The sequence below is a fragment of the Halomonas jincaotanensis genome, assembly GCF_018448785.1.
GTDB lineage: Bacteria > Pseudomonadota > Gammaproteobacteria > Pseudomonadales > Halomonadaceae > Halomonas > Halomonas jincaotanensis.
Genome location: NZ_JAHCLU010000004.1, coordinates 113232 through 170902, shown reverse-complemented (window position 1 = coordinate 170902; position 57671 = coordinate 113232). Strand labels below are relative to the sequence as shown.

52 protein-coding genes (2 of these 52 cut by a window edge) are annotated in these 57671 nt (G+C 64.4%); 30 read left to right on the top strand and 22 right to left on the bottom strand.

What is annotated here, in order from left to right:
• Both KG088_RS05885 and KG088_RS05880 read left to right on the top strand, forming a co-directional pair.
• On the top strand, positions 1-2093 hold the 3' portion of the coding sequence (locus tag KG088_RS05885; RefSeq protein ID WP_213824567.1) for a penicillin-binding protein 1A. Its footprint begins 460 nt before the window's first position; only the last 2093 of its 2553 coding nucleotides appear in the window; the start codon falls outside the window, past its left edge; the stop codon is at positions 2091-2093.
• Between the two features lie 115 nt (positions 2094-2208).
• Positions 2209-2946 carry a DUF481 domain-containing protein gene (locus KG088_RS05880; protein WP_213824604.1) on the top strand — a complete coding sequence of 246 codons (738 nt, stop codon included), beginning with the start codon at positions 2209-2211 and terminating at the stop codon, positions 2944-2946.
• 80 nt (positions 2947-3026) lie between these two features.
• Here KG088_RS05880 and KG088_RS05875 read toward each other — a convergent pair whose 3' ends face one another.
• Positions 3027-4295 (bottom strand): malic enzyme-like NAD(P)-binding protein, encoded by a 1269-nt coding sequence (locus KG088_RS05875; RefSeq protein WP_213824566.1) that lies wholly within the window; start codon positions 4293-4295, stop codon positions 3027-3029.
• A gap of 245 nt (positions 4296-4540) precedes the next feature.
• Positions 4541-4756 carry a 50S ribosomal protein L31 gene (rpmE, locus tag KG088_RS05870; protein WP_213824565.1) on the bottom strand — a complete coding sequence of 72 codons (216 nt, stop codon included), beginning with the start codon at positions 4754-4756 and terminating at the stop codon, positions 4541-4543.
• A gap of 215 nt (positions 4757-4971) precedes the next feature.
• Between rpmE and KG088_RS05865 the strand changes: the two genes are divergently transcribed.
• The 13 genes from KG088_RS05865 (at position 4972) to tatC (ending at position 17161) form a co-directional block, all read left to right on the top strand.
• Positions 4972-7212 carry a primosomal protein N' gene (locus KG088_RS05865; RefSeq protein ID WP_213824564.1) on the top strand — a complete coding sequence of 747 codons (2241 nt, stop codon included), beginning with the start codon at positions 4972-4974 and terminating at the stop codon, positions 7210-7212.
• Between the two features lie 98 nt (positions 7213-7310).
• Positions 7311-8996, top strand: a complete 1686-nt coding sequence (argS, locus tag KG088_RS05860; protein WP_213824563.1) for an arginine--tRNA ligase — start codon at positions 7311-7313, stop codon at positions 8994-8996.
• A gap of 3 nt (positions 8997-8999) precedes the next feature.
• On the top strand, positions 9000-9725 hold the full coding sequence (locus tag KG088_RS05855; protein ID WP_213824562.1) for an SPOR domain-containing protein: 726 nt from the start codon (positions 9000-9002) through the stop codon (positions 9723-9725).
• A 156-nt stretch (positions 9726-9881) separates the two neighbouring features.
• Entirely contained in the window at positions 9882-10400 is a 519-nt protein-coding gene (hslV, locus tag KG088_RS05850; RefSeq protein WP_089794543.1) for an ATP-dependent protease subunit HslV, read from the top strand.
• A gap of 2 nt (positions 10401-10402) precedes the next feature.
• Positions 10403-11725 (top strand): ATP-dependent protease ATPase subunit HslU, encoded by a 1323-nt coding sequence (hslU, locus tag KG088_RS05845; protein WP_213824561.1) that lies wholly within the window; start codon positions 10403-10405, stop codon positions 11723-11725.
• A 33-nt stretch (positions 11726-11758) separates the two neighbouring features.
• Positions 11759-12142, top strand: a complete 384-nt coding sequence (locus tag KG088_RS05840; RefSeq protein ID WP_213824560.1) for a gamma-butyrobetaine hydroxylase-like domain-containing protein — start codon at positions 11759-11761, stop codon at positions 12140-12142.
• Between the two features lie 100 nt (positions 12143-12242).
• Positions 12243-12998, top strand: a complete 756-nt coding sequence (gene ubiE / locus KG088_RS05835) for a bifunctional demethylmenaquinone methyltransferase/2-methoxy-6-polyprenyl-1,4-benzoquinol methylase UbiE (RefSeq protein ID WP_213824559.1) — start codon at positions 12243-12245, stop codon at positions 12996-12998.
• Entirely contained in the window at positions 12998-13660 is a 663-nt protein-coding gene (locus KG088_RS05830) for a ubiquinone biosynthesis accessory factor UbiJ (protein ID WP_213824558.1), read from the top strand. Before ubiE ends, KG088_RS05830 begins: the two co-directional genes overlap by 1 nt.
• Positions 13657-15279, top strand: a complete 1623-nt coding sequence (gene ubiB / locus KG088_RS05825) for a ubiquinone biosynthesis regulatory protein kinase UbiB (RefSeq protein ID WP_213824557.1) — start codon at positions 13657-13659, stop codon at positions 15277-15279. The genes KG088_RS05830 and ubiB overlap by 4 nt, the downstream gene beginning before the upstream one ends.
• A gap of 45 nt (positions 15280-15324) precedes the next feature.
• The gene (locus KG088_RS05820; protein WP_213824556.1) at positions 15325-15660 is read left to right on the top strand and encodes a phosphoribosyl-ATP diphosphatase; all 336 of its coding nucleotides are present in this window, start codon (positions 15325-15327) and stop codon (positions 15658-15660) included.
• 59 nt (positions 15661-15719) lie between these two features.
• Positions 15720-15977, top strand: a complete 258-nt coding sequence (tatA, locus tag KG088_RS05815) for a Sec-independent protein translocase subunit TatA (protein WP_213824555.1) — start codon at positions 15720-15722, stop codon at positions 15975-15977.
• A 6-nt stretch (positions 15978-15983) separates the two neighbouring features.
• Positions 15984-16388, top strand: coding sequence for a Sec-independent protein translocase protein TatB (gene tatB / locus KG088_RS05810; RefSeq protein WP_213824554.1), 405 nt, complete (start codon positions 15984-15986; stop codon positions 16386-16388).
• Positions 16385-17161: a twin-arginine translocase subunit TatC gene (gene tatC / locus KG088_RS05805; RefSeq protein ID WP_213824553.1), complete on the top strand. Its 777-nt coding sequence runs from the start codon at positions 16385-16387 to the stop codon at positions 17159-17161. The genes tatB and tatC overlap by 4 nt, the downstream gene beginning before the upstream one ends.
• A 90-nt stretch (positions 17162-17251) precedes the next feature.
• On the opposite strand, the gene elbB is transcribed toward tatC, so the two are convergent.
• Complete coding sequence (elbB, locus tag KG088_RS05800) at positions 17252-17914, bottom strand: isoprenoid biosynthesis glyoxalase ElbB (protein ID WP_213824552.1); 663 nt, start codon at positions 17912-17914, stop codon at positions 17252-17254.
• A gap of 215 nt (positions 17915-18129) precedes the next feature.
• Here elbB and hemB point away from each other — a divergent pair, with 215 nt between their 5' ends.
• Together hemB and ppk1 are read left to right on the top strand one after the other, a co-directional pair.
• Complete coding sequence (hemB, locus tag KG088_RS05795; protein ID WP_213824551.1) at positions 18130-19137, top strand: porphobilinogen synthase; 1008 nt, start codon at positions 18130-18132, stop codon at positions 19135-19137.
• A gap of 56 nt (positions 19138-19193) precedes the next feature.
• A complete protein-coding gene (gene ppk1 / locus KG088_RS05790; protein ID WP_213824550.1) occupies positions 19194-21413 on the top strand; it encodes a polyphosphate kinase 1 in 2220 nt (739 codons plus the stop codon).
• A gap of 157 nt (positions 21414-21570) precedes the next feature.
• On the opposite strand, the gene KG088_RS05785 is transcribed toward ppk1, so the two are convergent.
• On the bottom strand, positions 21571-23724 hold the full coding sequence (locus KG088_RS05785) for a PhoX family protein (protein WP_213824549.1): 2154 nt from the start codon (positions 23722-23724) through the stop codon (positions 21571-21573).
• 266 nt (positions 23725-23990) lie between these two features.
• Here KG088_RS05785 and KG088_RS05780 point away from each other — a divergent pair, with 266 nt between their 5' ends.
• The 12 genes from KG088_RS05780 (at position 23991) to KG088_RS05725 (ending at position 35256) form a co-directional block, all read left to right on the top strand.
• On the top strand, positions 23991-25691 hold the full coding sequence (locus tag KG088_RS05780; protein ID WP_213824548.1) for a bifunctional UDP-sugar hydrolase/5'-nucleotidase: 1701 nt from the start codon (positions 23991-23993) through the stop codon (positions 25689-25691).
• Between the two features lie 5 nt (positions 25692-25696).
• Complete coding sequence (locus tag KG088_RS05775) at positions 25697-26119, top strand: type II secretion system protein N (RefSeq protein ID WP_213824547.1); 423 nt, start codon at positions 25697-25699, stop codon at positions 26117-26119.
• 5 nt (positions 26120-26124) lie between these two features.
• Positions 26125-28104 (top strand): type II secretion system secretin GspD, encoded by a 1980-nt coding sequence (gspD, locus tag KG088_RS05770; RefSeq protein ID WP_213824546.1) that lies wholly within the window; start codon positions 26125-26127, stop codon positions 28102-28104.
• The gene (locus KG088_RS05765) at positions 28101-29606 is read left to right on the top strand and encodes a GspE/PulE family protein (RefSeq protein WP_213824545.1); all 1506 of its coding nucleotides are present in this window, start codon (positions 28101-28103) and stop codon (positions 29604-29606) included. The genes gspD and KG088_RS05765 overlap by 4 nt, the downstream gene beginning before the upstream one ends.
• 90 nt (positions 29607-29696) lie before the next feature.
• Positions 29697-30899, top strand: coding sequence for a type II secretion system inner membrane protein GspF (gspF, locus tag KG088_RS05760; RefSeq protein WP_213824544.1), 1203 nt, complete (start codon positions 29697-29699; stop codon positions 30897-30899).
• A 16-nt stretch (positions 30900-30915) separates the two neighbouring features.
• Complete coding sequence (gspG, locus tag KG088_RS05755) at positions 30916-31359, top strand: type II secretion system major pseudopilin GspG (protein WP_213824543.1); 444 nt, start codon at positions 30916-30918, stop codon at positions 31357-31359.
• Complete coding sequence (locus tag KG088_RS05750) at positions 31356-31820, top strand: GspH/FimT family pseudopilin (protein WP_213824542.1); 465 nt, start codon at positions 31356-31358, stop codon at positions 31818-31820. Before gspG ends, KG088_RS05750 begins: the two co-directional genes overlap by 4 nt.
• Positions 31817-32185, top strand: a complete 369-nt coding sequence (locus tag KG088_RS05745) for a prepilin-type N-terminal cleavage/methylation domain-containing protein (RefSeq protein WP_213824541.1) — start codon at positions 31817-31819, stop codon at positions 32183-32185. Before KG088_RS05750 ends, KG088_RS05745 begins: the two co-directional genes overlap by 4 nt.
• Positions 32182-32778: a PulJ/GspJ family protein gene (locus KG088_RS05740; RefSeq protein ID WP_213824540.1), complete on the top strand. Its 597-nt coding sequence runs from the start codon at positions 32182-32184 to the stop codon at positions 32776-32778. Before KG088_RS05745 ends, KG088_RS05740 begins: the two co-directional genes overlap by 4 nt.
• Positions 32775-33758, top strand: a complete 984-nt coding sequence (gene gspK, locus KG088_RS05735; protein ID WP_213824539.1) for a type II secretion system minor pseudopilin GspK — start codon at positions 32775-32777, stop codon at positions 33756-33758. Before KG088_RS05740 ends, gspK begins: the two co-directional genes overlap by 4 nt.
• A complete protein-coding gene (locus KG088_RS05730) occupies positions 33755-34864 on the top strand; it encodes a type II secretion system protein GspL (RefSeq protein ID WP_213824538.1) in 1110 nt (369 codons plus the stop codon). Before gspK ends, KG088_RS05730 begins: the two co-directional genes overlap by 4 nt.
• The gene (locus tag KG088_RS05725; RefSeq protein ID WP_213824537.1) at positions 34861-35256 is read left to right on the top strand and encodes a hypothetical protein; all 396 of its coding nucleotides are present in this window, start codon (positions 34861-34863) and stop codon (positions 35254-35256) included. Before KG088_RS05730 ends, KG088_RS05725 begins: the two co-directional genes overlap by 4 nt.
• Positions 35257-35266: 10 nt before the next feature.
• Here KG088_RS05725 and KG088_RS05720 read toward each other — a convergent pair whose 3' ends face one another.
• The 7 genes from KG088_RS05720 to rho all read right to left on the bottom strand — a co-directional run bounded on the left by KG088_RS05720 (position 35267) and on the right by rho (position 42074).
• Entirely contained in the window at positions 35267-35779 is a 513-nt protein-coding gene (locus KG088_RS05720) for a DUF3087 family protein (protein WP_213824536.1), read from the bottom strand.
• Between the two features lie 135 nt (positions 35780-35914).
• Positions 35915-36982: a 3-deoxy-7-phosphoheptulonate synthase gene (locus KG088_RS05715; protein ID WP_213824535.1), complete on the bottom strand. Its 1068-nt coding sequence runs from the start codon at positions 36980-36982 to the stop codon at positions 35915-35917.
• A gap of 574 nt (positions 36983-37556) precedes the next feature.
• The gene (locus KG088_RS19840; RefSeq protein ID WP_264759034.1) at positions 37557-37685 is read right to left on the bottom strand and encodes a hypothetical protein; all 129 of its coding nucleotides are present in this window, start codon (positions 37683-37685) and stop codon (positions 37557-37559) included.
• Positions 37686-37738: 53 nt separating this feature from the next.
• A complete protein-coding gene (folM, locus tag KG088_RS05710; protein WP_213824534.1) occupies positions 37739-38452 on the bottom strand; it encodes a dihydromonapterin reductase in 714 nt (237 codons plus the stop codon).
• A complete protein-coding gene (locus KG088_RS05705) occupies positions 38449-39246 on the bottom strand; it encodes an NAD(P)H-flavin reductase (RefSeq protein WP_213824533.1) in 798 nt (265 codons plus the stop codon). The genes folM and KG088_RS05705 overlap by 4 nt, the downstream gene beginning before the upstream one ends.
• A complete protein-coding gene (gene ubiD / locus KG088_RS05700; RefSeq protein WP_213824532.1) occupies positions 39243-40739 on the bottom strand; it encodes a 4-hydroxy-3-polyprenylbenzoate decarboxylase in 1497 nt (498 codons plus the stop codon). The genes KG088_RS05705 and ubiD overlap by 4 nt, the downstream gene beginning before the upstream one ends.
• Positions 40740-40814: 75 nt before the next feature.
• Positions 40815-42074 (bottom strand): transcription termination factor Rho, encoded by a 1260-nt coding sequence (rho, locus tag KG088_RS05695; protein WP_213824531.1) that lies wholly within the window; start codon positions 42072-42074, stop codon positions 40815-40817.
• 464 nt (positions 42075-42538) lie between these two features.
• Between rho and ppx the strand changes: the two genes are divergently transcribed.
• The gene (gene ppx / locus KG088_RS05690) at positions 42539-44074 is read left to right on the top strand and encodes an exopolyphosphatase (protein ID WP_213824603.1); all 1536 of its coding nucleotides are present in this window, start codon (positions 42539-42541) and stop codon (positions 44072-44074) included.
• Here ppx and tilS read toward each other — a convergent pair.
• The 11 genes from tilS to rseP all read right to left on the bottom strand — a co-directional run.
• Positions 44054-45334 (bottom strand): tRNA lysidine(34) synthetase TilS, encoded by a 1281-nt coding sequence (gene tilS, locus KG088_RS05685; RefSeq protein ID WP_213824530.1) that lies wholly within the window; start codon positions 45332-45334, stop codon positions 44054-44056. The genes ppx and tilS overlap by 21 nt on opposite strands.
• A 6-nt stretch (positions 45335-45340) precedes the next feature.
• Positions 45341-46294 carry an acetyl-CoA carboxylase carboxyl transferase subunit alpha gene (gene accA, locus KG088_RS05680; protein ID WP_213824529.1) on the bottom strand — a complete coding sequence of 318 codons (954 nt, stop codon included), beginning with the start codon at positions 46292-46294 and terminating at the stop codon, positions 45341-45343.
• A 103-nt stretch (positions 46295-46397) separates the two neighbouring features.
• Positions 46398-49892, bottom strand: coding sequence for a DNA polymerase III subunit alpha (dnaE, locus tag KG088_RS05675; RefSeq protein WP_213824528.1), 3495 nt, complete (start codon positions 49890-49892; stop codon positions 46398-46400).
• A 69-nt stretch (positions 49893-49961) separates the two neighbouring features.
• Complete coding sequence (rnhB, locus tag KG088_RS05670; protein ID WP_213824527.1) at positions 49962-50573, bottom strand: ribonuclease HII; 612 nt, start codon at positions 50571-50573, stop codon at positions 49962-49964.
• Positions 50570-51778 carry a lipid-A-disaccharide synthase gene (gene lpxB, locus KG088_RS05665; protein ID WP_213824526.1) on the bottom strand — a complete coding sequence of 403 codons (1209 nt, stop codon included), beginning with the start codon at positions 51776-51778 and terminating at the stop codon, positions 50570-50572. Before lpxB ends, rnhB begins: the two co-directional genes overlap by 4 nt.
• A 23-nt stretch (positions 51779-51801) precedes the next feature.
• A complete protein-coding gene (gene lpxA / locus KG088_RS05660; protein ID WP_213824525.1) occupies positions 51802-52569 on the bottom strand; it encodes an acyl-ACP--UDP-N-acetylglucosamine O-acyltransferase in 768 nt (255 codons plus the stop codon).
• Positions 52566-53009, bottom strand: coding sequence for a 3-hydroxyacyl-ACP dehydratase FabZ (gene fabZ, locus KG088_RS05655; RefSeq protein ID WP_213824524.1), 444 nt, complete (start codon positions 53007-53009; stop codon positions 52566-52568). Before fabZ ends, lpxA begins: the two co-directional genes overlap by 4 nt.
• A gap of 127 nt (positions 53010-53136) precedes the next feature.
• A complete protein-coding gene (gene lpxD, locus KG088_RS05650; protein ID WP_213824523.1) occupies positions 53137-54177 on the bottom strand; it encodes a UDP-3-O-(3-hydroxymyristoyl)glucosamine N-acyltransferase in 1041 nt (346 codons plus the stop codon).
• Positions 54178-54205: 28 nt separating this feature from the next.
• The gene (locus KG088_RS05645; protein WP_213824522.1) at positions 54206-54712 is read right to left on the bottom strand and encodes an OmpH family outer membrane protein; all 507 of its coding nucleotides are present in this window, start codon (positions 54710-54712) and stop codon (positions 54206-54208) included.
• 40 nt (positions 54713-54752) lie between these two features.
• Positions 54753-57095, bottom strand: a complete 2343-nt coding sequence (gene bamA / locus KG088_RS05640; RefSeq protein ID WP_250148090.1) for an outer membrane protein assembly factor BamA — start codon at positions 57093-57095, stop codon at positions 54753-54755.
• Positions 57096-57241: 146 nt separating this feature from the next.
• Positions 57242-57671: the final stretch of an RIP metalloprotease RseP gene (gene rseP / locus KG088_RS05635; protein ID WP_213824521.1), read on the bottom strand. It continues 929 nt past the right edge of the window; the window shows 430 of its 1359 coding nt (coding positions 930-1359); the start codon falls outside the window, past its right edge; the stop codon is at positions 57242-57244.

Sequence of the window (57671 nt, the reverse complement as noted above, 5' to 3'; positions counted from 1 at the left end):
AGATGGAGCAGATTCTTACCAAGGAGGAAATCCTCGAGCTCTACGTCAACAAAATCTTTCTCGGCAATCGCGCCTACGGCATCGCTGCGGCGGCGGAAACCTACTACAGCCGCCCTCTCGAGGAACTGACACTGGCTGAGACGGCGATGATCGCTGGCCTGCCAAAGGCTCCCTCGACCTTCAATCCGCTGGCCAACCCCGAGCGCTCGCTGATCCGACGCAACTGGATCCTGTTTCGCATGCGTGAACAGGGCTATATCGACTCGCCGACCTATGAGGAGGCCGTCCAGGCGCCGATAACCGCGCGCCGCTATGTCGCCCGGACCGAAGTCGAGGCCGATTACGTCGCCGAGATGGCGCGCCAGTTCGCCGTCGAGCGCTTTGGCACAGAGGCGGCCTATACTGGCGGTTATCAGATCCATACCACCCTGGACAGCGAGCTTCAGCCCTATGCGCGGCGCGCACTCGCCGATGGCCTGATCGCCTACGATACCCGACACGGCTGGCGCGGGCCCGAAGAACAGGACATTCCCCAAAGCCTAGTGGAGGCCCAGGATCGTACAGAACGCGAAGGGCTTGAGGAGGAACTCAGCGAATCCCCCGAGGTGATGGAAACCGCCAGGCGCGCGGCCGCCAGTAGCCAGACGGAGGTAGAGGGCATCGAGGGGGATGTCAGCAACTGGCTACAGGTGCTGGAGCGCACGCCTTCCCTCGGTCCGCTGGAACCCGCCATCGTGGTCGCCGCCGAAGGCCGCGAGATGCAGGTCATGGCCCGCGGTGGCGAGCTGCATACGCTCGACTGGGAGGGGCTCAGTTGGGCCCGCGCCTATCGCGGGCCACGCTCTCGTGGTCCTGAGCCGGGCACCGCCGCCGAGATCGCCGCGCCGGGCGACCTGGTACGCATTCTCGAGCGAAACGAGGACGAGGACGAGGACGAGGACGAAAGTTATCGACTTTCCCAGCGCCCGGATGCCGAAGGCTCGCTGGTGGTCATGGAGCCCGATACCGGGGCCATCCTTGCCTTGCAGGGCGGGTTCAGCTTCGAGGCCAGCAAGTTTAACCGGGCAGTGCAGGCACAGCGCCAGTCCGGCTCGATCTTTAAGCCTTTCATCTACCTGGCGGCCCTGGACGGCGGCATGATGACGGCTGCCAGCGTAGTCAACGATGCGCCGGTAGTGCAGCAGGATGGCAGCAACGAACTCTGGCGACCGGTCAACTCGAGCGGGGACTTCCTGGGCCCCATCCGGCTACGGGAGGCGCTGGCCCGCTCGCGCAACCTTGTCACCATCCGCGTGCTCCAGCAGGTCGGCCTGGACGCTACCATCGATTTCCTGGCAGGCTTCGGCTTCGCCGAGAATCGTCTCCCACGCGGGCTCTCCCTGGCGTTGGGCAGTGCCGGACTGACACCGCTGGAAATGACCAATGCCTATGCGGTACTGGCCAATGGCGGCTTTCAGGTCTCGCCCTGGTTTATCCAGCGCATCAGCCGTAGCGAGGAAGACAACGTCTTGGACGAAGCCACACCGATGGTCGCTTGTCGTGATTGCCCCGAAGGCCAGGATCAAGTGGAAATCAACGGCCGCACCTACCCCATAGCGCCTCGTGTCGCCGATCCCAGTGCGGTGTTCATCCTGCGCGACATGCTGCGCGACGTGATCGAGAACGGCACCGGCCGCGCGGCAATGGCCTTGAATCGCGATGACATCGTCGGCAAGACGGGCACCACCAACGATTATCGCGACGCCTGGTTTGCCGGTTACAACAGCGACCTGGTGACCACCGTCTGGGTCGGCAAGGACAACAACGAGACCATCGCCGAGTATGGCGGCAGTGCCGCCCTGCCCATCTGGATGGATTTCATGGGCACAGCACTCGAGGATCGTCCGCTGGCCATGCCAGAAGCGCCCGAGGAGATCGTCAGCGCCCGTATCGACCCTCGCACCGGACGTCGCCTCGACGATAACCAGGGCGGTGGCATGCAGGAGATATTTCATACCGACTACCTGCCCGACTACGAGTCGCGCCGCGTCGACAGGGAGGTCGAGCAACAGAGCGGCTCTGAGGGTACCGGCAACTACGAAGCCATCTTCTAGCGTCCCCCGGCGGCAAGGAATGCCGCCGTTCTCCTCTCATCGCCGAACACGTCACACGAGTTGATTACCGGTCAACCGGGAAGCTGACATGCCTCACCCTGAAATACGCCACTCGATGTTCGCGTGGCTGTCCTTGTGCGCCCTTGCGGTCATCGCCGGCAGAGCACACGCGTATCCGTTCTATGCCCCACCACCCCCCGGAGAGGATGCCGCCAGCTTCACCGGAGACGTTGAACTGGGTTTCACTCACCTCTCCGGCAATACCAACAGCCAAACCCTCATCGGCAAGGGTCGATTGACCTGGCTGACCGGCGACTGGACCCACACCCTGCGCGGCGAAGTGCGCAACGTCTCCCGCAACGGCGGGACCAGCGCCGAACAGTACATTGTCGCCGGTCGCGAACGCTACGAACTCGATGGCCCGCACTATGCATTCGGCTTCGCTCGCTGGGAAAAGGACCGATTCAGCGGTTACGACCAGCAGGCAACGGCCATTGGCGGCTATGGTCGCGACCTGATCGATAGCGAGCGCCAACTGCTCTCGCTCGAGAGCGGCCTGGGCTTCCGCCATGACCGTCTTGATGAGGGGCAGCGTGAGTTTCGTGGTGTGGGCTACGGCGCCCTGGCCTATGAATGGGCCTTCTCGGAACATTCCAGCGTGGAACAGGAACTCTCGGTAGAAGGGACCAGCGCGAACGTGACATCACGCTCGCTCTCGTCCCTCACGGCCCGGATCAACTCGCACCTGGCGCTGAAGCTCTCGCACGAAATCAAGGATAATACCAACCCACCTGACAGTGCCGATGCCCACACCGATCAGACCACCAGCTTCTCGCTGCTGTACAGCTGGTAGTGCCAGTCAGCCTAGACATGATGATGCCGCCCCCTAAACCGGAGGCGGCGTTTTCAAGGTCAATCGCGTCGCGTCAGGGCTCAGCCGCCGTAGACGTCATCCACCGTTCTGAGCGGATAGTGCGTCGGATAGGGCTTGCGCGCCACGCCGGAGTCTACCGCGGCCTGGGCAACGGCCGAGGACACCCTGTCGAGCAGCCTCACATCCACCGGCGTGGGAATAATGTAGTCGGGGCCGAAACGCATGCCCTGCATCTCGTAGGCCTCGAGCACCTCGGCAGGTACCGGCTCACGCGCCAGGTCCTTGAGTGCATGTACGGCCGCCACTTTCATCTCTTCGTTGATCCGCGTCGCCCGTACATCGAGGGCCCCACGGAAGATGAAGGGAAAGCCCAGCACATTGTTGACCTGATTGGGATAATCGGAACGACCGGTCGCCATGATCACGTCCGGTCGCGCCTCGCGTGCCACGGCGGGATGAATTTCCGGATCTGGATTGGTACAAGCGAATACCACCGGGTTGGGCGCCATCTTGCGCATATGCTCGGCGGTCATCAGGCCCGGGCCCGAGAGGCCGATGAAGACGTCCGCGCCATCGATGGCATCGGCAAGCGTACGATGATCGGTCTGCATGGCAAACATCGCCTTGTACTGATTGAGATCCGTCCTGCCGGCGTGGATAACCCCCTTGCGGTCGAGCATCACGATATTGTCGGCATGCGCGCCGCAGCATACCAGCAGCTTCATGCAGGCGATCGCCGCGGCGCCGGCGCCGAGGCAGACGATGCGGGCGCTGTCCAGTGACTTGCCGGCGATCTCCAGCGCATTGAGCATTCCCGCAACGGTGACGATAGCCGTGCCATGCTGGTCGTCGTGAAAGACCGGAATGCTGCACTGCTCGATGAGCGCCTGCTCGATCTCGAAGCACTCGGGCGCCTTGATGTCCTCGAGATTGATCCCGCCCCAGGTATCGGCGATGCGCGCCACGGTATCGATGAAGGCCTGCGGACTCTCGGCATTGACCTCGATATCCACCGAGTTGATACCGGCAAACCGCTTGAACAGCACTCCCTTGCCTTCCATCACCGGCTTGCTGGCCAGCGGTCCCAGGTTGCCGAGACCGAGGATGGCACTGCCGTCAGAAATGACCGCCACCAGGTTTCCCTTGCCGGTATAGCGGTAAGCGTTCTCGGGATCGCGGGCGATCTCGCGCACCGGCTCGGCGACACCGGGGCTGTAGGCCAGGGAAAGGTCCCGGGCCGTGGCCGTGGGCTTTGTCAGCTCCACCGAGAGTTTTCCGGGGATCGGCTTGGCGTGATAGTCCAATGCGGCCTTTCTTGCGTCAGTCATGCGGAAGGTCCGATATGCAGTGGCAAAGGTGAAGCCAGAGTATAGAAAATGTTTCCATTTCTCAACGAAGGCGATTTTTCGCCAGCATTGCGCAGGCGGGAAACCCAAGCAGGGTTACGCATCAAGTATGACACAAGGTGCCTTTCGCATGACGATACCCGAACGGCCTGAAACAAGAAGACCCGCCGGTGGCGGGTCTCGTGCAAGCGATGGCGACGATAGGGCACACGCTTCGCGACGCCTTATCAGCCTCGTTTGACGGCCGCACCGAAACGCTTGTTGAAGCGCTCGACGCGACCACCGGTGGTCGCCTGCTTCTGCTTGCCGGTATAGAAGGGGTGGCACTGCGAGCAGACGTCCAGAGAGAAATCGTGGTTGGAGGTGGAGCCCACTTCGAAGGTGGCGCCACAGGAACAGGTCGCGTTGACCGTCTTGTAATTCGGATGGATAGCTTGTTTCATCTTGAGCCTCATGGAGCGGTATGCCGCCACCTGATCGTCTGCCAGGCACCGCATACGGGTTGACTATCGGTTGTCCGTGAACCGTACATGCGAACCGGTTTTCTCCCCCTGCCCTTTTTTCTGGCGTACTTTCTTCTTGCGTACTCGCGCGTGCTTTACCGCTCGCGTACCCGAGGGAGGCGCAGCATTTTAGCAGGTCCGCCGCCGGAGGCCAATTGCCACATACCCCTTATCCAGCACCACGCGTGCTGGGCATTGCCATTCCGTCGCCGCTGCGTCGGCTGTTCGACTATCGCCCCTACGGCGAGGCGCCCAGTGGCGGCTGGCAGCCCGGCTTTCGCGTTCGCGTGTCCTTCGGCAGGCGTCAACTCGTCGGCGTGGTGATCGAATGTCGCGATGATAGCGAGCTGCCGCTGAAAGAACTGAAGCCCATCGAGGCCTGCCTCGACCCCGTCCCCTTGCCAGCGGACTGGCTATGGCTATGCCATTTCACTGCGCGTTACTACCAGCATCCGCTGGGCGACACCCTGCACCAGGCGATGCCGGTTCTGCTGCGCCAGGGCCGTCCCTTGACCGCCCGCACGCGGGAACGCTGGCAGCTCACCGCCGCCGGGCAGGTAGTCGACGCCTCCGAGCTTGCGCGCGCACCGCGTCAGGCGGCGCTTCTGGCAATGCTGACTCAGCACCCGCATGGCCTGGGTACACAGGCGATCCTCGCCCAGTCGTTCACCCGCGAGCAGCTGCGCGCACTGGTCGACAAGGGCTTGCTCAGCCGCGTTGATGAGCCGGTCACCGCCCACCGAGCGGATAGCGCCGGCCCTCGGCTCGCCGAGCCAGCCATGCCCCTTAATGGCGAGCAGAGCGTGGCGCTGGCCGCGCTCCATGAAGGCCTTGACCGCTATCACCCCTGCCTGCTGGAAGGCGTGACGGGTAGCGGCAAGACCGAGGTCTACCTGCAACTGATCGAAGCCGTGGTCGGCCAGGGCCGTCAGGCGCTGGTGCTGGTGCCCGAGATCGGCCTCACCCCCCAGACCCTGGCGCGTTTTCGCCAACGTTTTCGCGTCTCGGTCGTGGCGCTGCACTCGGGGCTTAGCGACCACGAGCGCCTCGATGCCTGGGCGGCCGCGGCGAGCGGGCGAGCGCCTATCGTCATCGGCACCCGCTCGGCGATCTTCACCCCCCTGGCGCGCCCCGGGGTGATCATCGTCGATGAAGAGCATGACGGCTCCTTCAAGCAGCAGGACGGCCTGCGCTACCACGCCCGCGATCTTGCCGTGGCGCGTGCCCATCGACACGCCATCCCGCTGATACTGGGCAGCGCCACGCCATCGCTCGAGAGCCTTTCACGGGCCCGCAACGGCGACTGGCGCCACCTCACCCTGACCCAACGCGCCAGCCGCCATGCCCCGGCGCGGCTGGAGCTGATCGACATGCGTGGCAGGCCCCGCCAAGGCGGGCTGATCCCACCGGTCATCGAGACCATCGGCGAGACACTGGCGGCCGGGCATCAGGTCCTGGTGTTCATCAACCGCCGCGGCTTCGCCCCGACGCTGGCCTGCCACGCCTGCGGCTGGCTCGCCGAATGCGACCACTGCGACGCCCGCATGACCCTGCACCGTCAGCCGCCCCTGCTGGCCTGCCACCACTGCGACCGGCGGCGCGCCCTGCCCGAGGCCTGCCCCAAGTGCGCCAGCATCGACCTGCGCCCACTGGGCAGCGGCACCGAGCGCACCGAGGAGACGCTTGCCGGCCTCTTTCCCAAGGTGCCGGTGCATCGCATCGACCGCGACAGCACGCGTCGCCGCGACGCCTTCGAACAGGTGCTGGCCGAGCTGCGCCGCGGCGAACCCTGCCTGTTGGTGGGTACCCAGATGCTCGCCAAGGGCCACCATCTGCCCCATGTCACCCTGGTGGTGGTGGTCAACGCCGATGCGGGACTCTACGCCAGCGATTTCCGCGCCCTGGAGCAGAGCGCTCAGTTGCTGATCCAGGTGGCCGGCCGGGCCGGGCGCGCCGACCACCCCGGTCGTGTGCTGGTGCAGACCCTGCACGGCGACGACCCGCATCTGCAGATGCTGGCCGAGCAGGGCTATGCGGCACTGGCCGATCAAATGCTGGAGGAGCGGCGCGCCGCCGGCCTGCCGCCCTTCCGTTTTCTCGCCCTGCTGCGCCTGGAAAGCCCTCGCGAGGACGCGGTCAGCGCCCTGGGCCATCAGGCGGCCGAGGCGCTGCGCCAATGGCTCGCGTCCCGTGAGCTCAAGGTCGGCTGCCTGGGGCCGGTACCCGCGCCCATGGAGCGCCGCCAGAACCGCTATCATGCCCAGCTGATGCTTACCAGCGAGCGCCGCAGCCGCCTCCACGAGGCCGGCGCCTGGCTGACCGCCTGGCTGGAGGCGTCGCCCGAGGCGCGACGGGTGAGATGGTCGCTGGATATCGATCCGCAGACCCTGAGCTGACAGCGGGAGGGTTTAAAGCCCGGCCCCGATTGCCGATAATACGCCGCACTGCCAAGCGGCCTCTTCGCGACCCGCGACACTGGACACCGGAATCCTTCATGAAAGACACCCTCATCTCGCTGCTCGAAGGCGCCCTGAACGAACTCAAGCGCCAGGACATTCTGCCCGCCGATCTCGCCCCAACCATCAAGGTCGACCCAGCCAAGGACAAGGCCCACGGCGACTACGCCACCAACCTGGCCTTGATGCTCGCCAAGCCCGCGGGCCGCAAGCCGCGTGAGCTTGCCGAGATGCTGGTCGCCGCCCTGCCGGAAAGCGACGCCGTGAGCCGGGTGGAGATCGCCGGCCCAGGCTTTATTAACTTCTTTGCTGCCACCGACGCCGTGGCGCAGATCGTGCGCACCGTGCTCGACTCGGGCGACGCCTATGGCCGCAGCCTCACCGGCCGTGGGCGCCAGGTGCAGGTGGAGTTCGTCTCTGCCAACCCAACCGGCCCGCTGCACGTCGGCCACGGACGCGGCGCGGCGATCGGCGACTGCATATGCCGCTTGCTCGAAGCCACCGGCCATGACGTGACCCGCGAGTTCTACTACAACGATGCCGGCGCCCAGATCGCCAACCTGGCCCTCTCCGTGCAGGCGAGGGCCCAGGGCATCGACAGCGATGACGCGAACTGGCCGGCCGATGGATATCGTGGCGGCTACATCCTCGATGTCGCCAACGCCTACCTGGCCGGTGAGACGGTGCACGCCGACGACCGCCACGTGACCGCCAAGGGCGACCCACAGGACCTCGAGGCCATACAGGCGTTCGCCGTCGCCTGGCTGCGCCGCGAGCAGGATCTCGACCTCAAGGCCTTCGGTGTCGAATTCGACATCTACTATCTGGAGTCATCGCTCTACGAATCCGGCAAGGTCGAGGCCACCGTCGAACAACTGATCGCGGGGGGACATACCTACGAGCAGAATGGCGCCATCTGGCTGCGCACCACCGACTTCGGCGACGACAAGGACCGGGTGATGCGCAAGTCCGACGGCAGCTATACCTACTTCCTCCCCGACGTGGCCTATCACCTGGACAAGTGGCAGCGCGGTTTCACCGAGGTGATCAACGAGCAGGGTGCCGACCATCACTCAACGGTGACCCGCGTGCGGGCTGGCCTGCAGGCGCTGGAAACCGGCATCCCCGCCGGCTGGCCGGAATACGTGTTGCACCAGATGGTCATGGTGACGCGCTCGGGTGTCGAGGTGAAGCTCTCCAAGCGCGCCGGCAGCTACGTCACGGTGCGCGACTTGATCGACGAAGTGGGACGCGACGCCACCCGTTTCTTCCTCGCCGCGCGGCGCGCCGACTCGCAGCTCACCTTCGATATCGATCTGGCGCGTTCGCAGTCCAACGACAACCCGGTCTACTACATCCAGTATGCACATGCCCGGGTATGCAGCATGCTGCGCAAGGCCGAGGCCGGGAATATGGCCTTCGATCACGCCATGGCCGTGAGCCATCTCGCCAAACTCGATCAACCGCAGGAAAAGGCCCTGATGAACCGCCTGGCACGCTACCCCGGCGTCGTCGAGCATGCCGCCGCGTCTCGCGAACCTCAGCAGATCGCCCAGCACCTGCTCGCCCTCGCCGCCGACTTCCACACCTGTTATAACGCCGTGAAGGTCATGGTCGAGGATGACGCCCTGCGCAACGCCCGACTGGGGCTGGGCCTGGCCACACGCCAGGTGCTGCGTAACGGCCTCGATTTGATGGGTGTCGGCGCCCCCGAGGAGATGTGAGTCATGGCTACTCGTCCCACTCCGAAGAAACGCGGCGCCACCACCAGCCGGCGACGCTCGTCGTCGCGGTCACGGCCCACCTTCCCGGGCTGGCTGTGGGCGCTGGCCGGCCTGGTGGCAGGCTTTCTGCTCTCCCAGCATCAGCATGGGTCGGCGCCCTGGCAGGACGAGCAGGACTCGCCCATGGCGACGGTGATGCCGCGTTTCTCCGCGGATGACCCGACCGCCACGCCCGATACCACGACTGATTCGGCGTCGGAAGAATCCCCGATGCCGACCTTCGAGTTCTATACCCTGCTGCCGGAGTCCGAGGTGATCGCGCCCCGCAGCGAACTCCCCGACACGGCCGCCCGCGCTCCAGCACCGCCGGCCGAGCCAACGACCGAGACCGTCGACGATCCCATCGCGCAGGTGATTGCAGCCAATGCGCGCCCCGAGGACGAGACAGCGGCTGACGACACCTCGACCGACTCGCAGACCATCGGCGCCGGAGATCGCTACATGCTGCAGGCCGCCTCCTTCCGCGAGTCCGGCGATGCCGAGCAGCTCAGGAGCCGACTGAGCGATTTCGGCCTGCTGGCGCGCGTCAGCGAAGTCCAGGCAGGCGGCAACGAGACCTGGCACCGCGTCCAGGTCGGCCCCTACGACGATACCCGCGAACTCAATCGCGCCCAGGATCTGATGACGACCCAGGGCATCGAACCCCTGGTCATTCGCCTGCAGAATTGACCTGGCGCCTGGCCGTTGCAGTGGCCGCTGGCGTATCGCCGGTTGAATTCCACCCCCTCCGCCCGCATTTCATTGAAAGCCTAGTCAAGGCGCTCGGGCGGAACTCGCGGCGCCGAATGTCAACGGGAGCCTTTGCTCCCCCAAGGAGTTCACTCCATGACCACGATCGTTTCCGTGCGACGCGGTGACCATGTCGCACTGGCCGGCGATGGCCAGGTCTCGCTGGGTAACACCGTCATGAAGGGCAATGCCAGCAAGGTTCGTCGCCTGTATCGCGGCGAAGTGCTGGCAGGTTTTGCTGGCGGTACCGCCGACGCCTTCACGCTGTTCGAGCGTTTCGAAGCCCAGCTGGAAAAATACCAGGGCAACCTGGTCAAGGCCGCCGTGGAGCTGGCCAAGGACTGGCGCACCGACCGTGCCCTGCGTCGCCTGGAGGCCCTGCTCGCGGTGGCCAACAAGGATGCCTCGCTGATCATTACCGGCAACGGCGACGTGGTGGAGCCCGAGCGCGGCATCATCGCCATCGGCTCGGGCGGCAATTTTGCCCTTGCGGCCGCCCGCGCGCTGCTTGAGAACACCGACCTCGGTGCCCGCGAGATCACCGAGAAGTCTCTCGAGATCGCCGGTGACATCTGCGTGTTCACCAACCATCACGTCACCCTCGAAGAGCTCTGATCATGACCTCGATGACCCCCCGCGAGATCGTCCACGCCCTGGACCAGTACATCATCGGCCAGCAGGACGCCAAACGTGCTGTGGCAATCGCACTACGCAATCGCTGGCGGCGCATGCAGCTCGATGGCGACCTGCGACAAGAAGTCACGCCCAAGAATATCCTGATGATCGGCCCAACCGGGGTCGGCAAGACGGAGATCGCCAGGCGCCTGGCCAAGCTCGCCCGGGCGCCCTTCATCAAGGTCGAGGCCACCAAGTTCACCGAGGTGGGCTATGTAGGCCGCGATGTCGAGTCGATCGTACGCGACCTCACCGAGGCCGCCATCAAGCTGGTGCGCGAGCACGCCAAGGACGAGGTGCGCCACCGCGCCGAGGATGCCGCCGAGGATCGCATCCTCGACGCCCTGCTGCCGCCGCCGCGTGGGCAGGAGAATGAGCCGCGCCAGGACAGCTCGACGCGCCAGACCTTCCGCAAGAAACTGCGCGAGGGCCAGCTCGACGACAAGGAAATCGATATCGAGATCACGCCCCAGAGCCAGGGCATCGACATCATGACCCCGCCAGGCATGGAAGAAATGACCAGCCAGCTACAAAGCATGTTTGCCGGTATGGGCAAGCAGAAGAGCGAGACCCACCGAGTGGCGGTAAAGGACGCTTTCGGCCTGCTGCGCGACGAGGAGGCCGCCAAGCTGGTCAACGAGGAGGAGATCAAGCGCCGCGCCATCGACGCCGTGGAGCAGAACGGCATCGTCTTCCTCGACGAGATCGACAAGGTTACCAAGGGCAGCGGGCAATCCAGCGGCGGGGAAGTCTCCCGCGAAGGCGTGCAGCGCGACCTGTTGCCGCTGATCGAAGGCTCCACCGTCTCGACCAAGTACGGCATGGTCAAGACCGATCATGTGCTGTTTATCGCCTCCGGCGCCTTCCACCTGTCGCGGCCCTCGGATCTAATTCCGGAACTGCAGGGTCGCTTGCCGATCCGTGTCGAACTCAATGCCCTGACCCCGGATGACTTCAAGCGCATCCTCACCGAGCCCTCTGCCTCGCTGACCAAGCAGTACGAGGCGTTGCTGGCCACCGAAGGGCTCGACATCAGCTTCACCGAGGACGGCATCGAGCGTCTCGCCCAGATCGCCTGGAAAGTCAACGAGGGCACCGAGAACATCGGGGCCCGGCGCTTGCACACGGTCATGGAGCGCCTCCTGGAAGAAGCCTCGTTCAGTGGCGCGGACATCGGCTCACCGCTGGTGATCGATGCCGCCTATGTCGACTCCCAACTGGGCGAGCTGGCGATGGACGAGGATCTGTCGCGGTATATTCTCTAGGGTAACGGCACACCGCGAGCGAAGGAGGCCGCCATGAGCGTTCCGATTCCCACCAGGGTGCACTATCACAAGCATGACCGTGAGCTCGAGCTCACCTATGGCGAGGGCGAGTCCTATCGGCTGTCGGTGGAGTACCTGCGGGTCTTCTCTCCCTCCGCCGAGGTTCGCGGTCATGGCCCTGATACCGCCACGCTGCAGGTCGGCAAGAAATTTGTCGGCCTGCAGGACATTACCCAGGCCGGGCGCTATGCCCTCAAGCTGCATTTCGACGATGGCCACGACAGCGGTCTGTTCAGCTGGGACTATCTCTACGCGCTGATCCGTGATCAAAAAGCCAACTGGGAGGATTACCTGCGCCGCCTGGACGCGGCCGGTGCCTCGCGAGAACCCTTGAGCATCGAGATCAAGCAGCTCTAGTCAGCGCCAAGACAAGCAAGGGTGGGGAAGGCTACAATATCGCTCATTGTCGAGGCCGAGCGGCCTCCTATCACCGCAGCGATTCGGGAGCCCCAAGCGAATGCGCCCCAGTGACAAGCGCACCACCCACTTTGGCTATCAGGAAGTACCGGTCGAAGAAAAGGCCTCGCGCGTGGCCGACGTCTTCCATTCGGTAGCGGCCCGCTACGATGTCATGAACGATCTGATGTCGATGGGTATCCACCGCCTGTGGAAACGCCTGACCATCGAGCGTGCCGGGGTCCGTCCCGGGCATAGCGTGCTCGATATCGCCGGCGGCACCGGCGATCTGACGTTGAAGTTCTCGCAAATGGTAGGGCCGCGAGGCCGCGTGGTACTGGCCGACATCAACGAGTCCATGTTGCGCGTCGGTCGCGACAAGCTGCTCGACCGCGGCGCCGGCGGTAATGTCGAGTACGTCCAGGCCAACGCCGAGTGCCTGCCCTTCTCCGACAACACCTTCGATTGCATCACCATTGCCTTTGGCTTGCGCAACGTGACCGACAAGGACGCGGCGCTCGCCTCGATGACGCGGGTGCTCAAGCCGGGGGGGCGGCTGCTGGTGCTGGAGTTCTCCAAGCCGACCAGCGCGCTGCTCAATCGAGCCTACGACGAGTACTCCTTCCGCCTGCTGCCGAAGATCGGCGAGCTGGTGGCCAACGACGCCGACAGCTATCGCTACCTAGCGGAATCGATCCGCATGCACCCGGATCAAGAAACGCTCAAGGCGATGATGGAAACCGCCGGGCTAGAGCGGGTCGAGTACACCAACCTCACCGGGGGCATCGTCGCCCTGCACCGCGGCATCAAGCTGTAATGCGATTACTGGCCGGCCCCGAGCGGACGCTGAACACCCTGTTGGCCCGCGACCCTGCAGCACCTGGCCGCCTGGCACGCCTGGCCGGTCAGCGCATATTGATACGCCTGCAACAGCCCCCGCTCGCATTGGCTGTGCATTTTCATGCTACAGGCCTCGATCTGCTGCGACCCGATGACGCGTCGGCGCAAGCCGACAACGCTGCAAAGACGACCCATGAGGCGCCGAAGCCGTCCTATGATGCGGTGGTCGAACTTGACGCCGAGACGGCGGGCGCCCTGCTCGGCGGTGCTTCGCCGGAGCGGTTGATGTTCCAGGGCAAGCTCTCGGTGCGCGGCCGTGTCGAGCTGCTGGAGGCCACCAGGGAGCTGCTGGTCGACCTCGACCTGGACTGGGAGGGCGAGCTGGCTCGCTGGCTGGGCGACATTCCCGCCCATGGCCTGGCCGAGGGGCTGCGTCGCATGGGGCGCTGGGGGGTGAGAGCCCGTCAGGAGCTGCACGCCGATATCTCCGAATATGTCTTCGAAGAGGCACGCCTGCTGCCTGGCCGTCATCAGCTCTCCGCCACGCGCGATCACCTCACCGAGCTTGAGATCGCCACCGACCGGCTGGAGGCCCGCCTGGCGAAGCTGCGACGACGCCTCGAGGGAATACGCTCATGATCCTTCGGCTTCTGCGCATCTTATGGGTGATCACCCGCTATCGGCTCGACACCCTGCTGCCGCTGGAGCGTTTCCCCTGGGCATTGCGGCTGATGTTCAAGCTCTCGCCGCTGCGCCTGGTGCCAATCGGCCAGCGCCCGCGCAGCGAGCGCCTGCGCCTGGCGCTGGAGTCCCTCGGGCCGATCTTCGTCAAGTTCGGTCAGGTGCTTTCCACCCGTCGCGACCTGCTTCCCGAAGACATCGCCGATGAGCTCAGGCGCCTGCAGGATCAGGTGCCGCCCTTCCCCGGCCCGCTGGCCCGGGCACGCGTGGAGGACGAGCTCGGCATGAGTACCGACCAAGCCTTCGCTCATTTCGAGCCCGAACCCCTGGCGTCGGCTTCCATTGCCCAGGTGCACGCCGCAAGGTTGCATAGCGGCGAGGAGGTAGTCGTCAAGATAATTCGTCCCGGCATCGAGCGGGTGATGCGCCAGGACATGCTGGTGATGTTCCGTTTCGCCCACGTGCTGGCGCGCATCCCCGAGGCGCGCCGGTTGCGTCCGGTGGAAGTAGTCCGCGACTATGAAGCGACACTCTTCGACGAGCTCGACCTGACCAAGGAAGCCGCCAACACCTCCCAGCTCAAGCGCAACTTCAAGGCCTCGCCGCTGCTCTACGTGCCGGGCATTCATTGGGAGCTGACCCGTCACCGCGTCATGGTTCAGGAGCGCATCTATGGCGTCCCGGTGGCCAATACTGCCGCCCTGCTCGCCCAGGGCACCGATCTAAAGAAGCTCGCCGAACGCGGTGTGGAGATCTTCTTCACTCAAGTATTCCGCGACAACTTCTTCCATGCTGACATGCACCCCGGCAACATCTTCGTCTCCTACGCGCATCCCCATGATCCGCAGTACATCGCCATCGACTGCGGCATTGTCGGCAGCCTGACGCGAGAGGATCAGGATTATCTCGCCCGCAACCTGCTGGCATTTTTTCACCAGGATTATTACGAAGTCGCGTCACTGCATATCGAGTCGGGCTGGGTCGGTGAAAACACGCGCGCCAACGAGTTCGCCGCGGCGATTCGTACCGTATGCGAGCCGATCCTGGAAAAACCGCTCAAGGATATTTCCTTCGGCCAGGTGCTCCTCGGGCTGTTTCAGACCGCCAGGCGCTTCAACATGGAAGTGCAGCCCCAGTTGGTGCTATTGCAGAAGACGCTACTCAACATCGAGGGGCTGGGCCGCCAACTCTACCCGGATCTCGACCTGTGGAGCACGGCCAAGCCTCATCTCGAACAATGGATGAAGGATCGGGCCGGCCCTCGCGGCTTCTGGGATTCGCTCAAGCGACAGTCACCCGAACTCTCGCACCAGCTTCCGGAACTGCCTGTACTGGCCTACCGCGTGCTCTCACGCGCCGACCAAGACCATCGTCAACGACACCGTCAGGCAGAGGCAATAAGCGGCATTCGCCAGCAGCTGATCCGCCAGGGCCGCGGCCAGCGACGCCTGCGCCTGGGCCTGGTGTTGGTCGCTCTGGCACTGGCCTGGCGTCCGCTGACAGAATGGGCCGGCCAACAGCCACTACCATTGCTGGCCGCGGCTGCCATCGGCGTCCTGTTGCTGGCCTGGCACTGATGACCTGTTCCCGCCCTTCCACCCACTGCAACGGAACCTTCATCTATGAGCGATATACTAGACCGTATTCATGTCGTGCTCGAAGAACGCCGCCGGGCGGAGCCACAGGATTCCTACGTGGCCTCCTTGCACCACATGGGGTTGAACAAGATACTCGAGAAAGTGGGTGAGGAAGCGACTGAAACCCTGCTGGCCGCCAAGGACGCCGAACATGGCGACGACGCATCACGCCAAGCGTTGATCGCTGAAACGGCCGACTTGTGGTTTCATAGCCTGGTGATGCTGTCGCATCTCGATCTCGATCACCGGGCAATACTCGATGAACTGAGCCGGCGATTTGGGGTCTCCGGCCATGACGAGAAGGCCGCCAGACAACCGTAAACGCAACCGCACGACATGGCCCGGGCGCCGCGCTGCACCCTAAATGAGAGGAAACACATATGTTAGGTGGTATCAGTATCTGGCAGCTGCTGATCGTACTCGGCATCATCATCCTGATTTTCGGCACCAAGAAGCTGCGTAACGTCGGTGGCGACCTAGGTGGCGCCGTCAAAGGCTTCAAGAAAGCCATGAACGAAGACGGCAAGGGCGATGACGAGAAGCAGGATGACCCTCAGGCTCGCGTTAGCCACGAAGACGAGGGTGAAACCTACGACGTCAAGGCCACGCAGGCCGAAGATCAAAAAGAGCGAAAATAACCCGCCATGTTCGATATGGGATTTCTCGAGCTGCTGATCATTGGCGTGGTCGGCCTGCTGGTGCTGGGACCCGAGCGTCTGCCCAAGGCGGCGCGCACCGTGGGCCTGTGGATCGGCAAGATTAAACGCACGGTTTCGGGCATGCAGCGCGAAATAAGTTCTCAACTCGAGGCGGAAGAGCTGCGCCAGAAACTCGACGAGCAACAGAAAAAGCTCGACGAAAGCGTCAATAAGGTCAAGCGCGGCGTGGAGAGCATCGGCGATGACCCCGCCGAGTCTCGCAGTGCTGCCAAGGCGAAACCGGATGCCAACGTCGCGAGCCCCGAGAGTCGCCTCGACGAGGCTTTGAGCCACGCCCGGACGGACGCCACTGACGGTGATCACGCCGACAAGGATGCTTCCTCCCGATGAGCAAGACCGGTGACTCGCAGGATCACAATCAGCCCCAGGCCCCACTGATTGAACATCTGATCGAGCTACGCTCACGCCTGATGCGCGCCGTGGTCGCCATCCTGGTGATTTTTCTCGGGCTTTATGCCTTCGCCAACGATATCTACAGCTTCGTCGCCCAGCCATTGATGGCACTGCTGCCAGAAGGCTCGCAGATGATCGCGACCGAAGTGGCCTCGCCCTTCCTCGCCCCTTTCAAGCTGACGCTGGTGGTCGCGGTGTTCATCGCTGTGCCCTACGTGCTGCACCAGGCTTGGGCCTTTGTTGCCCCAGGGCTCTACGACAACGAGAAGGCGCTGGCGATTCCGATTCTGGCCTCGAGTGTAGCGCTGTTCTATGGCGGTGCCGCCTTCGCCTACTACGTGGTTTTCCCGCTGCTGTTCAAGTTCTTCACCCAGACGGGGCCGGAGGACGTGGCGATAATGACCGATATCAATCAATACCTTAATTTCGTGCTCAAGCTGTTCTTCGCCTTCGGCGTGGCCTTCGAGATTCCCATCGCCACCTTCCTGCTCATCCTTTCGGGTGCCACGACCGTGGAAAGCCTGTCGAAGAAACGGCCTTATGTGGTGTTGGGCTGCTTCGTCATCGGCATGCTGCTGACCCCGCCGGACGTGGTCTCGCAGAGCCTGCTTGCGATACCGATGTACCTGCTCTATGAAATCGGCCTGCTGTTCGGCCGCCTGGTGCGCAAGGGCAAGGATATCGAGGAAGCGGAACACGACGAGCCGTAAGCCGTGAAACTGCCACCGACCTAGCCAGTGGCAACGTCGTCCTTCTTTACAGCTTCAAGCTTATACCTCACAGCTTCCGGCGAAGCCGGGTCACAGATCCATCATCTTATCGAGTCGGTCGACCAGCTTGAAGATGCCGGTGGCCGCCTCGCTGAGCCGCGTTGCCAGCATATAGGCGGGCGTGGTCACCACCCGGTTCTCGTAATCGACCACGATATCCTCGACGCCGCAACCGCGATGCAGCCCACCCATAGCACTGATCACACCGGAAACGCCGGGGTCGTGTCCGACGGTTACGGCGATCCCCTGCCCCAGCAGGCGCGGCACCATCACCGGACTGATGCACATCAGGCCGATTGGCTTGCGTGATTCCCGGAATCCGCCGAGTGCCTCGACCAACTCGTCGATCACCACCATGTCACTGCCGGCCTCGGCAAAGGTAGATAGGTTCTTGGCGGCGCCGAATCCACCGGGCAGAATCACCGCGTCGAACTCCTCTGCCTCGAGATCGCTCAGCGGTGATATCTCGCCGCGTGCCAGCCGAGCGGATTCGACCAGCACGTTGCGGCTCTCACCCTGGGCCACTTCGCCATTGCGATGATCGATGACGTGATGGTGGCTGATATCAGGAGCGAAACAGCGATAGCCAATGCCCAGCTGATCCAGCCGAAGTAGCGTCAACGTGGTCTCGTAGATCTCCGAGCCATCGAACGCGCCGCAGCCCGAGAGGATGACCGCTACCTGCTTGCTCATGACGTTCTCCTTGAAAACCTGCCCCCACCGGCTGGTAAGGCCGACGAATCGAACCCATCACTCTAGCCAGTCCCCACTGGGACGACAAGACACAACTTCCGACGCTGTACGTCACTGATATACTCGAAGGTAATGACGCCGCGTTCATTGAAACGTCATCTTCGTTCGCCAGACTGCATGGCGGGCGGGATCGACCCTCATTCCGGAGACGCCTCTTGAGCATTAGCCCCACACGCCAGTTTCCTTCGGCGCGCCTGCGACGCATGCGTCGCGATGACTTCTCGCGCCGACTGATGCGCGAGAACACCCTGACCCCAGCCGATCTGATCTGGCCGGTTTTCGTCCTGGAAGGTGAAGGCCAACGGGAGATCGTACCCTCCATGCCGGGTGTCGAGCGGCTCTCGCTGGACCTGTTGATCGAAGAGGCCCGCGAGGCTTTCGAGCTGGGCATTCCCGCACTGGCGCTGTTTCCGGTGGTGGGCCCGAACCACAAGAGCGATCATGCCGAAGAGGCCTACAATGCCAGCGGGCTGGTGCAACGCAGCGTTCGTGCGCTCAAGGCGGCCATCCCCGGCCTTGGCCTTATCACCGACGTGGCGCTCGATCCCTACACCAGCCACGGCCAGGACGGTCTGCTCGACGACAACGGCTATGTCCACAACGACCGTACCGTCCAGACACTGCTCAAGCAGGCGCTGTCACATGCCGAGGCCGGCGCCGATGTGGTCGCCCCGTCGGATATGATGGACGGGCGCATCGGGGCGATCCGCCAGGTGCTAGAGCAGGAAAAGTTGGTTAACACTCGCATCATGGCCTATAGCGCCAAGTACGCCTCGTGCTATTACGGCCCTTTTCGCGACGCCGTGGGCTCCTCCGCCAACCTGGGCAAGGCCGACAAGAGTACCTACCAGATGGACCCCGCCAATGGCGACGAGGCGCTTCACGAAGTCGCGCTCGACCTCGCCGAAGGCGCCGACATGGTCATGATCAAGCCGGGCATGCCCTATCTGGACGTCGTGCGCCGGGTGAAGGAAGAGCTCAAGGTACCGACGTTCGCCTACCAGGTCAGCGGCGAGTACGCCATGCACATGGCCGCCTTCGAGAACGGCTGGCTGGAGGCCGACAGCGTCATCCTCGAGTCACTGATGTGCTTCAAGCGCGCCGGCGCCGATGGGGTGCTGACCTACTTCGCCAAACGGGCGGCACGCCTGCTATCCCACTGAACAAGGGGCTCGGCGGCGCAAGTGCAGAGCCCCTTCCACCGCGACGAGGAATTAGCATGGAAGACTCGCGCAACCCCGATCAGCATGATCACCCCGACAACGCCTTGCCGGTCGAGAACCTCGCCGGCGAAACGGTCAGCGAGCAACCCGCGCCGAGGTTGAATCAGACCCGTGCTGGCATCAAGCCCAAGGCGATTCCTGATCCCGAGGCCGACCTCTCGGATCCAGGACTGTATTTCAATCGCGAGCTTTCCCAGCTGCAGTTCAATATCCGGGTCCTCGAACAGGCGCTCGACGAGGCGCATCCGCTGCTCAACCGGCTGATGTTCCTGCTGATCTTTTCTTCCAACATGGATGAATTCTTCGAGATCCGCGTGGCCGGGCTCAAGAACCAGGTTGCCTTGGGCGACGAATCGACTGGTGCCGACGGCCGTTCGCCACGTTCGGTACTTGCCGAGATCGGTCAAGCTGCCCACCGACAGGTCGAGCGACAGTACCGGATTCTCAACGAAGTGTTGATACCCGCCCTCGAAAGCCAGGGCCTGCGCTTTCGCCGCCGCACGCAATGGACTGCAGAGCAACATGCCTGGGTCGGCGAATACTTCGAAGCCGAGATCATGCCGGTGATCAGCCCGATCGGGCTCGATCCATCCCACCCCTTTCCCCGGCTGGTCAACAAGAGCCTGAATTTTATCGTTCAGCTAGAAGGCAAGGATGCCTTCGGCCGCGAAGGCGGACTGGCGATTCTGCCGGCGCCGCGCTCACTGCCGCGCGTGATCGCGCTGCCGGAGGCGCTGTGCGAGGCCGGTTTCACCGAGTATGTCTTTCTCTCGTCGATGATCCATGCCCATGCCGACGAGGTCTTCCCGGGAATGGAGGTACGCGGCTGCTATCAGTTCCGACTGACACGCAACGCCGACTTCTCGGTAGACCCGGAAGAAGTCTCCGACCTCGCCTCCGCCTTGCGTGGCGAACTGCTGGCACGGCGTTACGGTAGTGGCGTCCGCCTTGAGGTCGCCAGTAACTGTCCTGACGTGCTGACGGACTTTCTACTCAAGCAGTTCGTCCTCGATGAGGCCGACCTCTACCGCGTCGACGGTCCGGTCAACCTCACTCGCATGATGTCGGTGCTCGGCGATGTCGACCGACCCGAGCTGCTCTACCGCTCCTACACCCCAGGCGTGCCCAAGGCGCTGAGCCGACACGAGAGTCTGTTTGCCGCCATCGCCGCGGGTGACATCCTACTGCATCATCCCTTCCAGACGTTCACCCCAGTGGAAGAATTGATGCGTGAGGCAGCCCGTGACCCCCATGTCTTGGCCATCAAGCAGACCCTCTACCGCACCGGGGCCGACTCGCCGATCGTCAACGCGCTGGTGGAGGCGGCCGGCAATGGCAAGGAGGTCACGGTGGTAATCGAGCTGCGTGCGCGCTTCGACGAGGCCGACAACCTCGCGCTTGCCTCGCGCCTGCAGGAGGCCGGCGCCATCGTCATCTACGGCGTGATGGCCTACAAGACCCACGCCAAGATGATGCATATCGTGCGGCGCGAGCGGGGCAAACTACGCCATTATGCCCATCTCGGGACCGGCAATTACCACTCCAAGACCGCGAAGCTCTACACCGATTACAGCCTGCTCACCGCGCGTCCGGGGCTTTGCGAGGACGTGCATCGCGTCTTCCAGCAGCTCTCGGGGATGGGCCGTGCCCGACAGATCGATACGCTGCTGCACGCGCCCTTCACTCTCCACGAGCGGCTGGTGGAAATGATCGAACGGGAGGCCGAACACGCCGGCCAGGGCAAGCGCGCCCACCTGATCATCAAGTGCAACGCGCTGACCGAGCCGCGGCTGATCCAGGCGCTCTACCACGCCTCGCGAGCCGGGGTCGAATGCGACCTGATCATCCGTGGCATGTGCTGCCTGCGTCCGGGGTTGCCGGGCATATCGGAGAATATCCGCGTGCGCTCGGTGGTCGGACGCTTCCTGGAGCACACCCGGGTGTTCCACTTCCACAACGACGGCAAGCCCGAGACCTGGTGTTCGAGCGCCGACTTCATGGCCCGCAACATGTTCCATCGCGTGGAGACCTGCTTTCCGCTGCTGGAGAAAAAGATCGCCGCCCGGGTGCGCAAGGATCTCGAGACCTATCTGGTCGACAACTGCCAAAGCTGGCGGCTGCAACCCGACGGCCACTATGTCAAGCAGCAACCCGGCGATGTCGCCGCGATCAGCGCCCAGGAGACCCTGCTCTACGCCTATGCTGCCAGGGCGTGAAGCTATATGTTCTAAGTTCTAAGTTCTAAGTTCTAAGTTCTAAGGACAGCCTGAATGAAACCGCCTCCATGGCAGGACCATGGAGGCGGTTTTTTCTTCCTGCTTCAAGTTTCCAGGCGCATAGCGCCGCGCTTCAAGCTCCGGGCGTATCCCGGTATCAGACACCGATCTGACCGCCGTCTTCTCTCTGGATCACCACGGTGGAAGCGCGCGGGCGTATGCTGCCTTGGGTCTGTTCGGTAGCATCCTTGGACGCCGGCCAGTTGCCCGGGTGCTGGATGTTGATGAACAGCGCAGTCTTGTCCGGTGTGGCAAATATCCCGGTCACCTCACAGCCGTTGGGCCCCACGGCGAAGCGCTTGAGATGCTTCTGGTTATGGGCATTGACCACTGCCTTCCCATTCCCATCGCGCTCTAGGGCCTTGGGTACCACGGCCAGCAGCTGGTCGTTGGTGTATTCCTCGACCGGGTCGTAGCCGTTGTCGGTTTCGATCCACAGGATGCCATCGCCATTGCCGCGATCGTCGTACCAGAGGCCATCGGGACTGGCGAATTGGTTGAGCTCGGTCAGGCTGGAGAAGTTGTCGGGATCTGATGCAGCAGCACCGAAGACGAACACCTCCCAGTCGAAACCAGTGGCGTTGTCGTCCTCGCGCCAGCGAATAACCTGGCCGGCACCGTTGTCGGCTCGGGGGTTGGAGGCATTCACCGGCGCGGTATCGTAGCCGACGCCCAACTCCTCGACGCGGCTGCCGCCGTTGGTGTAGGTAGGATCGGTTCCCTCGGCGGTACGATCACTGTTGTTGGTCAGGGCCATGTAGACATCGCCGGAGGTCGGGTCCACGGCGCCCCACTCGGGCCGGTCCATGGGCGTCGCGCCCATCAGGTCGGCGGCGTCACAGGTATGGATAATGATGCCGGCCTGGTCGTCGGCCGCCAGGTTCAGGGCCTGATGCAGGAGCCGCCCATCCTGGGTCCTGGCCTTCGGCGTCAGCGGCAGCCACTCGCCGCGGCCGTCGGCATCGAAGCGCGCCACGTACAGGATGCCCTCGTCCAGGTACTTGGCACCGATCGCCAGGCGATCGAAGTTGGCACCCGGACGGCTGGCATCCGCCGGGCTCCAGGGCGCCCTAGACTCGAACTTGTAGATGTACTCGTTACGGGCGTCGTGGCCGGAGTAGAAGACCACCGGCTTGCCCGGCTCCAGCTTGCCCGGCCAGCAACCCTCGTGGCGGAAGCGGCCCATGGCGGTGCGCTTGACGGCGAGGCGGCTGCCGTCGTAGGGGTCGACCTCGACATGGTAGCCGTAAGCGCGGGCCTCGTTGCGGTAGTCACCGGTGGCGTCGGCTGCGTTGGGGTCGGTGTTGAAGCGGGCAAATTCGTCGTTCTGCTCGGAGCCATCGCCGGCGGCGGTCTCCCAGCCGTAGCGACCGCGCCCCCTCGAGACGCCCAGGCGGTCATCGTCCAGCTGACGGTCAGTGTTGCGCACGAAGTAGCCGGGCCAGTTCTCCTCGCAGGCCAGATAGGTGCCCCAGGGCGTGTAGCCATTGGCGCAGTTGTTGGTCGTCCCGCGGGTCAACAGGCCATCCGTGGAAAACTTCGTCTTGACGTAGTCGCTGCCGGCGACCGGGCCGCCGAGTTCTATCTCGGTGGCATTGGTGATGCGCCGGTTATAGGGTGAATCGACCACGTGAGTCCAGCGGCCATCAGCCTGCTTCTTCACGTGCACGACGGCGACACCGTGAGCATTGATCTCGGTACGCACTTCATCGGCCGGACGATCCCCTGAGCGGGCATTGGTCGGGCCGCCCTTGGGCGCCCAGAGGGCACTCTGATCGATGTACTCGTGGTTGATGGCGAGCAAGAACTCGCGAGATGCGCTGCCCTTGTTCATCGGGAAATGGTACATCCCGTCGTGGTGCATGCCGATAGCATTAGCCTGAATCTCCGGCGTCATCTCGAGATCGTCACTCCAATCGGGCACATCACTGGTGAGCCCGGCACCCCAGGGAATCAGCACCTGGGCCGTGTAGCCGGCTGGTACCACGACGCTGTCGAGCTTCGCGCCGCGAATGGAGTCGAACGCCAGGGTCAGGGGCTTCTTCCCCGGCGCGCTGGTGCCTTTCATGCCGGTTCGGGCATCCGGGGCGGCCAGGGCGCTTGCCGAACCGAAACCCATCACCGACACGGCGGCAAGGCCAAGGCCACCCCGCATCATGTCACGACGCGATACGTGCTTTTCCAGGACGGAAGAAAATGGCTCGTTACCGCTCCGATTGAAGTTGCGATGATCCTCGATTTCCTTGCTCATGCTTCACCCTCCAACGCAGTTGGTTAACTCCCGAAATCGACAGGTCTCCGGGTCGCTAGGAAAAAGTAGTCAGGCAAGGTGACAAACTGGTTAACAAAAAAAGACGTTTCTTGGCTGAGGAAAATTCTTCAAATAAACGTCCGCCAAGTGTCACGAAAACGTCACGCATCATTCATTAATATTTTCATGCTGGTGCAAGCTTCCTGACTCATATCGCCGGCAGCCATCTCCGGACCGACACACCACCGCAGGAATCGAAGCCACGCATGACGCTACAGCCTCCCTCTCACTTCTCAGACGATGACGCTCTCGGCATCACCCGACGCGACCTGGTACGGGGCGGGGCTCTCGGCCTCGCTACCTCCTGGCTTGGTGGCTGTGCCGTATCGACGACGCCGCAGAGACGGACACTGCCCGCGCAGGCCCGCGTGGAGCTCCTCTACTACGCCGACACACTGGACGCCCGCGCCCCGGGGTTCCCGGTGGTGCCGGCCACTCGTTTGGGCCCGGCACAGCGCCTGGGCCAGCCACCCTGGCTCACCGCCGACTCGGCGATGGCCATGACCTCCGGTCCGCAGTCGCTGCTCCTGCCACACCAGGCAAGGCACACCCCCGTCGGCGGCCATGCCGCGCTGGCTGCGCACCTCGAGGGACTGCGCGACACTCTGGGAAAGGCTCGCACCCTGACCCTGGAGAATGGCCAGTGCTGGAACGGCAGCGGCCTGTGTCACCTCACTCGGGGTGAGGCCGGCCTGGCGGCCAGCCGCATGTTGGGGGCCGAGGCTCGCGTCAGCAGTGACGAACGCCTGCTCTGGCCCGATCAGGTCGCCGGCCTGTACCGGGCCTTCGAGGGCCCCGTGCTCGGCCTGCTTGGGGAGGAACCCAACCCGGCCAGTGCGGTGCGTCCCCTGGCCCTCTTCGACCGGGGAGGAGCGAGGGTCGCGGTGGTCGGCGTCACGGACCCGCATGCCGCCGACGAGACGCGCCCGCTCGACGCCTGGTACCGGGATGTCGAACGCCGCACCCGCGAGGCGAGCGACCAGGCTGACCTGGTCATCGTCCTGGCCGATTGCGGAACCGGCGCTGGCATATGGCTGGCCGAGCGTCTAGCGGCAGCCGACCTCCTGCTGTGTGCCCGTGGGCAGGATTTCTGGCCGGCGCTGGTGTCGGTGCGCCAGCCCGAGGGCCGCACCCTGCCGGTCTGCTTCCCGGGGTGCCGAGCCGCGGGGGCCTTCCAGCTAAGCTGCTCACCCGGGGGGCAGGGCTGGCGGGTCGAGACGCGCTTCCACCTAGCCGACGCCGGCCAGCTGGAGGGCGAGGCTCGCCGCCTAGCCGGCGAGCTTCAGCAGCGCCTGGAGGCCGACCGCGCCCCCTTCGCAAACTGGTTGGATACGCCCCTGGCGTGGGCCCCGCATTGGCTCTGGCGCCGAGACACCGTCGGTGGCAGCTGGGACGCCGTGATCAATGACGCCCTGCTGAGCCAGGGCAGCGCCGACCTGGCCCTCTCTCCCGGGTGGCGTCACGACGTCGTGCTGCCTCCCGGAAGCCCCATCACGCGCGACCACTTGGTCAGCCTCACCGGGGGCCACGAGGCCCGCCTGGTGGAACTGGAAACCAAGGCACACGACCTGCGCCCCCTGCTCGAACGAGCCAGTGACCACTGTTTCGGCTCACCTTCTCTGCTCGATACCTCCCAGGACCTGCCACGACTGCGGGGTGCGGAGTGGGGGTGTCGCTACACAGCCGAGGTTGGCCGACGTATCGAGCTCGGCGACCTTCCCGGCACGCGACTTGCAACCTGGCAGCCTGGAACGAATGCGGGCGAAAGCCTGTGGCAGCGCCTGGAAGTCTACCTCGGGGAGCGCCCCGAGGGCTGGACGCTGCCACCGATGCCCACGGTGCGACTGGCCGGGGTCTCGGGCCATCCTGGCTGGCACCCCGGACAGCGGCCCGGAGCCCGGGAATGAGGCTGATGGCGCTACCCCGCTGGCTCGGCTGGCTGGCCGTGGGCGTGCTACTGGCCACGCTGGCGATCCGTCTGGCCCTTTCGACTTCCTCGGCCACGAGCGAGCCGCTGGGGCAGCGAGTCCTTCCCCCCGTTCCTCCCGAGGCCTGGCTGAAGCCCCCGCCTGCCACCCAGCCTCCCCCTCAGGAGATACCCCGACTGCCGCTCACCATCGTCGGCAGCCTGCGCCATGCCGAGGAAAGACACACCATCCTGGTCCTCGACACGCCCGAAGGGCAGCGGGTCGTGGGCGAAGGTGAGAGGGTCACCGACAGCGTCACGCTGGAGGCCATCACCCCCGACGGCCTGATCCTGGATCACCAGGGGCGGCGAGAGCGGCTGCCTTGGCCGGAGCCCTCGGCCCCTCCCCTAATGTTCGACACGGAGTGACTTGCATGAAGTCTCACCCACTGGTCGCCACCGTCTGCCTGCTGGCCCTCTCCTCGCTCTCCACGCTTTCCACCGCCCAGGTGCCGGATGCCCTGCCCGAGGAAGAACGTTACGAGGTCGAGTTCCGGGACACCAGTATCCGCGAGTTCATTGCCAGCATCTCGCGGCTGACGGGGCGCCCTTTCGTCGTGGACCCTCGGGTTCAAGGCACTATCACACTGACCCCCCAGGGGGGGCTGACCCGAGACGAGCTCTACCGTGTCTTTCAGAGCGAACTACAGGTGAACGGCTATGCAGTCGTGGAGCTGCCCGATGGCCAGGTCAGGATCGTGCCGGACGAGTTGGCCAGGACGCAGCCGATTCCCACCGGGGTTGGCGATCGACAAGGCGGTGGTGTGGCCACCCGGATCATCGAGACGCGACACCTCGATGCCACGGTGCTGGCCTCTATCCTCGAACCCTTGGTGGATGCCCGAACCGGTACCATCACCACCAACCCCTCGGGCCGCCAGGTGGTCATTACCGACTGGCAGGACAACCTTGATCGACTGGCCAGGCTGGCCAGGCTGCTCGACGAGCGCCAGGAGAGCCAGGCAGAGGTCATCCCCGTCGAGCACACGAGTCCCGACGAACTGGCAGAGACCCTGGACGGCCTCCTGAGAGAGGGTGAGGGGCGTGGCCCTCGGATCATCGCGGCACCGCGTGCCGGTGCCCTGCTGGTACTCGGCAGCCCGACGGAACGCCAGCGGGTACGCGAACTGGTGGTCGGCCTGGATACCTCGATCGAACGCCACGTGCGTACCCGCGTCGTCTATCTCAACCATGCCGCCGCCGAGGATGTCCTGGAGGTCCTGGAGGAGCTTAACACCAGTGCGATCACGTCGGTGAACGAGGAAGTGCAGAATGTGGCCCTTCCCTTGCCGGGAGGAGTCGATGAGACTGCCTTCGCAGTGCACCCCTCCACCAATGCCCTGGTACTGACCGGACCCCCGGATAAGCTGGAGGCTTACCTGAGCATCATCGAGCAACTCGACATTCGACGCGCCCAGGTCGCGGTGGAGGCGATCATCGCCGAGATTACCGAGTCCCGGGCCCGCCAGCTCGGCATGCAGTGGCTCTTCGCCGACTCGGGGTCGGGCAGTACTGTCCCGGTAGCCGGCGTCAATTTCGCCACCTCGGGGTCGACGGGCATCAATGCACTGGCCACGGCCGTCGCCAGCGAGGACACCTCGACACTGGGCAACCTGCTTGGCGGTCTCAACGGCATCACCACGGGAATCGGTCGCCTGGACAGCAACGGCATCAGCTTTGCCGCCCTGCTCAATGCCCTGCGCAGCGATGCCGACACCAACCTGCTTTCCACCCCGTCGTTGACGACCCTCGATAACGCCGAGGCCTACATCCTGGTGGGCCAGGAGGTGCCTTTCATCACCGGTTCCACCACCGTCGACAATGCCAACCCCTTCCAGACGATCCAGCGCGAGGACGTCGGCATCAAGCTGCGCATCCGCCCGCAGATCAGTGCCGACAACACCATCCGCCTGGCCATTGCCCAGGAGGTCTCCTCGGTGGACAGTAACGTCAATGCCAGCGATGTGGTGACCAACAAGCGGGAGATCGAGACCACCGTCAGCACCCAGGACGGCGGCATCGTGGTGCTGGGGGGGCTGATCAGCAACCAGAGCAGCAGCGCTCGCCAGCAGGTCCCCGTGCTGGGCGGGATCCCACTGGTCGGCAACCTCTTCCGCTACTCCGACACCTCCCGCGAGAAGCAGAACCTGATGGTCTTCATTCGCGCCCGGGTCATTCGCGACGACCGCACCCTGGATGCCGGGACGGCCAGAAAGTACCGCCACATGCGGGCTCAGCAGCTACTCAGGGATCTCGATGAGGATCAGGTCCTGGCGCCGCTGGAGAGCCAGGTCGTGAGCCTCGACACCCTCTACCCTTCCGGCCGTGAGCGCCTGGGGGAGCTAGCCCCATGACCCTGCTGCAAGACAACGGGGCCGCAGCCCTCCCCGCAACACCACGGACACTGCTGCCCTATCGACTGTCGCGACGCAGCGGGGTAGCCCTCGACTGGCAGGAGGCCGGCTACTGCCTGTTCTGCCGCCGTGATGCCACCCTGGAAGCCCTTCAGGAAGCGCAGCGACAGTATGGCCAGCCGCTCGCCTGCGAGTGGCTGGGACCGGAGGCGTTCGAGGCGAGGCTGGGTGAACTGCACGATGCTGGCCGGGACACTGCCGAGAGCCTGATGGAGGGGCTCGCCGAGGAGGTGGACCTCGACAGTCTGCTGCACGAGTTGCCCCGCTCCGAGGACCTGCTCGATAGCGAGAGCGAGGCGCCGGTCATCCGCCTGATCAACGGCATCTTCTCGGAGGCGCTACGGCTCGGTGCCTCAGACATCCACGTTGAGCCCTTCGAGAAGGAGCTCAGCGTTCGGCTGCGGGTGGATGGCGCCCTGCGGATGGCGCTGCGTCCTCCCCGGGTGCTGGCCCCCATGCTGATCTCGCGCATCAAGGTGATGGCACAGCTTGACATCGCCGAGAAGCGCCAACCCCAAGACGGCCGCATCAGTGTGCGGCTGGGTGGCCGAGGCGTCGACATCCGCGTCTCCACCCTGCCGGGGATTTATGGTGAACGAGTGGTGATGCGCCTGCTTGACAAGCAGGCCGCGCTCCTCGACCTAGATGCCCTCGGCATGCCGCCGGCCGTGTTGGGCACCTTCCGCCGCCTGCTCGCTCGGCCCAACGGCATCCTGCTCAATACCGGCCCGACCGGCTCCGGCAAGACCACCACGCTCTATGCCAGCCTGGCGCGGCTCAACGACAGCCGACGCAGCATCCTCACCGTAGAGGACCCGGTCGAGTACGCCCTGCCCGGGATCGGCCAGACGCCGGTGAACCCCCAGGCCGGCCTGACCTTCGCCCACGGACTGAGGGCCATCCTCCGACAGGATCCCGATGTCATCATGATCGGCGAGATCCGCGACCTTGAGACCGCCACAATCGCCGTCCAGGCCAGCCTTACCGGCCACCTTGTGCTCTCAACGCTGCATACCAACAGCGCCCTGGGCGCGGTCACCCGGCTTCGGGACATGGGGATCGAGCCTTACCTGCTCGCCAGCAGCCTGAAGGGCGTGATGGCACAGCGCCTGGTTCGACGGCTGTGCCCCGACTGCCGGTGCTGGCGCCCCCCCACCCCCATCGAGGCAGAGAGCATCGTCGGCGTAGCCACGCTGACACGGCTGGCCGAGGCCGTCGGTTGCGATACCTGTGAAGGCGCCGGCTACCGTGGCCGCCTGGGCATCTACGAGTTTATCGACATCGACGAGGCCCTGGCCGGCATGATCCATGACCGGGCCACCGAATCCGAGATGTCACGCCACGCCTTCCGCCGGAGCGCTTCCCTCGCCGCCGCCTCGCTGGAGCGCCTTGCCAGCGGGGAAACCAGCCCCGACGAAATCCTGCGCGCCATCCATCAATAGGCCGATAACCAACAATCAGCAGCCCGACAACAAACTGTAACGTCTGGCGGACAGAATGGCACCGCAGGACGAAGGAGATTCGAAAAGACCATGCCCACCTATCGCTACCTGGCCCTAAAACCCGACGGGGCACGCTTGCGCAATGTGCTTCAGGCCGACAGCGAGCGGCATGCCCGGCAATTGTTGCGTGACCAAGGACTGTTTCCGAGGCGACTGGTGGCCGTGGGCCATCGCCCGCGGATTCGACGCCAGCGCGCCCTCGACGCTGAGACGCTGGCCATGCTGACCCGCCAGCTCGCGACCCTGGTCGAGGCCGGCATCTCCATCGGCGACGCCCTGGATGCCCTGGTTCAGCAGACCGAGGAGCACAAGGCGCGCGGGCTGCTGCTGGATGTCCTGCGCCGGGTACGCGAGGGCCACGCCCTGGCAGACAGTCTCGCGGCCCACCCGGGCACCTTCGATGACCTCTACCGCAGCCTGGTCGCCGCCGGGGAGCGTGCTGGTCGCCTGGCAGGAATCCTCGAACAGCTGGCGGACCATCTCGAACGAGTGCAGCAGCAACGCTCCCGGGCGCGTACCGCGCTGATCTATCCCAGCGTGCTGATCCTGGTCTCGATCTTGGTGGTGACGGGCCTGATGGTGCACGTGGTTCCCCGCCTGGCAGAGCAGTTCGAGCACTCCAACATGACCCTGCCCACCCTGACCCGGGCGCTGATCGCCTTCTCTGACCTGCTGCAGGCCACGGCAGGCTGGCTGGCCGCGGCACTGATAGTGGGGGGCCTGCTGGTACAACACCTGCTGCGCCAGCCTGAACCTCGCCGTCGCTGGCATGCAATGGCGCTGCGCCTGCCGCATATAGGGGAGCTCCTCTCGCTACTGGACACCGCCCGCCTGACCCGCACCCTGGCGATCCTGACCGGCAGTGGCATCCCCCTGCTGGATGCCCTGAAGGTCAGCCGCAATACCCTGGGCAATCAAGTGCTGCGCGAGGCGGTGGACGCCATCGTCGCTGACGTATCCAGCGGCATCAGTCTGCACCGTGCCATGGCCCGCACCGGTCGCTTCTCCCCCACCCTGCTTCACATGATCGCCAGCGGCGAGGCGAGCGGTCGTCTCGAACGCATGCTCGAGCGCATCGCCATCTCGCGGGAGATCACCTTCAACCGCCGCGTCGATGCCGCCCTGGGGCTCTTTGAGCCCTTGTTGATCCTGGTGATGGGTGGGGTGGTCCTGGTCATCGTGCTGGCCATCTTGCTGCCGATCATGAGCCTCAACGGCTCACTTTCCCCTTGACCGCGGAGACAACTCTATGAACACCCAATATTCCAAGCCCCTTCGCCAGTCCGGTTTCACCCTGCTGGAGATCATGGTAGTGATTTTCATCATCGGCCTACTGGTAGCCATCGTCGCTCCCAACGTCATCGGCAACCAGGATGACGCCATGCGCCAGAAGGCGCGTGCCGATATCGCTACTCTTGAGCAGGCCCTGGATATGTACCGCCTGAACAACCTGCGCTATCCGACCTCCGATCAGGGGCTGGAGGCCCTGATCAAGCGGCCCGCAAAGCCGCCACAGCCGGAGAACTACCGGCAAGGGGGCTATGTCCGCCGGCTACCCACCGATCCCTGGGGCAACGCCTATCACTACCGGCAGCCGGGCGAGCACGCCGACATTGATATCTATACCCTGGGGGCCGACGCGCGTCCCGGCGGGGAGGGACTGGATGCCGATATCGGCAACTGGATGTTGTGAAAACGCGTTCCCCGCTGCCGGACGGCGGTTTCTCCCTGCTGGAGCTGATGGTGGTGCTGGCCGTGATGGGCGTGGTGGCCTCCCTCAGCGTGGCCCTGCTGGACCGCGCCCAGCGCCAGCCGCTGGAGACCGCACGAGAACAGCTGCGACGGGACCTGGCGGAGGCCGGCGACCAGGCGGTGCAGCGCCAGCGACTGATCGGCTGGCAGCCGCGAGAGGCTGGCTACCGCTTCCTCTCCTGGCACCCCGGCGAAGGCGGCCACTGGCAGCCGCTGGCGTCTCGATGGCTGCCCGAACGAGCCTGGCCGGACGGCCTGACGGTCACGCGCCGCGAATCGGCGCCCGCCTCATCCGACACTCCTTGGGTAGTCTGGTGGCCCGACGGGGAGAACATCGGCGCGACGCTCGTGCTGCACCACGCCGGCCAGCGGCTCGAGCTCACCGTGGGCGATGCCCGATGAGCCGCAGACCATGGCCCGCCCGGAGCAGAGGCTTCACGCTGATCGAGGTCATGGTGGCGTTGTTCATCCTTGCCCTGCTGACCCTCAGCGTCAGCCAAGGGCTGCAGATGCGCACCCGCATCGCCCTCGTCGAGCAGGAGCGTCTTCCTCTGCTGCTGTGCGCGCGCTCCCTGGCCGGCGAGTTCGCCACGACACGCTTCTGGCCCGACACCGGGGAGCACCAGGGAGAGTCCCCCCTCGGCTGCCACTGGCGACTCGAGGTGGAGGAAACCGGCATTCCGGCACTTCGCAGGGGGAGGCTGGACGTTTCTCGACAAAAGGCGTCGCCTCCCACGATCTCCTTTACGCTCTTCCTGGGTCCATGATGAGGCCTCGCGAACGGGGGTTTACGCTGCTCGAAGTGCTTGTGGCCCTGGGGCTGACGGCGCTGATCAGCATCAGCGTGGCCACCCTGGTCACGGGTCTGGTCGATGCCCGGGAGCGCCTGGCAACGCCGCCACCGATGCGCCAGCACCTGCACTTCGCCCAGCTCCTGGAACGACGCCTGGAGAGCCTGGTGGTGCGCCCCCTTCACGAGGGGGGCCAGCCACGCCTGAACCGTCCCCTGGACTTTCAGGCCGACACGGGACCACTCGAGTGGGTGGCCGCCAGCGGCTGGCCACTGCCGCTGGGCGATCACTACACCCGGCTACGTCGCCAGCGCCTGGAGTGGCAACCCGACATCGGTGAACTGCGCCTGCTATCCAGCGGCGAGCTCGATGCCGCAGGCCGGCCGACCTGGCACGCCTCGTCCCACCTCGAGGGGCTTGAGCGGCTGGTCTTCTCCTTTCATGACGGCCAGCAGTGGCGGGCTACCCCGGCCCCGGACGGTCGGGCACGCGCGGTGCGTCTCGACTGGTGGCAGTCGGGACAGCGCCATGGCGTCGTGGTGCCGCTGCCCCTCCTGGAGGCACCATGAGGCGACAGCGTGGTGTGGCCCTGATCATGGTGCTGCTGTGCCTGGCCTTGGTCGCCTTCCTGATGACCGAGTTCACCGAACAGGGCCGTCGCGACATCCAACGCCTCGCACGCCTGCAGGCCGAGACTCAGGCACGCTTCCATGCACAGGGGGCGGAACTGCTGGCCCAGCGGATGCTCACCGACCCCACCGGACGACGATCCGCCCAGTGGTGGCGCTGGCTGGGCGGGGAACCGAGACGCCTGCCCACGGATGAGGGTGAGGTGGTCTTGCGCCTCCAGGATGAGCGCACCTGCTTCAACCTCAACGCCCTGGCGCAGCAGGAGACGGCTCTGGTCGAGCGTCAGCTTCGCCGGCTGCTGACGCTGGAAGGCGCCCAGGAGAACCCAGACCGCCTGGTGGCGCGCCTGGCGGACTGGATCGACGCCGATGCCCAACCACGTCCCGGCAGCCTCGACGGGGTCGACTACGTCAGCAGCGTCCCCTCACGCACCTCGGCCGACATGCCCCTCGCCGATATCAGCGAGATCAACTGGGTGGAGCCCCTGGACCCCTCCCGCGTACGGCGGCACCCGTCTCTCTGCGTTCTCCCCGACCGCGGGCCCTGGCGTCTCAACTTGAATACCCTGGCGGCTGACCAGTTGCCCCTGCTCGATGCGCTCTTCGAAGGACAAATTTCCCGGGACAGCCTCTCGCGACTGATCGCCGCCCGCCCTGAGGCAGGCTTCACCGGGCTCGACGATCTGCAAGCCCGACTGGGCGGCCAGGCAGAGTGGTTGCGGGAGCTGGGAGACCGTCTCACCCTCTCCCCCGATTATGTGACGCTCCACATCGAGATCGAGGTAAGCGGTCAGCGTTTTCGCTTCACCCGGCTGCTTCAGGCCGAGGGCGTCAGTAACTGGACCCCCTCGGTGCCGGCCGCCCGCGTTCGCGTCCTGGCACGCAGCAGCCTCCCGGTCTTCCAGGAGTTTCCGCCATGACCCTCTCACTATTACGCCGACGCACGAGCCTGCGGGTGCTGCTTCAGGCCACCGAGCGAGAGCCGACACCCGAGGCCACGCTCGCCTGGGCCTTGGTCGAACCCGACAGTCCCTCCGGCTCTCCTCCTCTGGAAGAGGGGTATCTGACCGGTGATACCTTGGACGCGCGGCTCGTCACCCTATCCCGCGAACATCTCACCGTGCTGATACTGCCGCCGGATGCCGTCAGCCATTTCTGCCCCGCCCATCCCAAGGGTCTCAAGCACAGCGAGTGGCCAGTGCTGATCGAGGACCGGGTCGCTACGGAGATATCACAACTCATCCTGGCCGCCATCGAGCAGCGGCCGGATCGCCTGGAACTGGTGGCGGTGGATCGCCATGTACTTCAGGCGTGGCAGGCCTGGTTCGCCGAACACGGTCTGGTGATAACCTGCTGGGCAAGCGGCTTCATGGGCATGCCCGCGCCCGACGGCTTTGACCAACTCCGGGTACTGGCCGACGAATCGCACTGGATGATCACGTCACTGGAGCCGGAGGAACCGGGGGTTGTGCACTGGCTGACCTGGCCCAGAGGCTGGGGCGATATGCTGCCACCCGACCTGCGTGAACACAGCTGGCAGCCCGTCGAAGGCTTTGGAATCGAAACCCCTCTCGTCCCGGGCCAGCGGCTAGCCCTCTTCGGACGTCACCTCCCGGCTCGCCTACCCCAAATGCCGAGCGCAGGAGCCACACGGCGAACGCCTGGACGCCTGGCGCTGGTCCTGACCGCCCTGCTGCTGGCCCACGGCGCCCTTGGGGCTTGGTCGATTCTCCGGCCACCCTCGGGAATCGCCGGGGAGACAGACCGGCTGATACAGCGCAACGTACGCCTCGAAGCCGTACTGGAACGATTGGATGAGGCGCTGGGGGAGGCCACGCTGACCCTCGATCGATTCGCCGTCACGGGCCAGGGCCTCATCCTCGCCTGGCCGCTCGAGAAGCTGCGCGATCCGGCCGCGCTGGAGCAACGCCTGGCGGGCCTGGGGCAGGTGTCGCGGGGTGCCGACCATCTGACCCTGGACGTCGACCTCGACGGCGAACCATCGACAACGCGAGCCACACCATGAACCCCTTGGGGAGACTACGATCGGGGTGGCGACAACGCCCCGCCGGGGAACGCTATCGCCTGCTGGGAGGCGGACTGGTGATTCTGGCCATGCTCGCCTATCTGGCGATGGAGCATAGTCCCTGGCGGCTGCCGCTTCCCGTGGAAGAAACGACCCCCACTGCCTCACCGGCCGCCTGGGAGTCGGCGGCCGAACGACTGGGCATACGAGACGCCCGCGTCGACACGGTAGGTACCAATCTGCGAGTGACCGGCACGTTGCAGACACCGGAGACCTTCACGGGCTTCGCCGACTGGGCCGTCAACCAGGGCTGGTGGGCGCTGGACTGGTCACTGACCCGGCAGGCCGGCAGGCTGAAGCTCGAAGCCCGCTTCGTACGCAGCGCTCCCTGAACGTATTCCGTCATCCCTTGCGGAAGGCGGCGAGGTCTTGCGGGTCGAGCCCATCGACACGTTCGGGCAGCCCGCGTTCCCGTCGGGCATTGCGAACTACCTCTCGCTCGTTGAGCAGCTCGGCATCGTCGTCCAGTGTTCGCCCGTTGAGCTCGGCGAGTTGCAACATGCCTTGGTGATAGAAGGCCAGCAGTGCCAGGGCGGTATCGTTGCCCTCGCCCATGCCGCGGCGTAGCGCCGGCAGATAGGCGCTGACCCGTGACAGGTGATGCTTGAGCTGCCAGACATAGCGCATCTCGCGCATCCAGGGCCGCTCCCGGAGCACCGCGAATACCAAACTGGTGGTCACCAGGCCCAGCAGCACGCCCAGCACATTCCACCAGAACCCGCCCTCGAAGACAGCGGTCAGCAGCTGCGAAAACACCAATCCGAACACGATCAGTTGCCCGGCCATGGCCACACTGATGATCTTCGCCTTGCGGCGATAGTCCTCGGGGTCATGATCCTCGAAATGAAACGGCATCGGCACTGTTTCTCCTTTTCTTGAGCGCCCCTCTTGAGCACCCCTGTGCAGCGCCTGAACAAGCCCTGGCGCTCAAGGGCAAGACGGGGGAGGCAGGGAATATCCCCACATTCGCCGCCGGTGAACAGATGACCGCTAGCGCAGGCGCTGAGCGGCGGTCAGCAACAGGTCTTCGGTGGCCTCCCAACCGAGGCAGGCATCGGTGACCGAGACTCCATAACGTCGCTGGCCGGGAATGAGCGGCTGCTTACCCTCATGGAGATGGCTCTCGACCATCAGGCCGCACAGCGCCGTCTGCCCCGCCAGGCGCTGGGCCAGCACATCGCGCAGTACCTCGCCCTGGCGGTGATGATCCTTGCGCGCGTTGGCGTGGCTGCAGTCGACCATCAACCGAGGCGTCAGTCCGGCTGCCTCCAGGGCACGCCGAGCGCGGGTCACGTGCGCTGCCTGATAATTGGGCTCGCCATGTCCGCCCCGCAGCACCAGATGCGTATGGACATTGCCCGCCGTCTCCTGAACCGTCGGCCGCCCCTCGGCGTCGAGACCGAAGTGACTATGCGGATGGCCAGCGGCAGCGATTGCATCTAGCGCCACGCCGATATCGCCGTTAGTGGCGTTCTTGAACCCCACCACGGCCTCGAGGCCGCTGGCAAGCTCGCGATGCAACTGGGATTCGGTCGTACGAGCGCCGATCGCCACCCAGGCGAGCAGGTCATCCAGGTAGGGTGCCAACATCGGTTGCAGCAGTTCGGTGGCCACGGGCAGCCCGAGCTCGGCGATATCGTGCATCAGATAGCGGGAGACGCGAATGCCGCGGGCCATATCGCCACGGCCGTCAAGATCTGGGTCGTAGGCGAGTCCCTTCCAGCCCACGGTGGTGCGCGGCTTCTCGACATAGACCCGCATCACAATCAGCAACCTATCCTCGACCTTCGCCGACATCTCGACCAGGCGACGGGCATAATCCAGCGCGACCGCCGGATCCTCGATCGAACAGGGGCCGACCACCACCAGCAGGCGGTCGTCGCGGCCATCGAGAATATCGCGGATCGACTGACGCTGATGATTGATACGCGCCGCGAGCTCGGCCGAAAGCGGCCGGGCGCGGTGCAACTCGCCCGGCGTCGGCAGCACCTGCTTGGGCGGCGCGTCGGGTTGAGAAGCGGGGGCGGATAACGGGGCGGTGGCAAGTGAGGCGGTCATCGAATCAACTCCGTGAACAAGGCAAACATCGTAGCGTGGGGTTACCACCGATAGCGCTACGGTCGGAGGTGGCGCGCTGGGCCGACCGCAGTTCGCTAAATCGCCAATAGCCGTAATAGCCCGCGAAGCCCCGTGTCAGACGGATGGCGATTGATGCAGTCATGATCTCTCTCCTGGATGTCATCTGTATTGTCGAGTGGTGTGTAACGCAGAACCCCCGGGCGGGGTTGCCGTCCGGGGGTTCTGGGGGAGGCAACCCTGCTGGGCGTGCCTCGTGGCGATGTCGCTGGTCTCTAGTGGGAGTGGGTCAGGACATGGCCTCCGGCACGCCGGTGCTAAACCAATAGCCAAACCCATAATCACGACCCGTAACGCTTGCACGACCGACTGGCACCGCCGCATGGCCAGCCGTCTGGCGAAGTGCAACGAAACGCGTCGGGGTCATGTGTATTTCCTGTCAGCTGACATCGTTAAACCAATCCTATCGTGCCGCTGTGGCCGGCGAAACGCAAGGGCCAGCGGGGTCATTACCGACATGAGGACATCCACTCGTGTACAAGGCACACCGGCAACCTCAGCCGGTGAAAATTTGCACGATGCCGACGGTCACCGGCAGAGCACTCATGCCCACTAGCACCACCAGGCCCAGCACCACGGAAAGCAGGCCACTTCCGTCCTTGACGTTCTCGTCATGTCCGGTCATCTCGATGTCCTCTCAAGGGAAATTCTCAGGGGGATGATCACGATGAGCCTATTCTAGCGAAGATGCCGGCCGCCATCGACCGGCAGCGTCACGCCGGTCACGTACCGGTTGTCGAGCAGGTAACGCAGGCTCTGGTAGATCACCCCCGGCCCCGGCACCATGTCCATGACCGACTTGGCCTTCACCTTCGCGGCATAGGCCTCGTCATCGCCTTCATTGAGCATGATCATCGCCGGGGCGATGGCGTTGACCTGGATCGTCGGCGCATACATGGCGGCGAACGACAGGGTCAAATTGTCGAGCCCGGCCTTGCTGGCGGCATAGGCGGCGTGCTTCTTCGAGCCCTTCTGCACCACGTAATCGGTCATGTGGACGATATCGCGGTGCGGCTCGGTGCAGGCCTCAAGAAGAACGCGGGCCTGCAGATTGATCAGATAAGGCGCCAGCATGTGTACCCGGAACAACCGCTCGAAATTGCCACCCGCCTCGCTGCCGCTGCTGTCCGGTGCCCAGTCGCTGGCATTATGGACGATGGCGCGCAGCGACGGCGTCTTGGCCTTGAGTCGGGCGATGAAATCGATAATGCCTGCTTCCGTTTCGAAATCTGCCTGCAGCGTGATAACGCCACGTCCGCGCAGCGCCTCGAGGGCGGGGCGCTCACGGCGATAGGTAATGATGACCGGGTGACCGTCGTCGCGCAGGCGTTCGGCGCAGTGGCGGCCCAGACGCTGGGCTCCACCGGTGATCAGGATCGGCGAGGCGCTCATCGGCTGTCTTCCCTTTCCTGCGTGCTTTTGCCCACCAGGCTGCCCGCGGTGGGTACCAGCGGGTCGCGAGGCGCATAGGCAAAGACATCGGAAAAGACCCGACTGGCCTTGAGCCCCAGCGAAGCCAGCACGTCGACGCAGGCATAAACCATGCCCGGCGAGCCGGAAACATAGACATCGTGGCCCGAGACATCATCGAGGGTGGCGGCCAGCGCCTGGTCGATCCGCCCTCGGTGGGTCGTGACCCGCTCGCCCACGACAGGCGCTTCCGGTGCGATCTCGGTCACGGCGTGAAAGCGGACATTGTCATGCGTCGCGGCCCACTCGAGGGGCAGGCGCTCGAGGTAGAAGTCGCGGCGTTCGCGCGCCGCCCACCACAGGTCGATCTCGCGCTGCGGGTCGGCATGCAGCGCCGCCTCGACAATCGCCTTCATCTGGGAAAAACCGGTGCCGGCCGCGATCAGCAAGAGCGGCCGGCGACTGTCCGGGTCGAGCTGGCAGTCGCCGCCGGGCAAGCGCAGGGTAAGCCGCTCGGCAACCTGCAGGATCTCGCGCAGTCGCGCCGAGTTGTCCCGCTCCGGCCAGTGCTGGATATGCAGCTCGATGATGCCGTCGCCGCCATGGGCGTTGGCGATGGAAAAGGGCACCCAGGTGGCGTCATCGAGCCGCATCTCCAGATACTGCCCCGGCGCGTGAGCCACCGCTTGGGGTCGACCCTCCAGGGTGACGCGAAAGACGTCCGGGGTGAGGTCCTCGACCTCTGCGACCTGGCAGGTCAGGGTCCTTGCCGTCATGAATGCCTCGTGTCGTTGTCGGGGGATAGCGTGATGCCAAGCTCTTTCCAGCGTTCACTGACGCGTGCCTTGACGGACGCGTCCATGACAATTGGCGTACCCCACTCGCGATCGGTTTCCCCCGGCCACTTGCTGGTAGCATCGAGCCCCATCTTGGAGCCCAGGCCGGTGACAGGGGAAGCGAAGTCCAGGTAGTCGATGGGGGTGTTCTCGACCAGCACGGTATCGCGGGCCGGATCCATGCGGGTGGTAATGGCCCAGATCACGTCCTTCCAGTCGCGGGCGCTGACGTCATCATCGAGCACCACCACGAACTTGGTATACATGAACTGGCGCAGGAAGCTCCATACCCCCATCATCACGCGCTTGGCATGACCCGGGTACTGTTTCTTCATGGTGACCACGGCCATGCGGTAGGAGCAGCCCTCCGGCGGCAGGTAGAAGTCGACGATCTCGGGAAACTGGCGGCGCAGGATCGGCACGAACACCTCGTTGAGCGCCAGTCCCAGGATCGCCGGCTCGTCGGGCGGACGACCGGTATAGGTGGAATGATAAATGGCATACTCGCGCATGGTCATGCGCGTCACGGTGAAGACCGGAAAATGGTCGACCTCGTTGTAATAACCGGTGTGATCGCCATACGGGCCTTCTGCCGCCGTGTCATCGGGGTAGATGAAGCCCTCCAGGATGATCTCCGCCGAAGCCGGCACCTCCAGATCGGCATGGCCACACTTGACCAGCTCAGTACGCGAGCCCCTGAGCAGCCCGGCGAAGGCATACTCGGAAAGCGAGTCCGGCACCGGCGTTACCGCCCCGAGGATGGTCGCCGGATCGGCGCCCAGGGCCACGGCCACTGGAAAAGGCTCACCCGGGTGGGCCTTCTGAAACTCCTGGAAGTCCAACGCCCCGCCGCGATGGGAGAGCCAGCGCATGATCAGGCGGTTTTTCGATAATTTCTGCTGGCGGTAGATGCCCAGATTCTGACGGGTCTTGTGGGGCCCCTTGGTGATCACCAGCGGCCAGGTGATCAGCGGGGCTACATCGCCAGGCCAGCAGTGCTGGATCGGTAGCCGCCCGAGGTCGACATCGTCGCCCTCGTAGACCAGTGCCTGCACGGGGGCCGAGCGCACACGCTTGGGGCCCATGCTCATGACCTGCTTGAAGACCGGCAGCTTGTCCCAGGCGTCGCGAAAGCCCTTGGGCGGCTCGGGCTCCTTGAGGAAGGCCAGCAGCTCGCCCACTTCGCGCAGGGCCGCCACGTCTTCCTGCCCCATGCCCATGGCGACCCGCTTCGGCGTACCGAAGAGATTGCCGAGCAGCGGCATGCGGTGCCCCTTGACGTTCTCGAACAGCAGGGCCGGCCCGCCAGCGCGCAGCGTGCGATCGCAGATCTCGGTGATCTCGAGGTAGGGGTCGACCTCGGCGCTGATGCGCACGAGTTCACCCTGGGTCTCCAGCGCCGCGATGAAATCACGCAGATCCTTGTACTTCATTCGGAGTTCCCGGTTCCAGAATGACGAAAGGGGCAGCATAGCATGCCGCCCCTTTACGATGCCGCGACGCCGATCTTACCGACGTTTCATGGCCTCGAAGAATTCCAGGTTAGTCTTGGTATCCTTGAGTCGATCGATGAGGAATTCCGTGGCGGCGGTATCGTCCATGGGGTTGAGCAGCTTGCGCAGGATCCACATGCGCTGCATCTCATCTTCGGAGGCGATCAGGTCCTCGCGACGGGTGCCCGAACGGCGAATATTGATCGCCGGATAGACGCGCTTCTCGGCCAGCTTGCGGTCCAGGTGTGCCTCCATGTTGCCGGTGCCCTTGAACTCCTCGAAGATCACCTCGTCCATCTTGGAGCCTGTGTCGACCAGCGCCGTGGCGATGATGGTCAGGCTGCCGCCCTCCTCGATATTGCGCGCCGCGCCGAAGAAGCGCTTGGGCTTTTCCAGGGCATGGGCGTCGACACCGCCGGTGAGTACCTTGCCGGAACTTGGCACCACGGTGTTGTAGGCGCGTGCCAGACGCGTGATGGAGTCGAGCAGGATCACCACGTCCCTTTTGTGCTCGACCAGGCGCTTGGCCTTCTCGATAACCATCTCGGCGACCTGAACGTGACGCGCAGGCGGCTCATCGAAGGTCGAAGCGACCACTTCGCCGCGCACGGTGCGCGACATCTCGGTGACTTCCTCCGGACGCTCGTCGATCAGCAGCACGATCAGGTGACACTCGGGGTTGTTACGCGTGATCGAGGTGGCGATGTTCTGCAGCATCAGCGTCTTGCCCGCCTTGGGCGGGGAGACCAGCAGGCCGCGTTGGCCCTTGCCGATGGGTGCGACCAGATCGATGATCCGCGAGGTCAGATCCTCGGTGGAGCCGTTGCCGATCTCCATGCGCATGCGTTCCTGGGGGAACAGCGGCGTGAGGTTCTCGAAGAGGATCTTGTGCTTGGCGTTTTCCGGCCGGTCGAAGTTGATCTGGCTGACCTTGAGTAGCGCGAAATAGCGCTCTCCTTCCTTCGGCGGGCGAATCTTGCCGGAGATCGAGTCCCCCTTGCGCAGGTTGAAGCGACGGATCTGCGAAGGCGATACATAGATATCGTCGGGGCCGGCCAGATAGGAGCTATCGGCACTGCGCAGGAACCCGAAGCCATCCTGGAGGATTTCCAGCACACCATCGCCATAGATGTCCTCGCCGCTCTTGGCGTGCTTCTTGAGGATAGCAAAGATGATGTCCTGCTTGCGGGAGCGTGCCAGATTGTCGATGCCCATCTCGCGGGCAGTCTCCAGAAGTTCCGGCACGGGCTTTTGCTTGAGTTCGGTAAGATTCATCGGTGTGTTCAGAGGTTGCTCGTGGAAGCCGGGCGGCCATGCGCCGTGAAAAGACAGGAGGCGAGACGATTACGCCGTGTGGATGCGTTCAGAGCCCGGACAGACTGCCACTCGTCGCGTTGCTTCATATGGCCATGGGCAGGAAACCGCACGAGAGGGGTAGCCGGGCCGATATCGGAATCGAGGGAGCAGGTTCGTTTTCGCCTGATCAGCGGATCGCGGCCAAGTGGCCTGTTCACGGACTGATGCAGAGGGCTGTCTGACGACTTGGAAATTGACCGTGGCGTAAACGCCATGAAACGGTCGGTAAGCATTCGGAACAAGCGAACGACTCGATACTAGCCAAGGCCGTTGGCAAACGCAAGCCCCCGGCTGATCCCGCAGCGCATCATTGATTGACAGCGTTGGCACACCATCGCAACCTGCGGGCAAGGATACCACAAGGATATATCATGACTCCGTCCATGGGCTCGGCCAACGAGCGCAACGCTGCCGACTCACCCGAGACGCCACCTGCCGCCCCCCATCGCCTGGCGGCCATCGACCTGGGCTCCAACAGCTTCCACCTGCTGGTGGCCAACTATCAGGACGAGCATCTGCAGGTGGTGGCGCGGCTCGGTGAAAAGGTACAGCTGGCGGCAGGGCTCGGCGATGACGGCCGACTCAGCGAAGAGGCCATGCAGCGCGCCCTGGAATGTCTATCGCGCTTCGCGCCCTTTCTCGGCGACATCCAGCCCGGACATCTGCGCGTCGTGGGGACCAACGCGCTGCGCGACGCCGACAACAATCAGGAGTTCATCGAGCGCGCCGAGGCCCTACTGGGAACGCGCATCGAAATCATCGCCGGCCGCGAAGAAGCCCGTCTTATCTACCTGGGAGCCGCGCATGCCCTGGCCGAGAATGGACGACGCCTGATTGTCGATATCGGCGGAGGCTCTACGGAGTTCATTATCGGCGAACGTTTCGAGCCCTTGGCGCTGGAGAGCCTGGGCATGGGGTGTGTGACCTATACCCGGCGTTTCTTCGCCAACGGCGACATCAGCGAAAAGCGGTTTCGCAAGGCGGAACTGGCGGCGCTGTCGGAGCTCGCCAATATTCAGCGGCCTTACCTCCGATTGGGCTGGTCCGACCCGGTGGGCTCCAGCGGCACCATCAAGGCGGCCGCCACCGTGATCGCGGCTGCCAGCGAGGCACCCGAGGGCGTGATTACCCGCAAGGGGCTCTTCGCCCTGCGAGATCGCCTGGTCAAGTTCAAACGCCTCGACAAGGTCTCTCTCGAGGGGCTCAAGGCCGATCGGGCACGCGTCTTTCCCGCCGGCGTGGCGATCCTCTGCGCAATCTTCGAAGCACTCGAACTGGAGACGATGCGCTACGCCGATGGCGCCCTGCGCGAAGGGGTACTGTACGACATGGTTGGTCGCAACAGCCCCGAAGACTCGCGACTCAAGAGCCTGGAGAACCTCGAACGCAGCTATGGCGTAGATACCCGCCAGGCCGACAATGTGACCGATACCGCCCTGGCGCTGTTCGCCCAGGTGCGTGACGCCTGGTCGCTGGATGAGAATCAGGCGCGGTTTCTCGGCTGGGCGAGCCGCCTGCACGAGATTGGCCTTGCGATCTCGCACAGTCAGTTCCACCGCCACGGCGCCTATCTGCTGGAATACTCCGACCTGGCGGGTTTTTCGCGACCGGAGCAACGCCTGCTGGCCTTCCTGGTGCGCGGCCATCGCCGCAAGTTCCCGCTCAAGGAATGGAAGGCCCTGCCCGCCGCCGAACAGCGCTCCCACGCCCGCCTGGTGCGACTGCTGCGCCTGGCCGTGCTGATCAACCACTCGCGCCCCGAACAGGTGCCCGCGCTGCCGCGCCTCACGGCGGACAACGAAGAACTGATCGTGGCCTTCGCGACCGACGATACGCCGTCGTTGCTGATGACCGATCTGGAACAGGAGATCGGCTTCCAGCAGGCCGCCGGGTTCTCGCTACGCCTCGCTCAGGCCTGACCAACCCTCAGCGCAGGCCAGCCAGTTCGCCAGCGTGGGCGCCACCACGGCGACCACCTGGTCGCCATGGTGCACGACCAATACCCGTTGACGCTCCCAGGGCGGCAGACCCGCCTCCTGCAGCAACCGCTTGAGATCCCGACTGCCGCGCCCCGCCAACCGCAGCCGCTCACCACCTCGGCGTGGCGCCACACGCAGCCGAACCGGCCGCGTCGAATGCGGCGTCACCCCGACACTTGCCTCACCGAGTGGGGTCACGAGCGGCGCTCGGCCATCCCACTCGGACGACCAATCTGACGGTATAGCGACTACCGTTGCCATGAGGTACAGCTCTCCGTTCCAGCGGCGCGCCGACGCGCCCGGCCAGGCAATGTGCACCTCGGCATCGCGCCGGGCCTCGAGCTGATCCAGCAGGCTCGCCAGGCGCCCGGCCGGCGGCGTAGGAAGCCCGCTCAGTGCGCACGCGTGGCGGATCAACAACCGGCACCGCGCCGGCGAAAGCGCCGTCAGGCCCGAAATCGGCAACCGCCCCGGGTCGCCTCCGAGGCGCTGCAGATCCAGCTCGGCCAGCTCGGCCAGCAGAGTATCTGCCTCCCCGGCCAGGGTCGCGCTGCGCGCCAGGGAGGCGCCCGCCTGGGGCCAGCGGGTCTCGAGTCGCGGCAGGATCGTGCGGCGCAGGAAGTTGCGATCCAGCGTCAAGTCAGCGTTGGACAGGTCCTCGATCCAGGTCAGATCAAGTCTTTCTGCCTCGGCCTCGAGATCGGCTCGCGACACGCCGAGCAGCGGTCGGCCCAGCTCGCGCTCCTGCCAGTCGCGCTCGCTCGGCATGGCGGCAAGGCCTCGCACGCCGCTCCCGCGCAAGGCCGCGAGCAAGAAGGTCTCGGCCTGGTCGTCACGATGTTGCGCCAGCCACAGCGTATCGCCGGCGGGCACGTGACGCGCTAAGGCCGCGTAGCGCGCCTCCCGGGCCGCGCCTTCCAACCCACAACCGCCCTCTGAATCGACCGCGACCCGCTCGACGCTCAGCGGGACGTCCAGTTGCGCAGCTAGGCGGCGGCAATGCGCCTCGAAGTCGTCGGCCGCGTCCTGCAGACCGTGGTGAACGTGAATGGCGCGCAAGGGGCGCGGATGGCGATCGCGTGCCCTGGCGGCAAGCGTCAGCAGCAGCGAGGAGTCGAGTCCGCCGGACAGGGCGACCCAGACGTCATGCCCCGGCAGGGTCTGGGCCAGTGCGTCATCGATAAGGAGCTGAAGGGACATGGCCGCTTAGACGGGGGCGCCATAGCTCATCAGCCGCTGGTACCGCCTTTCAAGCAGCGCATCGGTATCCATCGCTTCCAGGCGCTCGAGGCTAGCCAGCAGGGAGGACTTGACACGTTCGGCGGTCGTTACCGGATGGCGATGCGCGCCACCCAGCGGTTCGGGAATCAGGTTGTCGACAAAACCGAGCTCCTTCAGGCGCTCGGCGGTGATGCCCATGGCCTGGGCGGCGTCGGACGCCTTCTCGGCGCTTTTCCAGAGGATGGAGGCGCAGCCTTCCGGCGAGATGACCGAATAGGTGGAAAACTGCAGCATCGACAGCTCGTCGCAGATGCCGATGGCCAGTGCCCCGCCGGAGCCACCCTCGCCCACCACGGTGGCCAGGATCGGTGTCTTGAGGCGCGACATCACCGCCAGATTATAGGCGATGGCTTCTGACTGGCCCCGCTCCTCGGCGTCGATCCCCGGATAGGCGCCTGGCGTATCGATGAACGTCAGCACCGGCATGGCGAAACGTTCGGCCATCTCCATCAGCCGGCACGCCTTGCGATAGCCCTCGGGGCGCGGCATACCGAAGTTGCGTCGTACCTTGTCCTTGACGTCGCGGCCCTTCTGATGGCCGATAACCATGACCGGCTTGTCGTCGAGCCGGGCGACACCACCGACGATGGCCGCGTCGTCACCGAAATGTCGATCCCCGTGGAGTTCGTCGAAATCGGTGAAGACGTGTTCCAGGTAATCCAGCGTGTAGGGCCGCTGGGGATGGCGCGAGAGCTGTGAAACCTGCCAGGGGCTCAGGCCTTTGAAGATGGACTCGGTAAGCTTGCGGCTCTTCTCCTCGAGCCGGCTGATCTCATCGTTGAGATTGACCTGGCCGTCGTTGCCGACCAGGCGCAGCTCCTCGATCTTGGCCTGGAGCTCGGCGATGGGTTGTTCAAATTCAAGATAATTGGGATTCATGGGCTTGCCTTGTCCTCGTCAGCCGGGGCTTGACTGCGGCGAAACGTCGAATAGCGTGCATTATCGCACCCTGAGAGTCCCACGCAAGGCGGCCCCGGGGGCGTCAGCGGTATTTAAGGTGCACGCCCTCCTGGCCCTGCACTTCGCGCAGGCTGATCAGCAGTTCATCGCTGGGCGTCACCTTCCATGCGTCGTCGAGCTCCAGCCAGCCGGACGCCTCGGCGTTGCGATAGCGCAGACGCACCGGCAGACCCTCGGCATCGCACCAGGGCGCGAGGCTCGTGCGCAGGCTGTCGATCAGGCGTCCGTTGGCCAGGGCGCCGTCCAGCGAGAGCTCCACCGCCTGACCGTAGCGGGCACGCGCCGCCACCATGGGGGTGATCTCCTTGCCGCGCAGGCGCAGCCCGCCCGAGTAGTCGTCGCTGGACACCTCGCCCTCGACGATCAGCACCTGGTCGGGCTCGATGCGGCCGCGCAGCTGATGGTAGAGCTCACCGAACATCGAAGCCTCGATGCGTCCGGTACGGTCATCGAGGGTGACGAAGGCCATGGTGTCGCCGCGCTTGGACTTCATGGTGCGCATCCCCACCACCAGGCCGGCGACCCGCTGGGGCTCGCGGGACGGCTTGAGGTCACTGATGCGGGTGGACACGAAGCGGGCCAGCTCGTGCTCGTACTCGTCGATGGGGTGGCCGGTCAGGTAGAGTCCCAGCGTGTCCTTCTCACCGGCCAGGCGCTCCTTGTCGCTCCATTCCCGAGCGCCGCGGTAGTCGATGTAGGCGTCATCGGCCGCCTCATCGACGAAGGCCTCGCCGAACATGTCGATCATTCCCTGGTTCTGGTTCGATTGATTCTGGGCAGCGGCCTTCAGGGCATCCTCCAGTGCCGCGGCGAGTACCGCTCGGCTGGGCCCGAGGGTATCCAGCGCCCCGGAGCGGATCAGCGCTTCGAGAGTACGCTTGTTCATGCGCCTTGGGTCGACGCGGCGGCAGAAATCGAAGATATCAGCGAAGGGTCCCTCGCGATGGCGCGCCTCGACGATGGCGCCGATTGGCCCCTCGCCCACGCCACGAATGGCCCCCAGGCCGTACACCACGCGCCTCTGGTCGTCGACGCTGAACTTGTAGCTGCCCACGTTGACGTCCGGCGGGGTCACGGTCAGGCCCTGGTGACGGCACTCCTCGATCAGCGGCACTACCTTGTCGAGGTTGTCCATCTCGGTGGACATCACCGCCGCCATGAAGGGCCCAGGGTAATGCGCCTTCAGCCAGGCGGTCTGGTAGGAGACCAGCGCGTAGGCCGCCGAGTGCGACTTGTTGAAGCCGTAGCCGGCGAATTTCTCCACCAGGTCGAAGAGGTTGCCCGCCAGGTCGCGATCGATGCCGTTGGCCTCACAGCCTTCCATGAAGCCATCGCGCTGTTTGGCCATCTCCTCGGGCTTCTTCTTGCCCATGGCGCGGCGCAGCAGGTCGGCCTGGCCCAGGCTGTAACCGGCCATGACCTGGGCGATCTGCATGACCTGTTCCTGGTAGAGGATGATCCCGTAGGTAGGCCCCAGCACCGGTTTCAGGAGCTCGTGCTGATAGTCGGGATGGGGGTAGGAGATCTCCGCTCGACCATGCTTGCGGTTGATGAAGTCATCGACCATCCCCGACTGCAGGGGGCCGGGACGAAACAGCGCGACCAGTGCGATCATGTCTTCCAGCGAGTCGGGCAGGAGGCGCTTGATCAGCTCCTTCATCCCGCGCGACTCGAGCTGGAATACCGCCGTCGTCTCGGCCTTCTTGAGCATCTCGAAGGTCGGCGCGTCGTCGAGCGGGATGGTGTCGATGTCCAGCGGGCCCTCGACCGAACGCACCTTGTCGACCATCTCCAGTGCCCAGTCGATGATGGTCAGGGTGCGCAGGCCCAGGAAGTCGAACTTGACCAGCCCCGCCTCTTCAATGTCGTTCTTGTCGAACTGCACCATCAGGCCCGAGCCGTCCTCGTCGCAGAGCAGCGGCGAGAAATCGGTGAGCTTGGTGGGGGCGATCACCACCCCGCCGGCATGCTTGCCGGTGCCCCGGGTGATGCCCTCGAGGCGTCGCGCCATCTCCCAGATTTCCTGGGCGTCCTCGTCGGCCTCGAGAAACTCCTTGAGCGCCGGCTCTTGGTCGATGGCCTTGGCGAGCGTCATGCCGACCTCGAAGGGGATCAGCTTGGAAAGCTTGTCACCAAGGGAGTAGGGCTTGCCCTGGGCACGCGCCACGTCGCGCACCACCGCCTTGGCGGCCATGGTGCCGAAGGTGACGATCTGCGAGACGGCGTCGCGGCCGTAACGCTCGGCCACGTAGTCGATCACCCGGTCGCGCTTCTCCATGCAGAAATCGACGTCGAAGTCGGGCATCGAGACCCGCTCGGGGTTGAGGAAGCGCTCGAACAGCAGGTCATAGCCGATCGGGTCGAGGTCGGTGATCTTCTGTGCATAGGCGACCAGCGACCCGGCACCGGAACCGCGGCCCGGCCCCACCGGCACGTCGTTGTCCTTGGCCCACTGGATGAAGTCCATCACGATCAGGAAGTAACCGGGGAAACCCATCTGCAGGATGATATCGAGCTCGAAGTCCAGGCGCTGGCGATAGCGGGCATCGATCTCGGCATATTCCTTCCCATCGCGGGGGTAGCGCGCCGGCGGAAACAGGAAATCCAGGCGCTCAGTGAGACCGTCGTGGGAGACCTTGCGGAAGAACTCGTCCTGGGTCATGCCCTCGGGGATCGCGAACTCCGGCAGGAAGATCTCGCCGAGGCGCACGTCGACGTTGCAGCGCGTGGCGATCATCACGCTGTTCTCGAGCGCCTCGGGGATATCGGCGAACAGCTCGGCCATCTCCGCCGGGCTCTTGAGATACTGCTCCTCGGTGTAATGTCGCTCGCGGCGCCGATCGTCCAGCGCCTTGCCATCGCCGATGGCAACCCGCGTCTCGTGGGCCCAGAAATCGTCGCGTTCCAGGAAACGCACGTCGTTGGTCGCCACCACCGGCATGTCGGTCTCGATCGCGAGGTCCACCGACAGGTGCACGCACTCTTCTTCCTGCAACCGCCCGGTACGGATCAGCTCCAGATAGAAGCGCCCCGGAAAGGCGGCGCTCCACTCCTCGAGCAGAGCACGGGCCTCATCGTGATGATCGCTGAGCAGGTGGCGACCGATCTCGCCGTCGCGTCCTCCGGAGAGCGCGATCAAGCCATCGCTCTGTTCGAGTACCCAGGCCTTGTCGAGCAGCGCCCGCCCCTGTCGCTGCCCCTCGAGCCAGCCTCGCGAGATCAGCTCGGTCAGGTTGCGGTAACCCTCGGCATTCATGGCCAACAGCGTCAGGCGGTGAGGGTGCGAAGCGTCGTGCGGATTAATCAGCCAGAGATCGGCGCCGATGATCGGCTTAAGGCCAGCCCCCTGGGCGGCCTTGTAGAACTTGACCAGGCCGAAGAGATTGGCCTCATCGGTGACCGCGAGGGCGGGCGAGCCCTGCTCGCCTGCCGCCTTGACCAGCGGCTTGAGGCGTACCAGGCCATCGACCAGGGAGTATTCGGTATGGACGCGAAGATGAACGAAGGGCGTGGTCATGGGGGACTCGAAGGTGTTGGGTGTTACAAAAAAAACGGGCGTCGCGAGGCGTGGTTAAGATTGCGGGCGTCAGGCTAGCCCCAGCTGGCGTTTCACCGGGCCGAAGGAGCGACGATGCTCGGCGAGCGGCCCCAGGCGCTCAAGAGCGTCCAGATGCTCACGCGTCGGGTAACCCTTGTGACGTGCGAAACCGTAGCCGGGATACTGGACGTCGAGCGTGACCATGTCGGCGTCGCGAGCCACCTTGGCCAGTATCGAGGCGGCGGCGATCGCCGGATGACGGGCGTCGCCCTTGACCACCGCCTGGCCGGAAACATGATGCCCGGGCAGACGGTTGCCGTCCACCAGCAGGTACTCGGCGGCCGGCGACAGGGCATCGATGGCGCGCCGCATGGCCAGGTGTGTGGCCTGATAGATATTGAGCTCATCGATCTCGGCGGCGCTGGCCTCGGCAAGCGCGAAGGCCAGGGCATGGCAGCGAATCTCGCCGTCCAGCGCCTCGCGACGACTGGCGCTGAGTGCCTTGGAGTCATTGAGCCCGGCGATCGGCCGGGCCGGATCGAGAATCACCGCGGCGGCGACCACCGCTCCGACAAGCGGGCCTCGGCCGACTTCATCGACGCCGGCCAGATGCATACCGGTATAGTCGATCACCAGCGGGGGCAGCTCCCTGGCGCTCATCGGCCCTCCCCCTTCGTGACGGCCTCGGCCATGTTGGGCGAGACACTCTCCGGCAGCGGACGGCCGTCGACCAGAGCCTCGATGGCATCAACCGCGCGGCGGTTGGCGTCGCGTTGCAGTCCGGCATGCATGTCGGCAAAACGCGCCTCCAGCGCCTGGCGTCCCTCGGGGTCGTCGAGCAGGGCCGAGAGTTGCCGGGCAATGGCATCCGGCGTGGCGGCGTCCTGGATCAGCTCGGGCACTAGCGTCTCACGGGCGATCAGGTTGGGTAGCGAGATCCACGGCGTCTTGACCATCCGCTTGGCCAGCCAGTGGGTCGCCGGCGCCATGCGGTAGGCCACCAGCATGGGCCGATGGCAGAGCATCGCCTCCAAAGCCGCGGTCCCCGAGGCCAGCAGTACCAGGTCGCTCGCCACCATGGCCTCGCGCGCCAGGCCATCGAGTATCGTCACCCGGTCCGCCAGTGCCTGTCGTGAGGCCAGCAGCGTCTCGAGCTCGGCGCGGCGCAGCGGTGTCGCCGCGGGAATCACCACCTGCAGATCACTTCGCTCACGGCATAGACGTTGCGCGGTATCGAGGAAGGTTTCGCCCAGAAAGCGGATCTCGCCCGCCCGCGACCCCGGCAACACCGCCAGCGTCGGTTGCGCCGCGTCGAGCCCCAGCGCGCGACGCGCCGCCTGGCGATCGTTGACAAGCGACAGGTCATCGGCCAGCGGATGACCAACGAAAGCCACCGGCACACGATGCTGCACGTAGAAGGCGGCCTCGAAGGGCAGGAAGGTCAGCATGGCGTCCACCGAGCGGGCGATGCCCTTGACCCGTCCCTGCCGCCAGGCCCACACGGAGGGGCTGACATAGTGGGCGGTGGTCACGCCGGCCTCGCGCAACTGCCGCTCCAGCCCCAGATTGAAGTCCGGGGCGTCGATGCCGAGCATGATGTCGGGTCGCCAGGCCAGGGCATCGCGCTTGAGTTCCCGGCGCACCCGCAGCAGGCCCGGGAGGTGCTTGATCACCTCGACCAGCCCCATCACCGAGAGGGTCTCCAGAGGGAACCGGCTGTCAATGCCCTGCTCGAGCATGCGAGGGCCCCCGATACCCCGGAACTCAACGCCCGGATGCCTCACCTTGAGCACTCGCATCAGGCCGGCACCGAGAAGGTCGCCGGAGAGTTCGCCGGCGACGAGATAAACTCGCCTGACTGTCATGTGAGGCTCATTTGCAGGTCATGTCAGCGGATGATGCCTCGCGTCGAGAGCTCGATGGAGGCAGCGAAGGTCTCGGTCTCGGGCAGCGAAAAACGCGCATGTATCTGCTCAAGCGCCTGCTCCACCGTCAGCCCCTGGCGGTAGACCAGCTTGTAGGCCTCGCTCAACGCGCGGATGGCTTCCTTGGAGAACCCGCGGCGCTTCAGCCCTACCAGGTTGAGGCCATGGGCCTGGGCCGGGTTGCCGTTGATCATTACGTAGGCCGGGGTGTCCTTGTTGATGAACGAGCCGCCGCCGGCCATGGCATGGTCGCCGAAGTGGCAAAACTGATGAATCGCGGAAAAGCCGCCGAGGACGACGAAGTCGCCCAGGTGCACATGGCCGGCGAGCGCCACCTGGTTGGCCAGGATGCAGTCGTTGCCGATCACGCAGTCGTGGGCGACGTGTACGTAGGCCATGAGGAGATTGCGCGAGCCGATAATGGTCTCGCCCCGGTCCTGGACGGTGCCGCGATGCAGGGTTGCCCCTTCGCGAATGACGTTGTCGTCACCCATCACCAGGCGGGTCGGTTCCCCCGCGTACTTCTTGTCCTGGCAGTCCTCGCCCACCGAGGCGAACTGGAAGATACGGGTACGCGCACCCAGTACGCTGGGGCCCTTGATTACCACGTGAGGGCCGATGCGGCTCCCGGGGCCAATCTGAACATCGGGCCCGATCACCGTGAAGGGCCCGACCTCGACATCGTCGGCCAGGCGCGCCGCGGGATCGATGAGGGCGGTGGGGTGTCTCATGCGACCTTCCTCTCGGCACAGATGATCTCCGCCTCGCAAGCGAGCTCACCGTCTACCGTCGCCTGGCAGGCGAACTTCCAGATGCCGCGTTTTTCACGAATGACCGTCGACTTGAGCACGATCCTGTCACCCGGCATCACCGGGCGCTTGAAACGCACGTTATCACTGCCGACAAGATAGTAGACATAGCCATCGGCGGGCAGTTTGTTGAGGGTCTTGAAACCGAGAATGGCGCAGGCCTGGGCCAGCGCCTCGACCACCAGCACCCCGGGCATGATCGGGTGATGCGGGAAGTGGCCGTTGAAGAACGGCTCGTTGATGCTGACATTCTTGTAGGCAACGATGGCTTCGCCCAGCGTGAGCTCCGTCACCCTATCCACCAGCAGGAAGGGGTAGCGGTGGGGCAGATAATCACGTATGTCGTTGATGTCCATTACCATCGGTACAACCTCTGAATAAGACGAAATGCCCGCCACCGGGCGGGCACGAGCCGACGTGAAATGCCGTCGGGCAGGCAAAGGATTATAGCGCTGCGAACTCTCAAGCTGACCATCGTGCTCGGCCAACTCACCCGTTACGCCCGTTTTTTTCAAGCCGCGCGAGGCGCTTGGCGAGGTCGTCCAGGTGCTTGAAGCGCACCGCGTTCTTGCGCCACTGAGTGTTGGGCATAGCGCCGGTACCGGACGAATAGACACCGGGTTCGAGGATCGAGTTGGTCACCAGGCTCATCCCGGTGACCTGAACGCCATCACAGAGCGTGAGATGGCCCGAGAGCCCCACCCCGCCCCCGAGCATGCAGTGCCTGCCAACCCGTGTCGACCCGGCAATGCCCACGCAGCCGGCGAGCGCACTGTGGTCACCGATCTGCACGTTGTGCGCGATCTGCACCTGGCTATCGATCTTGACGTCATTGCCGATCACGGTATCGCCAAGTGCACCACGGTCGATACTCGAACAACTGCCCACCTCTACGTCATCACCCAGCACCACACCGCCCAACTGGGCGATCTTCTGCCAACCGTTACCATCATGGGCGAAGCCGAAGCCATCAGCACCAATCACCGCTCCGCTGTGCAGGATGGCCCGCGCACCAATGATCACGCCATGATAAACCGTGACGTTGGCGTGCAGACGCGAACCCTGGCCGATGCGCGAATCGGCACCCACCACACTGCCTGGCCCCACCACCACCTCGTCACCCAGCTCGACGCCTGCCTCGACCACCGCATTGGGACCGACCTCGACGCCCACCCCCAAAGTGACGCTCTTCGCCACCACGGCCGAAGGATGGATGCCCGCCGTTTCTCGCCGCATCAAAGGGTCAAAAAGCCGTGACAAGGCCGCGTACCCCAGGTACGGATTGGCCAGCTCAATCCGATCGACCGGACAACTTGCCGCCAGCTCAGGCGACAGGAGCACGGCGCCTGCCCGAGTGCCCGGCAGGTCCTTGAGATAGGCGCGATTGGAGAGAAAGGCGATCTGCGAAGGGCCGGCCTCACGAAGGGTGGCAATGCCCGTCACCTGACGCGCAGGATCACCGACCAGCCTGGCTTCGAGTTGCTTGGCCACGTCGGCGAGGGTAAGGGTCAGCGAATCTGTAGGCGTCATGATGACCGGGTCCATTGGCTGCGCTGGGTTACAGCAGCGAGTTGAGGATCTGAGTCACTTCCCCGGTCAGGTCCTGTAGGTCCGCATCGGAATGCAGCACCCCCTGTGGGTCGACCAGCACTTCGACGCCGTGACGCGCGATCACCTGATCCACCGCCTGCTCCAGCATGGGTTCGGCTTGCTGCAGAAATTCCTGCTCGGCCTGCTGCTGCGCCTGCACGACCTGCTGGCGCAACTGCTCAAACTCAGTACCCTTTTCCTGAAACTCCTGCATGGCGGACTGGCGCTCTCCCTCGGCCATCTGCTGACCCTCCTGCTGCAACCGCTGCTGCATCTGCTGGAGTTCCTGTCCCAGCGACTCGGCCTGCTGCTGTTGGCTGCCGACGCGTCCCTCCAAATCGTTCATAGACTGCTCGGCGGCATCGGTCTGCATCAAGGCGCGCCGCCAGTCCAACAGCGCGACTTCGGCGGCCTGGGTCGGCAGTGCCAGCGCGGCGAGCAGCACAAGGCTCAATGAGGCAGTCAGGTTTCGCATGGTTGTGCTCCTTGCAAGGCATGGTGATCAGCAGGCCGGATCAGAACGTCTGACCGAGCGAGAACTGGAAGAACTGTGTGTCGTCCTCGCCTTCCTCATTAAGTGGTTGGGCCACACTGAAGGTAAGCGGGCCTACCGGCGTCAGCCAGGAGAGCCCGATACCCGCACTGTAGCGCAGGTCGCCCAGGTCGACCCCAGAGCTGCAGTTGGATGTCTCGCCCGCCGGCACGTCGTAACAGCTGGATAGGAAGGTATTGCCCGCATCGACAAAGAAGCCGGACTGGATGCTGCGACGATCCTCGACGAAAGGCAGCGGGAAAAGCAGTTCGGCGCTTCCTTCGACCAAGACATTACCCCCCAATGTGCGGTCACGATCAGTGCTGGAAGGTGGCGAAGTCCGCGGCCCCAGCGTATTGGAGGTAAAACCGCGCACCGAACCCAAGCCACCAGAATAGAAGTTCTCGTAGAATGGGAAAGGCTCATCGCCAATGCTATCAGCATAGCCCAGCTCGCCGCTGAACTTCATCACCCACTCCTCGGCATCGTTGAGCGGGAAGAGATGGCGTGCCTCGGCACGCATCTTGTAGAATTGAGCATCGCTGCCCGGCACCGAGGTTTCCAGCGAGAGTCGCTGGTAATCACCGGCGGTGGGCATGATCGCGCGGTTCAGGTTGTTGCGTGTCCAGCTACCCGAAAGCTTCAGGCTTTGGGCATCGGCCCCCTGCGCTTCAACGTACTGCTCGATCTCCAGGGCCGTGTCGTTATAAGTCTTGATGGACAGATCTTCCACCGAGGCACCGAAATTGAGGCGCGTGATCTCGTTGACGGGGTAACCGAAGTTGATCCCGCCGCCGAAGGAGTCCGTTGAATAGGTGGAAATATCCGAGTCTTCGTAGTCGGTCTCGCGGTAGAAGAGATTGTAGCCTCGCGATATTCCGTCCAGCGTCCAGTAAGGATCGGTGAAGCCGAAGTTGAGGCTGGTGAAGATATCGCTGCGCTGGGCACCGATATTCACTCGATTGCCGGTACCCAGAAAGTTATTCTGTGAAAGCGAGGCCCCATAAATCACCCCGGCGTTCTGGGAGAAACCAACACTTGCCGAGATGGAGCCGGACGGCTGCTCCTCGACGGTATAGGTGACATCGAGCTTGTCTTCTTCTCCCGCCACCGGCTGAGTCTGCACATCAACTTGACGAAAGAAGCCGAGTCTTTCTAAACGCTGCCTTGACTGACTGATTGACTCGGTAGAAGCCGGCGCGCCCTCGAGCTGGATCATCTCTCGGCGCAACACCTCATCTTCGGTGGTGGTGTTGCCGACAAACTCGATGCGCCGCACATAGGCGCGGCGCCCGGCGTCCACCTGAAAGGTCAGATCGACGGTCTCGCCATCGTTAGACATCTGGGGGACGCCATCAACAGTGGAGAAGGCAAACCCTTCGGCACCCAGGCGTGAACGCAGTGCTTCGGAGGAAGCGGTCACGTCGCTGCGCGAGAAGATCTCACCGGGCGACACTTCCAGGAGCTCTCGAGCTTCGCGCTCGCTGATCTGTAGATCACCGGAGAAGCCGATATTGCCCAGGCGATACTGGCGTCCCTCATCGACGTTCACGGTGATGAAGATGTCCGATTGGTCGGGACCGATCGATACCTGGGTAGAGGCGATGTTGAAGTTCACATAACCGCGATCAAGATAATGCGACCGCAGGCGCTCGAGATCACCGGAAAGCGCCTCGCGGGAATACTCGTCGCTGGAGAACCAGCCGAACAGCCAGCCGGGCTTGTCTTCCAACTCGAAGAGTTCACGCAGTTCTTCATCGCTGAAGGCCTCGTTGCCCACGATATTGATCTGGCGGATCTTGGCCACGGCCCCTTCGTTGATGTCGATATTGACCTGCACTCGACCCTCGTCGATCTGTTCGACCTCAGTGTCGATGCGGGCGCTATAACGCCCCTGGGACTGATAGACGCCTTCGAGTTCGCGCTGGATCTCCTCGATGGTCGAGAGCTGCAGCACCTGCCCTTCTGCCAGACCAGCCTCCTGAAGCCCCTGGCGCAGGGCCTCGTCGTCTATCTGCTCGTTGCCGCTGATTTCCAGGCGGGAAATGGTGGGGCGTTCGACGACCTGGATAATAAGCACGTCACCTTCGCGGGCGAGCTCGATATCCTCGAACAGGCCGGTGGCGAAGAGCTCACGGGTGGCGTCGGCCAGTTCACGGTCATCCACACGATCGCGAGCGCTGACAGGAAAGGCATTGAATACGGAAGCGGCGGAAACCCGCTGCAGGCCTTCAACTCGAATGTCAGAAACTTCGAAGGGTTCCGCCTGAGCCTTCGCGGCTCCGACGAGCAGCAGAGCCGCCAGTCCGATGGTCTTGATTTTCATGCAGTCGATTCGCTCGCGTTGATCTGCCAAACCTGTCCAGACAGGCACCTTATACATTTGTACGGGTGACTGACAAGGCGAGAGCGCTTGCTCCACCGCCTGGTGTCACCCGCTGCTGCCTCATTCACAAAGGCGCAACGACCCCATCACCACAGGCGCATCAAATCGAAATAGATCGCCATGAACATCAGCGTACCGACCACTGCCAGCCCAAGCCGCACTCCGACTGCCTGGGCCCGCTCGGAGACCGGCCGACCGCGCAAAACTTCCATGAAGTAGTAAAGCAGGTGCCCACCATCGAGCACCGGAATCGGCAGGAGGTTCAGCACGCCCAGGCTGATCGACAGATACGCCAGGAAACCGACGAAGCTCTCGAGGCCGGAGCGCGCAGAGTCGCCAGCAATACGCGCAATGGTGATCGGCCCCGACAGGTTGCTCGGCGAGATCAGGCCCACCAGCATCTTGCGGATGGCATCCAGGGTCAGCAAGGACATTTCGCCGGTGCGTGCCATCGCATGCCCGACGGCAGCCAGCGGCCCGTAACGGATCTCGCGGCGATAGGCCTCGGGCCACTCC

What these genes read in the sequence shown, in the direction of transcription:
- lpxA (WP_213824525.1), bottom strand. Translation starts at nt 52,569, where the DNA reads ATGAGACACCCCACCGCCCTCATCGATCCCGCGGCGCGCCTGGCCGAC.
- KG088_RS05840 (WP_213824560.1), top strand. Translation starts at nt 11,759, where the DNA reads ATGAGCGTTCCGATTCCCACCAGGGTGCACTATCACAAGCATGACCGT.
- KG088_RS05780 (WP_213824548.1), top strand. Translation starts at nt 23,991, where the DNA reads ATGACGCTACAGCCTCCCTCTCACTTCTCAGACGATGACGCTCTCGGC.
- KG088_RS05730 (WP_213824538.1), top strand. Translation starts at nt 33,755, where the DNA reads ATGACCCTCTCACTATTACGCCGACGCACGAGCCTGCGGGTGCTGCTT.
- ubiE (WP_213824559.1), top strand. Translation starts at nt 12,243, where the DNA reads ATGCGCCCCAGTGACAAGCGCACCACCCACTTTGGCTATCAGGAAGTA.
- tatB (WP_213824554.1), top strand. Translation starts at nt 15,984, where the DNA reads ATGTTCGATATGGGATTTCTCGAGCTGCTGATCATTGGCGTGGTCGGC.
- rpmE (WP_213824565.1), bottom strand. Translation starts at nt 4,756, where the DNA reads ATGAAACAAGCTATCCATCCGAATTACAAGACGGTCAACGCGACCTGT.
- ubiB (WP_213824557.1), top strand. Translation starts at nt 13,657, where the DNA reads ATGATCCTTCGGCTTCTGCGCATCTTATGGGTGATCACCCGCTATCGG.
- KG088_RS05740 (WP_213824540.1), top strand. Translation starts at nt 32,182, where the DNA reads ATGATGAGGCCTCGCGAACGGGGGTTTACGCTGCTCGAAGTGCTTGTG.
- dnaE (WP_213824528.1), bottom strand. Translation starts at nt 49,892, where the DNA reads ATGACCACGCCCTTCGTTCATCTTCGCGTCCATACCGAATACTCCCTG.
- gspG (WP_213824543.1), top strand. Translation starts at nt 30,916, where the DNA reads ATGAACACCCAATATTCCAAGCCCCTTCGCCAGTCCGGTTTCACCCTG.
- KG088_RS05645 (WP_213824522.1), bottom strand. Translation starts at nt 54,712, where the DNA reads ATGCGAAACCTGACTGCCTCATTGAGCCTTGTGCTGCTCGCCGCGCTG.
- folM (WP_213824534.1), bottom strand. Translation starts at nt 38,452, where the DNA reads ATGAGCGCCTCGCCGATCCTGATCACCGGTGGAGCCCAGCGTCTGGGC.
- gspD (WP_213824546.1), top strand. Translation starts at nt 26,125, where the DNA reads ATGAAGTCTCACCCACTGGTCGCCACCGTCTGCCTGCTGGCCCTCTCC.
- fabZ (WP_213824524.1), bottom strand. Translation starts at nt 53,009, where the DNA reads ATGGTAATGGACATCAACGACATACGTGATTATCTGCCCCACCGCTAC.
- rnhB (WP_213824527.1), bottom strand. Translation starts at nt 50,573, where the DNA reads ATGAGCGCCAGGGAGCTGCCCCCGCTGGTGATCGACTATACCGGTATG.
- lpxD (WP_213824523.1), bottom strand. Translation starts at nt 54,177, where the DNA reads ATGACGCCTACAGATTCGCTGACCCTTACCCTCGCCGACGTGGCCAAG.
- rho (WP_213824531.1), bottom strand. Translation starts at nt 42,074, where the DNA reads ATGAATCTTACCGAACTCAAGCAAAAGCCCGTGCCGGAACTTCTGGAG.
- KG088_RS05745 (WP_213824541.1), top strand. Translation starts at nt 31,817, where the DNA reads ATGAGCCGCAGACCATGGCCCGCCCGGAGCAGAGGCTTCACGCTGATC.
- hslU (WP_213824561.1), top strand. Translation starts at nt 10,403, where the DNA reads ATGACCTCGATGACCCCCCGCGAGATCGTCCACGCCCTGGACCAGTAC.
- tilS (WP_213824530.1), bottom strand. Translation starts at nt 45,334, where the DNA reads ATGTCCCTTCAGCTCCTTATCGATGACGCACTGGCCCAGACCCTGCCG.
- KG088_RS05705 (WP_213824533.1), bottom strand. Translation starts at nt 39,246, where the DNA reads ATGACGGCAAGGACCCTGACCTGCCAGGTCGCAGAGGTCGAGGACCTC.
- KG088_RS05775 (WP_213824547.1), top strand. Translation starts at nt 25,697, where the DNA reads ATGGCGCTACCCCGCTGGCTCGGCTGGCTGGCCGTGGGCGTGCTACTG.
- KG088_RS05715 (WP_213824535.1), bottom strand. Translation starts at nt 36,982, where the DNA reads ATGACCGCCTCACTTGCCACCGCCCCGTTATCCGCCCCCGCTTCTCAA.
- KG088_RS19840 (WP_264759034.1), bottom strand. Translation starts at nt 37,685, where the DNA reads ATGACCGGACATGACGAGAACGTCAAGGACGGAAGTGGCCTGCTTTCC.
- gspK (WP_213824539.1), top strand. Translation starts at nt 32,775, where the DNA reads ATGAGGCGACAGCGTGGTGTGGCCCTGATCATGGTGCTGCTGTGCCTG.
- KG088_RS05725 (WP_213824537.1), top strand. Translation starts at nt 34,861, where the DNA reads ATGAACCCCTTGGGGAGACTACGATCGGGGTGGCGACAACGCCCCGCC.
- lpxB (WP_213824526.1), bottom strand. Translation starts at nt 51,778, where the DNA reads ATGACAGTCAGGCGAGTTTATCTCGTCGCCGGCGAACTCTCCGGCGAC.
- accA (WP_213824529.1), bottom strand. Translation starts at nt 46,294, where the DNA reads ATGAATCCCAATTATCTTGAATTTGAACAACCCATCGCCGAGCTCCAG.
- ppk1 (WP_213824550.1), top strand. Translation starts at nt 19,194, where the DNA reads ATGGAAGACTCGCGCAACCCCGATCAGCATGATCACCCCGACAACGCC.
- argS (WP_213824563.1), top strand. Translation starts at nt 7,311, where the DNA reads ATGAAAGACACCCTCATCTCGCTGCTCGAAGGCGCCCTGAACGAACTC.
- gspF (WP_213824544.1), top strand. Translation starts at nt 29,697, where the DNA reads ATGCCCACCTATCGCTACCTGGCCCTAAAACCCGACGGGGCACGCTTG.
- KG088_RS05830 (WP_213824558.1), top strand. Translation starts at nt 12,998, where the DNA reads ATGCGATTACTGGCCGGCCCCGAGCGGACGCTGAACACCCTGTTGGCC.
- KG088_RS05880 (WP_213824604.1), top strand. Translation starts at nt 2,209, where the DNA reads ATGTTCGCGTGGCTGTCCTTGTGCGCCCTTGCGGTCATCGCCGGCAGA.
- hslV (WP_089794543.1), top strand. Translation starts at nt 9,882, where the DNA reads ATGACCACGATCGTTTCCGTGCGACGCGGTGACCATGTCGCACTGGCC.
- tatA (WP_213824555.1), top strand. Translation starts at nt 15,720, where the DNA reads ATGTTAGGTGGTATCAGTATCTGGCAGCTGCTGATCGTACTCGGCATC.
- elbB (WP_213824552.1), bottom strand. Translation starts at nt 17,914, where the DNA reads ATGAGCAAGCAGGTAGCGGTCATCCTCTCGGGCTGCGGCGCGTTCGAT.
- tatC (WP_213824553.1), top strand. Translation starts at nt 16,385, where the DNA reads ATGAGCAAGACCGGTGACTCGCAGGATCACAATCAGCCCCAGGCCCCA.
- KG088_RS05785 (WP_213824549.1), bottom strand. Translation starts at nt 23,724, where the DNA reads ATGAGCAAGGAAATCGAGGATCATCGCAACTTCAATCGGAGCGGTAAC.
- KG088_RS05875 (WP_213824566.1), bottom strand. Translation starts at nt 4,295, where the DNA reads ATGACTGACGCAAGAAAGGCCGCATTGGACTATCACGCCAAGCCGATC.
- bamA (WP_250148090.1), bottom strand. Translation starts at nt 57,095, where the DNA reads ATGAAAATCAAGACCATCGGACTGGCGGCTCTGCTGCTCGTCGGAGCC.
- KG088_RS05855 (WP_213824562.1), top strand. Translation starts at nt 9,000, where the DNA reads ATGGCTACTCGTCCCACTCCGAAGAAACGCGGCGCCACCACCAGCCGG.
- KG088_RS05765 (WP_213824545.1), top strand. Translation starts at nt 28,101, where the DNA reads ATGACCCTGCTGCAAGACAACGGGGCCGCAGCCCTCCCCGCAACACCA.
- KG088_RS05820 (WP_213824556.1), top strand. Translation starts at nt 15,325, where the DNA reads ATGAGCGATATACTAGACCGTATTCATGTCGTGCTCGAAGAACGCCGC.
- KG088_RS05720 (WP_213824536.1), bottom strand. Translation starts at nt 35,779, where the DNA reads ATGCCGTTTCATTTCGAGGATCATGACCCCGAGGACTATCGCCGCAAG.
- ubiD (WP_213824532.1), bottom strand. Translation starts at nt 40,739, where the DNA reads ATGAAGTACAAGGATCTGCGTGATTTCATCGCGGCGCTGGAGACCCAG.
- ppx (WP_213824603.1), top strand. Translation starts at nt 42,539, where the DNA reads ATGGGCTCGGCCAACGAGCGCAACGCTGCCGACTCACCCGAGACGCCA.